The 57,671-nt window shown below is 41.5% G+C and carries 49 protein-coding genes, 1 other RNA gene and 1 pseudogene; 21 read left to right on the forward strand and 30 right to left on the reverse strand.

Annotated elements, in window-relative coordinates; translation table 11 throughout:
- Window positions 1–193: 193 nt before the first annotated feature.
- The 5 genes from Q0541_RS08160 (at window position 194) to Q0541_RS08180 (ending at window position 5,332) form a co-directional block, all read left to right on the forward strand.
- On the forward strand, window positions 194–1,243 hold the full coding sequence (locus tag Q0541_RS08160; protein ID WP_298908028.1) for an aldo/keto reductase: 1,050 nt from the start codon (window positions 194–196) through the stop codon (window positions 1,241–1,243).
- Between the two features lie 114 nt (window positions 1,244–1,357).
- Entirely contained in the window at window positions 1,358–1,930 is a 573-nt protein-coding gene (gene dps / locus Q0541_RS08165) for a DNA starvation/stationary phase protection protein Dps (protein WP_298908031.1), read from the forward strand.
- Window positions 1,931–2,489: 559 nt separating this feature from the next.
- Window positions 2,490–3,206: a pirin family protein gene (locus Q0541_RS08170; protein WP_298908033.1), complete on the forward strand. Its 717-nt coding sequence runs from the start codon at window positions 2,490–2,492 to the stop codon at window positions 3,204–3,206.
- 144 nt (window positions 3,207–3,350) lie between these two features.
- On the forward strand, window positions 3,351–3,971 hold the full coding sequence (locus tag Q0541_RS08175) for a hypothetical protein (protein ID WP_298908036.1): 621 nt from the start codon (window positions 3,351–3,353) through the stop codon (window positions 3,969–3,971).
- A 638-nt stretch (window positions 3,972–4,609) separates the two neighbouring features.
- Window positions 4,610–5,332, forward strand: coding sequence for a class I SAM-dependent methyltransferase (locus tag Q0541_RS08180; protein ID WP_298908039.1), 723 nt, complete (start codon window positions 4,610–4,612; stop codon window positions 5,330–5,332).
- Between the two features lie 8 nt (window positions 5,333–5,340).
- Here the strand turns inward: Q0541_RS08180 and Q0541_RS08185 are convergent, their stop codons facing one another.
- From Q0541_RS08185 to Q0541_RS08195, 3 genes are all read right to left on the reverse strand, one after another.
- The gene (locus tag Q0541_RS08185) at window positions 5,341–5,766 is read right to left on the reverse strand and encodes a DUF202 domain-containing protein (RefSeq protein WP_298908042.1); all 426 of its coding nucleotides are present in this window, start codon (window positions 5,764–5,766) and stop codon (window positions 5,341–5,343) included.
- A 361-nt stretch (window positions 5,767–6,127) separates the two neighbouring features.
- Window positions 6,128–6,790, reverse strand: a complete 663-nt coding sequence (locus tag Q0541_RS08190) for a hypothetical protein (protein WP_298908044.1) — start codon at window positions 6,788–6,790, stop codon at window positions 6,128–6,130.
- Between the two features lie 271 nt (window positions 6,791–7,061).
- Window positions 7,062–7,757: a cadmium resistance transporter gene (locus Q0541_RS08195; RefSeq protein ID WP_298908046.1), complete on the reverse strand. Its 696-nt coding sequence runs from the start codon at window positions 7,755–7,757 to the stop codon at window positions 7,062–7,064.
- Between the two features lie 321 nt (window positions 7,758–8,078).
- Here Q0541_RS08195 and Q0541_RS08200 point away from each other — a divergent pair, with 321 nt between their 5' ends.
- Window positions 8,079–9,071: a LysR substrate-binding domain-containing protein gene (locus tag Q0541_RS08200; protein ID WP_298908049.1), complete on the forward strand. Its 993-nt coding sequence runs from the start codon at window positions 8,079–8,081 to the stop codon at window positions 9,069–9,071.
- A gap of 183 nt (window positions 9,072–9,254) precedes the next feature.
- On the opposite strand, the gene Q0541_RS08205 is transcribed toward Q0541_RS08200, so the two are convergent.
- Together Q0541_RS08205 and Q0541_RS08210 are read right to left on the reverse strand one after the other, a co-directional pair.
- A complete protein-coding gene (locus Q0541_RS08205; protein ID WP_273769083.1) occupies window positions 9,255–9,623 on the reverse strand; it encodes a pentapeptide repeat-containing protein in 369 nt (122 codons plus the stop codon).
- Window positions 9,613–9,927 carry a hypothetical protein gene (locus tag Q0541_RS08210; RefSeq protein WP_298908055.1) on the reverse strand — a complete coding sequence of 105 codons (315 nt, stop codon included), beginning with the start codon at window positions 9,925–9,927 and terminating at the stop codon, window positions 9,613–9,615. The genes Q0541_RS08205 and Q0541_RS08210 overlap by 11 nt, the downstream gene beginning before the upstream one ends.
- Window positions 9,928–10,421: 494 nt before the next feature.
- Here Q0541_RS08210 and Q0541_RS08215 point away from each other — a divergent pair, with 494 nt between their 5' ends.
- Together Q0541_RS08215 and Q0541_RS08220 are read left to right on the forward strand one after the other, a co-directional pair.
- Window positions 10,422–11,747, forward strand: coding sequence for a nitrate/sulfonate/bicarbonate ABC transporter ATP-binding protein (locus Q0541_RS08215; RefSeq protein WP_298908058.1), 1,326 nt, complete (start codon window positions 10,422–10,424; stop codon window positions 11,745–11,747).
- Window positions 11,748–11,785: 38 nt separating this feature from the next.
- Entirely contained in the window at window positions 11,786–13,525 is a 1,740-nt protein-coding gene (locus Q0541_RS08220; protein ID WP_298908061.1) for an ABC transporter permease subunit, read from the forward strand.
- Between the two features lie 198 nt (window positions 13,526–13,723).
- Here the strand turns inward: Q0541_RS08220 and Q0541_RS08225 are convergent, their stop codons facing one another.
- Complete coding sequence (locus Q0541_RS08225; protein WP_298908065.1) at window positions 13,724–14,254, reverse strand: hypothetical protein; 531 nt, start codon at window positions 14,252–14,254, stop codon at window positions 13,724–13,726.
- Between the two features lie 535 nt (window positions 14,255–14,789).
- On the opposite strand from Q0541_RS08225, the gene Q0541_RS08230 reads away from it, so the two are divergent.
- Entirely contained in the window at window positions 14,790–15,905 is a 1,116-nt protein-coding gene (locus tag Q0541_RS08230; protein ID WP_298908068.1) for a 2OG-Fe(II) oxygenase, read from the forward strand.
- Window positions 15,906–16,776: 871 nt separating this feature from the next.
- On the opposite strand, the gene Q0541_RS08235 is transcribed toward Q0541_RS08230, so the two are convergent.
- The gene (locus Q0541_RS08235; protein WP_298908071.1) at window positions 16,777–17,358 is read right to left on the reverse strand and encodes a hypothetical protein; all 582 of its coding nucleotides are present in this window, start codon (window positions 17,356–17,358) and stop codon (window positions 16,777–16,779) included.
- 202 nt (window positions 17,359–17,560) lie between these two features.
- Window positions 17,561–18,910, reverse strand: a complete 1,350-nt coding sequence (locus Q0541_RS08240) for an OB-fold nucleic acid binding domain-containing protein (protein ID WP_298908073.1) — start codon at window positions 18,908–18,910, stop codon at window positions 17,561–17,563.
- A 384-nt stretch (window positions 18,911–19,294) separates the two neighbouring features.
- Here Q0541_RS08240 and Q0541_RS08245 point away from each other — a divergent pair, with 384 nt between their 5' ends.
- The gene (locus Q0541_RS08245) at window positions 19,295–20,266 is read left to right on the forward strand and encodes an SGNH/GDSL hydrolase family protein (protein WP_298908078.1); all 972 of its coding nucleotides are present in this window, start codon (window positions 19,295–19,297) and stop codon (window positions 20,264–20,266) included.
- A 236-nt stretch (window positions 20,267–20,502) separates the two neighbouring features.
- Here Q0541_RS08245 and Q0541_RS08250 read toward each other — a convergent pair.
- The 7 genes and pseudogenes from Q0541_RS08250 to Q0541_RS08280 form a co-directional block, all read right to left on the reverse strand.
- Window positions 20,503–20,876, reverse strand: a pseudogene (locus Q0541_RS08250) (response regulator).
- A 57-nt stretch (window positions 20,877–20,933) separates the two neighbouring features.
- On the reverse strand, window positions 20,934–22,043 hold the full coding sequence (locus Q0541_RS08255; RefSeq protein WP_298908081.1) for a response regulator: 1,110 nt from the start codon (window positions 22,041–22,043) through the stop codon (window positions 20,934–20,936).
- Window positions 22,044–22,636: 593 nt separating this feature from the next.
- Window positions 22,637–22,783 (reverse strand): hypothetical protein, encoded by a 147-nt coding sequence (locus Q0541_RS08260; protein WP_298908084.1) that lies wholly within the window; start codon window positions 22,781–22,783, stop codon window positions 22,637–22,639.
- 1,115 nt (window positions 22,784–23,898) lie between these two features.
- A complete protein-coding gene (locus Q0541_RS08265; RefSeq protein WP_298908089.1) occupies window positions 23,899–24,390 on the reverse strand; it encodes a hypothetical protein in 492 nt (163 codons plus the stop codon).
- A 298-nt stretch (window positions 24,391–24,688) separates the two neighbouring features.
- Window positions 24,689–24,901 (reverse strand): pentapeptide repeat-containing protein, encoded by a 213-nt coding sequence (locus tag Q0541_RS08270; protein ID WP_298908092.1) that lies wholly within the window; start codon window positions 24,899–24,901, stop codon window positions 24,689–24,691.
- 316 nt (window positions 24,902–25,217) lie between these two features.
- Window positions 25,218–25,580: an XRE family transcriptional regulator gene (locus tag Q0541_RS08275; RefSeq protein ID WP_298908095.1), complete on the reverse strand. Its 363-nt coding sequence runs from the start codon at window positions 25,578–25,580 to the stop codon at window positions 25,218–25,220.
- Between the two features lie 7 nt (window positions 25,581–25,587).
- Window positions 25,588–25,950, reverse strand: coding sequence for a type II toxin-antitoxin system RelE/ParE family toxin (locus Q0541_RS08280; RefSeq protein WP_298908406.1), 363 nt, complete (start codon window positions 25,948–25,950; stop codon window positions 25,588–25,590).
- A gap of 704 nt (window positions 25,951–26,654) precedes the next feature.
- Between Q0541_RS08280 and Q0541_RS08285 the strand changes: the two genes are divergently transcribed.
- Together Q0541_RS08285 and Q0541_RS08290 are read left to right on the forward strand one after the other, a co-directional pair.
- Window positions 26,655–27,140: a hypothetical protein gene (locus Q0541_RS08285; RefSeq protein WP_298908099.1), complete on the forward strand. Its 486-nt coding sequence runs from the start codon at window positions 26,655–26,657 to the stop codon at window positions 27,138–27,140.
- 63 nt (window positions 27,141–27,203) lie between these two features.
- On the forward strand, window positions 27,204–27,515 hold the full coding sequence (locus Q0541_RS08290) for a hypothetical protein (RefSeq protein ID WP_298908102.1): 312 nt from the start codon (window positions 27,204–27,206) through the stop codon (window positions 27,513–27,515).
- Window positions 27,516–27,719: 204 nt separating this feature from the next.
- Here the strand turns inward: Q0541_RS08290 and Q0541_RS08295 are convergent, their stop codons facing one another.
- The 3 genes from Q0541_RS08295 to Q0541_RS08305 form a co-directional block, all read right to left on the reverse strand.
- On the reverse strand, window positions 27,720–28,844 hold the full coding sequence (locus tag Q0541_RS08295; RefSeq protein ID WP_298908105.1) for an ABC transporter permease: 1,125 nt from the start codon (window positions 28,842–28,844) through the stop codon (window positions 27,720–27,722).
- Between the two features lie 167 nt (window positions 28,845–29,011).
- Window positions 29,012–30,151 carry an ABC transporter permease gene (locus tag Q0541_RS08300; protein ID WP_298908108.1) on the reverse strand — a complete coding sequence of 380 codons (1,140 nt, stop codon included), beginning with the start codon at window positions 30,149–30,151 and terminating at the stop codon, window positions 29,012–29,014.
- A gap of 48 nt (window positions 30,152–30,199) precedes the next feature.
- Window positions 30,200–32,182: an ATP-binding cassette domain-containing protein gene (locus Q0541_RS08305; RefSeq protein ID WP_298908111.1), complete on the reverse strand. Its 1,983-nt coding sequence runs from the start codon at window positions 32,180–32,182 to the stop codon at window positions 30,200–30,202.
- Between Q0541_RS08305 and Q0541_RS08310 the strand changes: the two genes are divergently transcribed.
- Complete coding sequence (locus tag Q0541_RS08310; protein WP_298908113.1) at window positions 32,172–32,336, forward strand: hypothetical protein; 165 nt, start codon at window positions 32,172–32,174, stop codon at window positions 32,334–32,336. The genes Q0541_RS08305 and Q0541_RS08310 overlap by 11 nt on opposite strands.
- A gap of 83 nt (window positions 32,337–32,419) precedes the next feature.
- Here the strand turns inward: Q0541_RS08310 and Q0541_RS08315 are convergent, their stop codons facing one another.
- Window positions 32,420–33,688: an HlyD family efflux transporter periplasmic adaptor subunit gene (locus tag Q0541_RS08315; RefSeq protein WP_298908115.1), complete on the reverse strand. Its 1,269-nt coding sequence runs from the start codon at window positions 33,686–33,688 to the stop codon at window positions 32,420–32,422.
- A gap of 480 nt (window positions 33,689–34,168) precedes the next feature.
- Between Q0541_RS08315 and Q0541_RS08320 the strand changes: the two genes are divergently transcribed.
- Window positions 34,169–35,086: a class I SAM-dependent methyltransferase gene (locus Q0541_RS08320; protein WP_298908119.1), complete on the forward strand. Its 918-nt coding sequence runs from the start codon at window positions 34,169–34,171 to the stop codon at window positions 35,084–35,086.
- A 206-nt stretch (window positions 35,087–35,292) separates the two neighbouring features.
- Here Q0541_RS08320 and Q0541_RS08325 read toward each other — a convergent pair whose 3' ends face one another.
- Both Q0541_RS08325 and Q0541_RS08330 read right to left on the reverse strand, forming a co-directional pair.
- Complete coding sequence (locus Q0541_RS08325; RefSeq protein ID WP_298908122.1) at window positions 35,293–37,878, reverse strand: adenylate/guanylate cyclase domain-containing protein; 2,586 nt, start codon at window positions 37,876–37,878, stop codon at window positions 35,293–35,295.
- Between the two features lie 628 nt (window positions 37,879–38,506).
- Window positions 38,507–43,939 (reverse strand): AAA family ATPase, encoded by a 5,433-nt coding sequence (locus Q0541_RS08330; RefSeq protein ID WP_298908124.1) that lies wholly within the window; start codon window positions 43,937–43,939, stop codon window positions 38,507–38,509.
- A 181-nt stretch (window positions 43,940–44,120) separates the two neighbouring features.
- On the opposite strand from Q0541_RS08330, the gene Q0541_RS08335 reads away from it, so the two are divergent.
- The 3 genes from Q0541_RS08335 to pstS all read left to right on the forward strand — a co-directional run bounded on the left by Q0541_RS08335 (window position 44,121) and on the right by pstS (window position 47,615).
- Window positions 44,121–44,861: a cytochrome c biogenesis protein CcdA gene (locus Q0541_RS08335; RefSeq protein ID WP_298908127.1), complete on the forward strand. Its 741-nt coding sequence runs from the start codon at window positions 44,121–44,123 to the stop codon at window positions 44,859–44,861.
- Window positions 44,862–44,927: 66 nt separating this feature from the next.
- On the forward strand, window positions 44,928–46,328 hold the full coding sequence (locus Q0541_RS08340) for a cytochrome c biogenesis protein (RefSeq protein WP_298908130.1): 1,401 nt from the start codon (window positions 44,928–44,930) through the stop codon (window positions 46,326–46,328).
- A gap of 207 nt (window positions 46,329–46,535) precedes the next feature.
- The gene (pstS, locus tag Q0541_RS08345) at window positions 46,536–47,615 is read left to right on the forward strand and encodes a phosphate ABC transporter substrate-binding protein PstS (RefSeq protein WP_298908133.1); all 1,080 of its coding nucleotides are present in this window, start codon (window positions 46,536–46,538) and stop codon (window positions 47,613–47,615) included.
- Between the two features lie 18 nt (window positions 47,616–47,633).
- Here pstS and queF read toward each other — a convergent pair whose 3' ends face one another.
- The 6 genes from queF to Q0541_RS08375 all read right to left on the reverse strand — a co-directional run bounded on the left by queF (window position 47,634) and on the right by Q0541_RS08375 (window position 50,018).
- Window positions 47,634–48,044, reverse strand: coding sequence for a preQ(1) synthase (queF, locus tag Q0541_RS08350; RefSeq protein ID WP_298908135.1), 411 nt, complete (start codon window positions 48,042–48,044; stop codon window positions 47,634–47,636).
- 81 nt (window positions 48,045–48,125) lie between these two features.
- Window positions 48,126–48,524, reverse strand: coding sequence for a hypothetical protein (locus tag Q0541_RS08355; protein WP_298908137.1), 399 nt, complete (start codon window positions 48,522–48,524; stop codon window positions 48,126–48,128).
- A 147-nt stretch (window positions 48,525–48,671) separates the two neighbouring features.
- Entirely contained in the window at window positions 48,672–49,055 is a 384-nt protein-coding gene (locus tag Q0541_RS08360) for a phasin family protein (RefSeq protein WP_298908139.1), read from the reverse strand.
- A 25-nt stretch (window positions 49,056–49,080) separates the two neighbouring features.
- Window positions 49,081–49,177: signal recognition particle sRNA small type (gene ffs / locus Q0541_RS08365), an RNA gene on the reverse strand.
- Between the two features lie 37 nt (window positions 49,178–49,214).
- Window positions 49,215–49,481 (reverse strand): YciI family protein, encoded by a 267-nt coding sequence (locus Q0541_RS08370; protein ID WP_298908409.1) that lies wholly within the window; start codon window positions 49,479–49,481, stop codon window positions 49,215–49,217.
- A 201-nt stretch (window positions 49,482–49,682) separates the two neighbouring features.
- Window positions 49,683–50,018, reverse strand: a complete 336-nt coding sequence (locus tag Q0541_RS08375) for a KGK domain-containing protein (protein WP_298908142.1) — start codon at window positions 50,016–50,018, stop codon at window positions 49,683–49,685.
- 105 nt (window positions 50,019–50,123) lie between these two features.
- Between Q0541_RS08375 and Q0541_RS08380 the strand changes: the two genes are divergently transcribed.
- A complete protein-coding gene (locus Q0541_RS08380) occupies window positions 50,124–50,675 on the forward strand; it encodes a 2'-5' RNA ligase family protein (RefSeq protein WP_298908144.1) in 552 nt (183 codons plus the stop codon).
- A 143-nt stretch (window positions 50,676–50,818) separates the two neighbouring features.
- Here Q0541_RS08380 and Q0541_RS08385 read toward each other — a convergent pair whose 3' ends face one another.
- A complete protein-coding gene (locus tag Q0541_RS08385; RefSeq protein ID WP_298908146.1) occupies window positions 50,819–50,977 on the reverse strand; it encodes a hypothetical protein in 159 nt (52 codons plus the stop codon).
- 164 nt (window positions 50,978–51,141) lie between these two features.
- Between Q0541_RS08385 and Q0541_RS08390 the strand changes: the two genes are divergently transcribed.
- Window positions 51,142–52,938: a hypothetical protein gene (locus Q0541_RS08390; protein WP_298908150.1), complete on the forward strand. Its 1,797-nt coding sequence runs from the start codon at window positions 51,142–51,144 to the stop codon at window positions 52,936–52,938.
- A gap of 1,384 nt (window positions 52,939–54,322) precedes the next feature.
- Here the strand turns inward: Q0541_RS08390 and Q0541_RS08395 are convergent.
- Window positions 54,323–54,565: a hypothetical protein gene (locus Q0541_RS08395; RefSeq protein ID WP_298908153.1), complete on the reverse strand. Its 243-nt coding sequence runs from the start codon at window positions 54,563–54,565 to the stop codon at window positions 54,323–54,325.
- A gap of 113 nt (window positions 54,566–54,678) precedes the next feature.
- Between Q0541_RS08395 and Q0541_RS08400 the strand changes: the two genes are divergently transcribed.
- Entirely contained in the window at window positions 54,679–55,908 is a 1,230-nt protein-coding gene (locus tag Q0541_RS08400; RefSeq protein WP_298908156.1) for an ABC transporter substrate-binding protein, read from the forward strand.
- Window positions 55,909–56,011: 103 nt separating this feature from the next.
- Here Q0541_RS08400 and Q0541_RS08405 read toward each other — a convergent pair whose 3' ends face one another.
- Window positions 56,012–56,305, reverse strand: a complete 294-nt coding sequence (locus Q0541_RS08405; RefSeq protein ID WP_298908159.1) for a hypothetical protein — start codon at window positions 56,303–56,305, stop codon at window positions 56,012–56,014.
- 219 nt (window positions 56,306–56,524) lie between these two features.
- Between Q0541_RS08405 and Q0541_RS08410 the strand changes: the two genes are divergently transcribed.
- Window positions 56,525–56,923 carry a hypothetical protein gene (locus Q0541_RS08410; protein ID WP_298908163.1) on the forward strand — a complete coding sequence of 133 codons (399 nt, stop codon included), beginning with the start codon at window positions 56,525–56,527 and terminating at the stop codon, window positions 56,921–56,923.
- Window positions 56,924–57,671 lie beyond the last annotated feature (748 nt).

Genomic DNA, 57,671 nt, shown 5'->3' on the forward strand with positions numbered 1-57,671 from the left:
AAAACGAACCGCAAAGGACGCAAAGGACACAAAGGAATAAGAGTTTCAGAGAGTTATTGCGTAAGTCCTGACAATGCAAGAGGTTACATTTAGATAGACTAAAGGGCTTGTCCTCAAACATCACCCCCGGTTTGCAGTTATCATGCTTTTGGGATGGTATTCGATAGTTTTTTTCATTAATGAGAAAATATTCATGAAATACAAACTCTTGGGCAAAAGCGGGTTAAGAGTCTCTGAACTCTCCTTGGGAACCATGACCTTTGGTGAAGATTGGGGTTGGGGTGCATCTGTTGACGAAAGTCGTAAAATCTTTGATGCCTATGTAGAAGCAGGGGGCAATTTTATTGACACCGCCAACGGTTATACCGATGGTAGCAGTGAAAAAATTGTTGGTGAGTTGATCGCTAAAGAACGGGAACGCTTTGTAGTTGCTACAAAATATTCCTTTCCCTTGCAGATGAATAATAAGACGGGCGACCCTAACGCCAGTGGAAACCATCGCAAGAACTTAATCCAGTCTTTAGAAGCTAGTCTAAAACGCCTGAATACCGATTACATTGATTTATTCTGGTTGCACGCTTGGGATTTCACAACACCTATTGAAGAAGTATTGCGATCGCTTGATGATGTAGTGCGTCAAGGTAAGGTACTTTACATCGGCATTTCTGATACCCCTGCTTGGATCATTTCCCAAGCAAATACCATCGCCCAATACCAAGGATGGACGCAGTTTGTCGCGCTGCAAATTGAGTATAGTTTAATTCAGCGAACACCAGAACGTGACTTACTACCGATGGCTAAAGCCTTTGATTTAGCAGTAACGCCGTGGTCGCCCTTGGGTGGTGGTGTGCTTACAGGGAAATACAATAAACCTAGTCAAGAAGGCGAGGAACAGGGGCGAGTTGCGAGTTTGGGGGGAGAGGTTTCTGAAAAGAATTTAGCGATCGCTCAAGTTGTCAGTGAAGTTGCAGAAAAAATTGGCCACACACCCTCACAAGTAGCATTAGCTTGGTTACGCGCTCAAAGTGGTGTGATTATTCCGATCATTGGCGCACGTAAATTAACTCAGTTTCAAGATAACTTAGCTTCTTTAGATGTCAGCCTCTCACCAGAACATTTGCAACGGTTAGATGAAGTGAGTCAAATTGAACTGGGTTTTCCCCATGACTTTTTGCAGAGTGATATAATTCACCAGCGCCTTTTCGGTGGTACATTCGATAGCATAGAAAACCATCGCAGTTAACGCAATAGTCATAAATATTGACAGATTCAGGCATTAATTCAATCTATCGTTAGAGAGTTTTGCACAGCCAATCACTATCTGTAAAGTTAGATATAAAAGGCATTAAGTAGAATCATGAGCGACAACACCATTTCATCACGTTTGTACCCCACCCGCATTGACATTCCCGCCGAAGCGCGACTGCAAATCGTAGTAATTCTCAACCAAACTTTGGCAGCTACTTTGGATCTGAAAACCCAGACAAAGCAAGCGCACTGGAATGTTAAAGGAACTGACTTCTACCAGCTACACCAATTATTTGATGAACTTGCTGGTGAATTGGAAGAGTACATCGATCTAGTTGCGGAACGCGTCACTGCTTTAGGCGGATATGCCTTAGGAACAGTCCGTTCTGCTGCTAGTGATTCAATTTTGCCAGAATATCCCTTTGATATTTTGGATGGTAAAGACCATGTGACAGCCTTAGCAGATCGCTTTGCACCCTATGCTAAACATATCCGGGAAGCGATCGCTAAAACTAATGACTTAGGTGATGCTGATACCACCGACCTTTACACTGAAATTTCCCGCACCATTGACAAACGACTCTGGTTCTTAGAAGCTCATCTGCAAGTAGCAGAAATTAAGGCAGAGAATGGCAAAGCGGATATTACTAAAACTCAAAAGATACCTGCTGCTGTAATATAAGTACTTCTGAGAGATACGCTTTCTAACTCATTAGTAGTAGGGTGCGTTACGGCTTTAGCCTAACGCACCATTTCATCGGACATCTTGATCCAGAATTGATATAGCAGTCCCAAATCATTTGTAAAATTTTCTCTTTCTACACTTTACGTCCTACCCTGTGGTCAGCCACAACTCTTCTCTACGAGAGGCTGCGCCAAGGAGACGCTTTGCAAACGTAGTTTATGTGTCCTGGTTCATTAAACAAAATAATTTTCCAGAACTCAGATAGGATTGCTATATATAAAAAGTACAGCACGAGCGACCATTAAAGGTGCGTTAGCCTACGGCATAACACACCCTACTAGCACGACTGATTTAAATTAAAATCTCACAGTATCTTTTTGGTAAGTACGCCACTTTTAAGTGCGTACTTTTCATTTTATATGTACATGCTTTACTATTGAAATAGTTCAAAACAAGGTTGAAGAATTAAAAAATATCTTCGGCAATTGAAGGAAAAATCTAAAATCTAAAATTGACCGACTCCTAACTAAATATTCATTAACAACGAGGTAAATTTATGTCTCAAAATACGATTACCCACTTAATTCACGATCGCAATGCCCGTGGTCATGCTCAAATAGGCTGGCTCGATAGTTATCATACATTTTCCTTCGGTAGTTTTTACGATCCCAACCGGATGGGATTTCGCTCTCTGCGGGTGATTAACGATGATCGCATCGCCCCTGGTGCTGGATTTCCTACCCACAGTCATCGTGACATGGAAATCCTGACTTACGTCTTAGAAGGTGCAGTAGAGCATAAAGACAGCTTGGGTACAGGGTCGGTGATTCGCCCCGGTGATGCACAGATTATGAGCGCTGGAACTGGGATCAGCCACAGCGAATTTAATCCTTCACCAACTGAACCACTACACTTGCTGCAAATCTGGATTCTTCCTGACGAAGAAGGGTTGACACCAAGATATGAACAAAAAACTTTTCCTCTAGAAGAAAAGCGCGGCAAACTCCGCTTAATTGCTGCTAGGGATGGGCGCGATGGTGCTGTGACAATTTACCAAGATGTTGATTTATACACATCTGTTTTAGAGGAAGGTGATGTTATTAATTATCAAGTCAAACCTGGTCGTTATGCCTGGTTACAAATAGCCCGAGGTATAGTTAACTTGAATGGCGAGGAACTCAGAGCAGGCGATGGAGTGCAAATCAACGGCGAAGAACAGCTAGAAATTAGCACCAACATCGGCGGCGAAATCTTGCTTTTCGATTTGGGTTAATCTTAAGTTTGTAAAGTGAGCATTGTAAGCCCCAGATCCCCGACTTCTTTGAGAAGTCGGGGATCTTATTTATGGGTGTTTGATTTAGAATTGCTATAAGTGGGCAATAATAAATCAAACTGTGAATAATGAAGGATGTTGTAGATGGCATACAGTGATTTCACACTCGCCAAAGTTCGAGAGACTTTTCAGCTTGTAATTGATGAAAAGCGCAATTTGTTCAAAGAAGTGTCACCTATTCAACCTTCCGCCACCTTAACAACGCTCTTAGAAGAATATACCCAATTAGCAACTGCCATCAACACTGAAAAAGCCCGTTCTGAATTAATAATTATGCCAGTTTTAACGGAAGTTAGACGGCAATCAAATTATCAAATTTCTCTATTTTCTGGTACAGATTTTGATGTAGATTCTAGTAAAGGATTGAATGGATTTTGTGATTTCATTCTCTGTGGTTCTGAAGAACAGTTTTACATTAAAGCGCCTGTCATTACAATTGTTGAAGCAAAGAATGAAAATATTAAAGGTGGCTTAGGACAATGTATTGCCACTATGATATCTGCCCAAATTTTTAATCAAAATACTCAAGAAGAAGTTAAGACAATCTATGGAGTTGTCACCAGTGGAACAAACTGGCGGTTTTTAATGTTGCAAGGAGTAATAGCATACATTGATCTAGTTGAATACTATATCAATGATGTTGATAAAATTCTCGGTATTCTGTTGCAACCATTTAATTATGCTTTCCTAGAAGCATCTTCATGAAACAGTTATTCTCGGAATTTATCGGAAGATATAAATATATTTAATTAGAAATAAGTTAAAATCAGAAAATGAACAGCTTCTAGCCGGCTTTTAAGCATAGCAAAAAATTGAATAAACACAAATTGTCTACGAAGAATCATCAAGGGAAGCAACTCAAACTCTGATAACTGAAATTCAAATTCTGCTTGACAATATCACCCTAATTACCAACTACGGCTATTAGCAGGGTGGATACAATTACACTTATCAACATAAAATTGTGGCTGCATTAGCCAAAACTAAAACAACTGCAATTCAACTGGCACTGTAAGCAGCAACTATGGTTTGATTCGAGAAGCGAACAATTAAATATGCTGATGGTCGCTACAATAGCCGTAAACTCAGCCAGTTTATCAACCAGTGTTTGGATAAGCGCACTTACTACAGTATCAGTTTTTGGGATGTTGGCTACACCTACGAAGTCGGACAAACCCCAGCAGATGATTAGATAGGGGCACGTAGACACGTACTCCTACGGAGAAGCAAGCTACGCAAAGCGTCTCCTTGGCGCAGCCTCTCGTAGAGAAGAGTTGTGGCTTGTCAACAGACATCGCAAAGCGAATTTAACTACAATCCTTAAAAAGAGCAGCAGAAATATAATGTCCAAAAAGCCCGATTCACAGTTTCAAAATCTCTTTGCTTCACCCAAATCAACAAACTGGGACGAGAGATTAGCCCAAATCGCCTATCGCTTTAACCGAGAGTATCAAGGTGAAACCTTTGAACTCCCAACAGAAGTCCAGGCGATGCCGATATTCCGTGAGTGGATTGGAGGTAGTTTTTCAGGGAGAATTGCTTCCCCTTTTTGGGAAATTGCTAAACCTCAAAAAAACCAGCACTGTTTAGATATCGGCTGTGGTATCAGCTTTTTAATCTATCCTTGGCGGGATTGGCAAGCATATTTTCATGGGCAAGAAATCAGTAATGTGGCCCGCGATACCCTCAATTCCCGTGGGCCGCAGTTGAATTCCAAGCTATTCAAAGGTGTTGAGTTGGGAGCAGCTCATCAGTTAAGCTACTCATCAGAGCAGTTTGACCTAGCGATCGCAACAGGATTCAGCTGCTATTTTCCACTCGAATACTGGGATGCTGTACTGATAGAAGTCAAGCGGGTGTTAAAACCAGGTGGACATTTTGTGTTTGACGTTCTCAATCCAGAACAGCCTTTGGCGGAAGATTGGGCAGTTCTGGAAACCTATTTGGGGGCTGAGGTATTTTTAGAACCTTTGGCTAAGTGGGAAAAAACGATTAAGGCGGCTGGTGGTAAAGTGGTAACGCACAAATCAGGGGAATTATTCGAGTTGTATAAGGTACGGTTTTAAAAATACTGTTACTCAGGGATAAGTGGACTTGATGGATCTAAAGAAGCTGTAAAAACAAAATAGATTACCCCAGTTCCGAGAATCATCACGGCGAGACTAAACAGCAGCACCCAACGGTCTGTTGGTTCATAAGTATCTTCTTCGATATCACGACGGACTGCAAAATAGTGTCCTGTTGAGAGCCACACTGTGATTAAACCCACCAGCGAGAAGACTAAACCTAACTTCCACCCATTGCCAGGACGGGGTATCAAAGGTACTTGGAAAGCACGCAAACGCACGATGACGACACCAAAACCTAAAAGAGCGATCCCTGTCCGCATCCAAGCGAGGTAGGTACGCTCATTTGCCAAGTGATCTCGGATTCGGGACGGATTCAGTCTTCCTGGCTTTTTTTTATCTTTATCTTCTTCTGTAGGTTTCAATAACTGCATCAATAACACCCTTATTCCCAAAGAGGCTCCTCTCAAAAAAATGCCGAGGTAATAGCAAATCTTCTTCCAGATGACTTGCATCCAGCGCAATAGTTGCGCTAATGAAATATACCTCTTGTAATTGTACATTTTTTTCAAAATTTATTCTAATGCAGATATCTAAATAAAACAAGCTTGACGGAATAATTTGTAATTCGTAATTGATGGTACAGAGCAAGTGTAAGTAATAAAGTGTCATCAAGAAAACAGCCAAGATCAGAGAGATTTTTCACCAGTGCAAGTCAGGTTTATCCTCTGATTTTGGCTGTTACCCTATTTCAATTCAGAACAATTGTTCAAAAATAGACTATGCAGTTCTATTTTAAGACTGATTGCTAGGCGCATTAGGAACTCGTGTATTTATGAGAGCCTGCGATATATCTGGGATAAACCAGTTAGCCTCATTGCTGTTAAGAACTTTCACAGTCGGAACATTCAATTCAATCGCAGCAGTATCTGGATTTGTCTTAATCACCAACTGAGTTCCATCAAGGATCTTGAGAGCAGCCGGGCCTGTTAATTTTTGACCTTGCCCATTAGGACTAGAAGTGAAATTCGCTATCTTGACATCATTCCCTAGATAGATGCCATCACAATCCCAGTTCTTTTTAGTGGACTGACCATTAGCTAGAAAATAGAGATTATTGTCGTATACAGCATCTTCATTGTCTTCATCATTTGGTCTTTTACCGTATACTGCTATGGTATTACCTGTTTGGTTGTTGCATTGACCCCAGTTGATTCCCGTCTCTAAAGCATATTTTTGCAGTGTTAATTCCTCGATTCTCTTCTGAATTTCTTTTGGTGTGAGACCTTCAACTTCAGTTTGGGCATCTTTTGTCTGAGAGAGTTCGTTAAGAGCTTTAGTGACTTCGATATAGTCAGGGTTTTTGCTAAATTTTGGTCTATCAGCAAAAGAAGGTTGAGCAAAGGCGAGATTAGCGAAAATCATCAAGACAATTAGCAGAGATTTCCAGATTTTCATGTTTTGACTCCTGTTAATGGATAATATATTTTGCAGTTTAGAATTCATTTTGAGCAGAAAATTCATGATGCACCTGTTTTTAGATACTAAATTTTTATTAGGAGGACTCAAGGGCTGGCCAGATTTGGAGACTTGAAGAAATTGTCTAAGAGTCCTCAAGTAGGTCTACACCCTTGAATTTAATACAAGAGCACCACTTTTTGGTGGCTGATCTTCAGGTGGTGTTCCAATCCGCGTCTGCAAAACTCCCCTTGTCCCCAAGTCTCTTTCCTCAATGTTCTTCACTCGACGGCTGAGTATTGAAACTTAAAATCAATGAAAATATATAACTAGAAACTACAGATATAAGAGTCAAAGTAACATTTTCTGTAACAATAAATATACCCAGTCCAATCAATATACAAGGCACAAAAGTATTGCCATTCTCAGTCAAAAATTGTGCGATCGCAGGCAAGTAGGTTAACTTATAAGCGGCATAACACCACACACCCACTAGCGAAAAGAATACACTTAGTATTACCAGTAGACTATCTAATTCAGAATTGGCAAACAGAGGTACATAGACGCTAATATTATCACTACCATTTGCAAAGGCGATCGCAGCTACATTGCATGTTTTTGGAGAGAAAAAACTGGCAATTATAGAGGGACAATACGGCTCGGTTTCTTCTTCGGCTTCCTCTGGTGAATCCTCTTCGCGTTTTAGTAAACTACTCATACCAATGATTATTGGCATTAAACCAAGTAGTCTAATCCAGTCCTGCGGTATGATTAGTCCACCGAAGAAACCAGGAAGGCTAGCAATGATCAATGCAGCAAAACCGAGATACTGACCAGCAAGGATGTGACGACTGCGGAACGTTTTATTTATTTGTGAAAAAAGCAACGTCAGAATGACAATATCATCGATGTTGGTGGCACTGAATGCTGTGATCCCTGTGGTAATTGCAGTTACTAAACCGCTCATTTGTGGAAGTCCTTATTTTCATACTTGGTCATTCAATTTTGGATTTTAGATTTTAGATTGGATTTACGATATCCAAAATACTGGTATCAAAAATCTTATATTGAGTAGGAATACTAAATTATGATCTGTGTCGTTGTCACTGATGCGTCATGTATTTCGCTCTGCTGAAATTTTTAAACTCTGCTTTGGCTGTTTGGGTCTGTGCCGAAGCCTTGATTTATACTTTAGTCAAACTAACCGATAGAATCAAATGCTTTTGTTTGTCAAAATGATAAATGAAAGTGATTAAAAATTTGACACCAAGTTGTAGGGATACCATAAATGGCAGGAATGACGCTTGAGCAGCTAAAAATCTTTCTGGCTGTGGCGCAGCAGTTACACTTTACTCGCGCCGCTGAGGAGCTTTATATTACACAACCTGCCGTCAGTGCAGCGATCCACAACTTAGAGCAAGAATACGGAGTGAAACTGTTCCATCGGATTGGTCGCCATATCGAGATTGCTGAGGCTGGTAAATTGCTGCAAGTGGAAGCGCAGAAAATTCTCGATCAAGTTTCCTTGACTGAAAGAGGATTGCGAGAATTGAACAATCTGCAACGGGGTGAATTGAAATTAGGGTCGAGTCTGACAATTGGTAACTACTGGCTACCAAGCAAGATAAGTGAGTTTAAGAGCCGATATCCCGGTATCCAGATTGACTGTAGCCTTGCCAATACAGAAGAGATTTGTGTCGGAACGGCGACAGGACAGTTTGATTTGGGTTTGGTGGAAGGAGATGTGAAGCCAGCGCTCCAGAGTACTTTAGAGTATGAAATAGTGGGGAGCGATCGCTTGCAAATTGTCGTAGGTCAAAAACACCCTTGGTTTGAGTGGGGAGAAATTGATTTAAGCCAATTGACTAAAACCCTTTGGGTGATGCGAGAACCAGGTTCTGGAACCCAGCAAAGGTTTGAGGAAGCCTTACAAAATTGGGGAATCAATCTCAGTGAACTGAATGTAATTTTAGTGTTCAATAGTGGAGAGATGACAAAAGCAGCAATCGAAGATGGTGTCGGTGCAATTGGAATTTCTGAGTTGATGGTAAAAAAAGAAATACAGTTGGGAACTCTGCGGGTAATTCGAGTTATTGATAACAGAGAAGGCAACGGTGCGATGCCTACGGCGGGCTACGCCTACGCAGAAATAGTTCGACCTTTTTTCAAACTCAAACATCGTCAGCGTTTTCAAACTGCTCTTTCTAAAGTCTTTGAACAAATGTTGATATCATCTATGTTAGATGGCTCACATCAACACGGATCAAAATCAGTTATTTAAAGCAACATTTTCGCCAATTTAATTAGAAATAATCAAGGAGTTAGTCATAGAGAATTCAGCATGAGTTCTCTACGACTAGCGGATGAATTAAAAAATACTGTAATCTTAAATCCCCTTGCAGGGAAGTCCCCAGTACCCATTGGCCCTTATCCCCAGAGAACGCCACGTGTTCCCTAATCCCCTTCACACCTTCTGCATATTTCTACTGATGGGGTCAAAACCTCTAGAAAACCGCGTGCTTTCATCGTAGTAAGCGCCAGTTAGATTCGCTCCATACAACTTGGCATAGTTGAGTTTGGCTCCCCGGAGATTTGCTTCATTCAGTTTGACACCGCTCAAATTAGCTCTGGTCAAGTTCGCTTTGGCTAAGTTAGCTCTACTCAAATCTGCTCCCCAGAGTTTAGCTTTAGCTAGGTTAGCTCCACTCAAGTCAGATCCCCATAAATTGATTCCAGGCAAATAGGCTCCAATCAGCTTGTTGTTACTCAAGTTGACGGCTGGAAAATATCTTTCCCCGGCGGCAAAACGCCGTTTTAATTCCTCAGCATTCATGCGTCGCGTTGACCTTCCTTAACAATACAGAAGTTATTTGTTCCCATTCCTGGCTTAGTTCTCCTGGAAACTCTGGCTGACCACTGCGCTGATACCAGTAATGGGCATTCTTCAAATCGCCTTCTTTGCGGTGCAGGTAAGCATGAACCCAAGCACTATCCGCATCGCTGGCATTTCCAAGTATTTCATGAGCTTTGCTCCAATCACCTTTTTTGTCATACCACATTGCTTGCAGCCCTTTTGGCAGTGTCTGAGGACATAGGGGCTGCTTTTCGATTAATCGCAGGAATTCCTCTGTATTCACGATCGCCACCCAACAAGAATTAAACTTCTATCTCTAAGATACTCCTCAACTTAAGGTTAAGGGGAGCAGATACTAGAGCTTTTTTTAACTTTCCAAACATCCTCTAAGCTTTGTGACCTTTCTTACAATACCCTCCACTTTCTAAACATCCTCGAAACAAACGCCAACGAATTTAACTGTGGACAGCTTCTATTTTAACCCCCATAGTAAATAAAGGTTGTTTATTTAATATCTGCAATCAATCCAATTTTACTCAGACGCACAGAGCTAATAGAGAGCAATTTATTCCTATTAATATTCGGGTGGGCAGTCATTTTTTCGCACCAGCTAGGAAATTTATCTTATTAACTACTACACCTAGTTTATGACAAGGCAAGCGATTAGATAGATTCTCGGACTGTCCCAATTCCTGAACAAACTATTTTTAGTTCACTTTAACTGTAAAATAACCTCAACATGAGATTCTATTTAATTATTTACTTACAGAAAGAGTCATGGTCTTTAAAACAGCAACCGAACACCTGATAGCTCTAAAAAGTGTCAGCAAATCTTATCAGCAGCCCAACGGTCAGCAGATTGTCATCCTGGAAAATATTAATCTTGAGTTGCGTCCAGGGGAGATAGTCGCGTTGCTAGGGCCTTCAGGTTCAGGGAAATCTACTTTAATGCGAATAGTTGCTGGGTTAATCGCCCCCAGTCAAGGTGAAGTTATATATCATAACCGTCCCCTAGTTGGTTTAAATCCTGGGGTAGCAATTGTTTTTCAAAGTTTTGCCCTTTATCCTTGGTTAACTGTACTGGAGAATGTGGAACTGGGTTTAAAGGCCAAAGGAGATCCCCCAGACTCTCGACGGCAAAAAGCGCTACGGATGATTGATATTATTGGTTTGGATGGGTTTGAAAATGCCTATCCCAAAGAGCTTTCTGGGGGAATGCGTCAGCGAGTTGGATTTGCTAGGGCTTTGGCCGTAGAACCAGAACTGTTATGTATGGATGAGCCGTTTTCGGCATTGGATGTGCTAACAGCAGAAAACTTGCGGTTTGAGTTATTAGATTTGTGGTTAGAACGTCGCATACCCACCCAAGCCATTCTCATTGTTACCCACGGGATTGAGGAAGCGGTAATTATGGCAGATCGGATTATTGTTCTAGGACGCAATCCGGGAAGAATTCGGGCTGATTTACCTGTGACTCTACCCCATTACCGCGATCGCAAACACCCAAGTTTTCAAGCCCTGGTAGATAAAGTTTATACAATCATCACGAACCCAGAACTAGAAACAATTCAGCCTCCAGCGACTACCTCTCTACAACCTGCAACACCATCAGCAAAATATCAGTCTTTGCCAGCCGTGCGAATTGGTTCTATTGCCGGTCTTTTGGAACTTTTAGAAGATCGTCAGGAAAAAGACTTATATCGGCTTGCTCAAGAATTGCAATTAGAAGTAGATGAGATTTTACCAATTGTGGAAGCTGCAAAATTAATGGATTTTGTAGAACTCGCAGAAGGCGATATTAACCTGAAGCCAGTCGGGCAACAATTTATCAATGGTGGTATTGACGATCGCAAACAAATCATGCGATCGCAACTCTTAACTAATATTCGCTTGGTACAGCGAATTTACCGTCTTCTGGAAGCGAAAAATAATCAACGCATTCCAGAAGAACTGGTTTTAGATATCCTAGAAAGTCACTTTAGCCCACAAGAAGCCGAACGACAATTAAAAACCGTCGTTGATTGGGGTCGTTACGCCGAGATATACGGCTACGATGAGCCATCGGGACAAATATTTTTAGAGCAAGTTGTTAATGCTGATTAGTCAGTTGTCATTGTTAACTTTCCCCACTCCCTATTCTTATGACTCGACCCCTCACTCCTGCAAATAAAACTCTGGGACGTAACAATTGGACTTGGCAAGATGGATTGCTGATTCTGGTGATTTTATCTTTCATTGTGGCAATTATTAGAACTGCTTCTCAATTTAGCGGTACTTTTCAACCTGAACTTATAATTTCTACAAATATCAATGCTTTGCCAGGATATACAGCCCAAACCCTGATTCGCATGGGGCTGGCTTACTTTTTATCCCTAATTTTCACCCTATTGTATGCTTATACTGCTTATCGCTCCCAAATTGCAGAGCGGATTTTAATTCCGATGTTGGATGTTCTGCAATCGATTCCAGTATTGTCTTTTTTACCAGGTGTGGTACTAGCTTTGATTGCCCTGTTTCCAGGTCAGAGAATTGGTGTAGAACTAGCAGCTATTTTGCTGATTTTCACTGGTATGACCTGGAATATGACTTTTAGTTTTTACCAATCTCTCCAAAGTATTCCACGAGAATTACTAGAAGCAGCAAGGGTTTATCGGCTTAATCCCTGGCAACGCTTTTGGACATTAGAGTTACCATCTGGTGTAATTGGTTTGGTATGGAATAGTGTAATGTCGGTGGCTGGAGGTTGGTTTTTTTTAATTGCTATTGAGTCATTTACTTTGGGGAATAAAGATTTTCGCTTACCAGGATTAGGCTCTTTTTTAGCCACAGCAGCCAACAAAGGAGACTTTAAAGCTATATTTTGGGGCTTGGCGGTGCTGATTGCGATCATTGTGGCAACTGATTTTTTTGTGTGGCAACCCCTGATTGCTTGGGCAGAAAGATTTAAGTTGGAGATGATTGAAACTGAAAATGCACCCCAATCGTGGGTATTGGATATTGTCAGGCGATCGCCTACTTTACGCACAATTAGCGATCGCGTTTTTCAGCCATTACAAACAGCCCTAGACGACAGTTTAATTCGGTCGTTTCCCGTGCGTTCTGTACCTGTAAATACCAAAGGCAACCTCAACCTGCCGAGTTTTTTAAATTGGGTATTTGTTAGCGGCTTCACCTTAATTGTCCTGTGGGGTACTTGGGAAGCCGTATTACTATTACGGACTTTAGGCTGGGCTGATTGGCAACAGGTGATAAAGGGCGCTATATTAACGGCGTTGCGGGTGATAATTGCTTTAATATTATCACTGTTGTGGACTGTACCCGTGGGAGTAGCAATCGGTCGCAATCGCCGGCTGGCTCAAGTGTTACAACCATTAGTACAAATCGCCGCTTCTGTACCGGCAACAGCTTTATTTCCGCTGTTGCTGCTAGGTTTAACCCGCATCGCTGGCGGTTTGCAGATTGGTGCGATCGCTCTGATGATGTTAGGGACAATGTGGTATATCCTGTTTAATGTCATTGCTGGGGCACAGTCGATTCCCTCAGACCTCATCGAAGCCGCTTCGGTGTATAAACTATCCCCTTTGCAACGCTGGCAAACCTTAATTTTACCTGCAATCTTTCCCTACCTAATTACAGGAATTATTACCGCTGTTGGCGGCGCTTGGAATGCCAGTATCGTCAGTGAGTATGTCACATTTCAAGGGCGAGTAATTAGTACTTCTGGATTGGGAGCAACGATTTCTCATGCCACCGCGACAGGCAATTTTTCCCTGTTATTAGCTTCGACAGTGATAATGTCTCTATTAGTAGTGTTGACCAATCGTTTGATTTGGCGACCTCTTTACAATCTAGCTCAAGAGAAATATCAATTATTGGTTTAAGTTAAGTAAGCGTGAAGAATTAAAGGTTTGTAGTAAGCGGCTCCAGCCCTGGAGTTAGGGGAGATGAATAAAGTGCCTAAATCACAGCTAAACACTTTTCAAACAACCATTTATATTCCAATAGGCTTGGGTTAAGGCTTGATCCTCCCTAACCCTCCTTCAAAAGGAAGGAATTAGAGTAAGCCTCTTCCTTCATATCTACTTGAGTGGAATAATTTCAAACTCGAAAGTACTGATCAAATGGTCATCAATATAGACCTCTATTCTATGCTTACCAACTGGATCGCCAGGAGCGATCGTCCAAAAATTCTCAATCACACCCTCTGGAGCCGACTGTGTGCGCCGCGTCACAGATGTAGTACCGTCTGCTGATATTGAGAAGTCTTCACCATTATCTGTACCCCAATTTTCTGGAGGTTTTGGTAAATGCAAGACTTCGCGCCATTTCACTTCACCTTGGTAATCTTTGAGTTTAATTCGCCATCCGTAGGCGTTTCCTTCCTGAAGTGGCACTCTTGTTGTCTGGAAAATGGTAACGTTACCTTTGGTGTCAACTCTCTTCAACCCAAACACAGCGCTACTGACAGTAATCTGTTTGGCATTTGTTGGCGGAGGAAGAGGTATTACATTTTGTACTACAATAGAATTAGCAGCGATCGGCTCAGAAGCTATGATCCCAAACATTAGCCAAGAAGAAGCTAGCACAGCAATAGTAGCCCAAATTCTCATTAGTATGGTTTTCCTGTCAGACTTTTGGTTACTTGTTCAACTAATCTGACATGTTTTTCGGGTAAAGGTTGCTTATGGTTGGACGCGGTTTTTACTGGAGAAGAAAAAGCACTTTCTCATGACAGCGGCTCTAAATAAGGCTTGATCACGAGTAACAATTGTTAAAAGTGCGTTTTTGGTTGGCTCTGTGGCTCCTGATATACCTCTTTGGATTTTATCTATCAGCGAAATTGTTTGCTATCACTTCATTTGGAGTTGGAGTCCCTGACTGTCTAATCAGTATATTTGCGTTTATTCCTTAACGATTATGGTGGGGTTCAAGCTTTCAAATTCGTTATTAGATACCAATAAGACAGCCAAGGGTTTAAATACAGAAAACATCTCTCATTTGTTTTTGTCTAAGTAAAGCATTTCACACTAAATGGCGAAATTTTTTATGAATCGTTGTTATACCCCGATAAGATTTTAGTAATGCCACTTTCTTCAAAAAACGCTGCATCCGAAAACCAGGCTGAGTAGGAATTGGAAGAAGCCTATGCCCGTGCGCCAGAGACTCCTGATGATCGGTGAGCCAGCCCCCTGGTTCACAGCCCGTTCTACAAACAGTGCTAATTTTCACTTCGAGACAATCGCGGGTCGTTACATTGTATTCTGCTTCTTCGGTTCAGCGGGAATGAAGACGAGCCAGCGCATTCTTGAAGACATCTGGAGCCAACGGGCAGTCTTTGATGACCAAAACTTCTGTTTCTTTGGCGTGAGCGTCGATCCAGAGGATGAGAAGCAGCACCGAGTTCAGCAGCATCTTCCGGGCATCCGGTTCTTCTGGGATTTTAATCAAGCCATTAGCCAAAAATACGGTGCCGTTACCGCCACAGGGGATTACAGACAATTTACGCTGGTACTCGATTATAGTCTGCGGGTGCTGGCGGTGCTGCCGTTTAACGAGTCACCCGAAACCCATGTGCCGCAGTTGATGGCATTCCTCGCCCAATTGCCACCCATTCCGTCAGAAGCACCGGCGGCAGTTCAGGCACCTGTCTTAGTTGTACCCAGGGTATTTGAACCAAAACTGTGTCAGGCGCTGATTCAGTTCTATGAATTGCATGGTGGTGGAGACTCCGGCTTTATGCGAGAAGTCGATGGCCGTACAGTCCCAGTGTACGATTACGGTCATAAACGGCGACGGGATCAGGAGATTACCGACGAGGAACTGCGGAATGCGGCGATGCATCGAATTCACGATCGCCTTGTTCCCGAAATTTTCAAAGCCTTTCAGTTTCAAGCAAGCCGAATGGAGCGTCACATTGTTGCTTGCTATGACAGCCAAATCGGTGGACACTTTAGACCCCACCGGGACAATACCACGAAAGGGACTGCTCATCGCTGCTTTGCGGTGTCATTGAATCTGAATACGGGTGAATACGAAGGTGGATGTTTGCGATTTCCAGAATTTGGTCAGCAAACCTATCAACCGCCTGTGGGTGGAGCTATCGTCTTTTCCTGTTCCCTGTTGCACGAAGCGACACCTATAACTCAAGGACGGCGGTATGCCTATTTACCCTTCCTCTATGATGAGGCAAGAGCTAAGGTTCGGCAGGCAAATCAGCATCTTCTTGGGTCTGCTTTAAAGGAAGAGTCAACCAAGGAATAGCGCAAAAATTCCAGTGTTACTGGTAGATAGGAGCAATGCGATTTTATGAGATTGGCAAAAAACGAGCGATCGCTGAATACTTCCCTCTATAGCAGTTGATTGATCAACTAATTTGCCATTTTCCAAGGCAACTTTAACATTGATTTATGGAGTATAAAAGTCATTAACTTTCTTACCTGAAGGCCCATTGGTAAGGTCATAGGTAGGATATTTGTCATTATGAATCAATAAAATTAATAGTTGGAGAACTGAACCAACGAAGCTCAAACTATATAGAATACTGTGATAGATACTTGGTGACAAAGGTATTTAGTTACTAAATCGTTAAAGTTGAAATTCCCTTATCGGACTTATCCGTGTTTAAGAAATTATTTATCTGGCAAATTTGCTATTTGAAGTTCAGCTTGATTGCTACCAATTTTGTGATTGATAATAGGAAGATTCCGCTAATAAAATTAAGTTAAGGTTAAGAATATACCACTAAAGTTTTAAGATTAACTTGTTATTAAAAGTTTGACATTAATATCAATAATATCGTACAATACGGCTCAGTTAAGAATAATTGTAGGTTGCCTGTGAAGAACGAAACCCAACATTAAGCGTTAATTGTCGGGTTTCACTTCATACCCTACGGGTATTTTGCTACAATCCAACCTACGCAGCTTAAGATTTTTAGGACTAACTGAACCGTATTGTAATATCGTAACGATTATTTACATACATCATACTATCTCCGAAGATGAAAGCATCGTCAGGCAGAATTATGCTTGCCAAATTAAAAATTGCTAAAAATTAGACTAAAGTGGTAGGGATTTAGTTTTAGCAAAAATTAAAAACAGAAACTGCAACTAACTGACTTGCATCAGGAAGACTAATTCGGTTTTTGTACTCCCATTTTGCTTACCTGATAACCTTTTTCACTAGTGTGATAACTTCTTCGCCATTTTTCGAGATGATCTATAGATATTGATTTAGACACAACATTCACACCATTTCCTCGCCAAGCAACTTCTGCATCTGTTGTGAAAACCCCGCACTCCAATTGATCTAGCCTCATATTCCAATATTCACTAAATCGACCTTTTAAAGTAATAACTTGCTCAAATACCTTGTTTCTATGCTTATTTCTTCTTTTTCTTTCTGTCGCTCCTGTTGCTTCTGTATCAATAAACTTAGTTTCAATTAAAAACAGACTACCTTTAAAGGTCAGGTAGACAAAATCACACTTCCCTAAATCTGTATAATCTGAAATTGGAGATTTTTCAAATAACAGCAATTGGGCGCATGAAGGAAACAAGTCTTTGATATTCAGAAATAAATAAGCTTGCAATAGAAGTTCCTTATCATAAGGAAACAAGATAACTCCTTCAAAAAATTTTTGAATGTCCTCCTGAGTTTGGGGTTGAATTCTTTTACAGTATGAAACAAATTTATCTAGCTCGTTGACAATCATCAAGTTCTAACTCCTTCCCCCGATCGCAGCCTCAAGTCCCTTGGCATAAAAAGATACTCTTTTCTAGCGGAAATTATCATCCGCAGAAGTAACTAAAAAAATGACCAGAATCCTATGTACTTAAGTCTATTTACTGTTGACAGTTCAGTAAAACTGATTTTTTAGCTGCTTTTCAGTATTAGTGAACTTTTCACTTTTAGCGTCAGCTACCAGTTAACGATTTTATATGAGCAGGAAAACTGGCGTTTTGCAAAGCTTGAACAGTTATTCTAGAATCTTGTACGCAAAATTGCCAACCCAAGCGAACAAGTTTACGAGAATTTTCAGTTTGGATAATTCCAATCACTGGCATTTTTGCCTTTTCTTTGTCTCCTGACTGTTCTTGCAAAATTGTTTTCAAGCGATGTAGTTCTTCGATATTACCTGCTTGCTGGGGATTTAATTCCACCATCACCATTTGCACTGTTTCCACTGGTTCTGCATCTTCTAAAATAAATTGAGTTTGCTCGTCGCGTCGATCTACTTTTCCCCAAATAATCAATCTAGTATCAACTTGGAGTAGGGAACTAATGCGTTCATAGGTTTTAGGAAAAACTACAGCTTCTGATTGTGTAGTTAGGTCTTCTATTTGCAAAATTGCCATCTGATCGCCTTTTTTTGTAACCACTTTTTTCACGTTATTCAACATGACAACTGCACAAAGCCTTATTTCTTCCTTTTGTTCTCCCAGTTGCGAAAGGTTTATTGGAGTTAAAAGTGGTGCTATTTGCCGTAAGGATTTCAGGGGATGATCTGATACATAAAAGCCTAATAATTCTTTCTCCTTTTGCAACTTTTCCTGTGGGGTAAAATCCATCACAGGTTTAGATTTGGGAGCAGTTTCAAAGGCATTATTTGCTCTTTTATTCTGAGTATAAGAAAATCCGTCACCTAATAAATCTAAAAGATTCCCTTGACCACTGGCTCTGTCTTTAGCGCGAGATTGTGCCCAATCATACACTAATTCTAAGTCGTTAATTAACTGTTGGCGGTTTGGTTCAATTTTGTCAAAGGCTCCACAATAAATCAGCGATTCCAGAGTTCGGCGGTTAACAGCACGTAAATCGACGCGATCGCAAAAATCAGCAAGGGATTTAAATCCTGTCTCATTTCTCGACTCCAAAATACAGGCGATCGCATTCTGTCCCACATTACGCACCGCCGAAAATCCAAACAGAATCTTTCCCGCTGTTGGTGTAAAATCAACCCCAGAACGATTAATATCTGGCGGATCTATGGAAATACCCATATTAGTACAGTTAGTAATATATCTCTGTACCTTATCTGTATCGCCACTGTTTGCCGTCAACAGTGCCGCCATATATTCCAATGGGTAATTAGCTTTTAAATATGCTGTTTGATAAGTTACATAAGCATAGGCAGTCGAATGGGATTTATTGAAGCAATTGGAAGCTATTAAGCCATTTTTGAGCGCAAAATTATGGTCTTGCTCAACCCCAATGTCATAGACATTTTGTTTGCCTAAATATTTACGTGTGGCTATTTTGATCATCCTACCCTACCCCTGAAAAAAAAATTGCGAAGTTTTGCGAAATTAATTGATAAAATGCTCAAGATTGTAGCTATAGTAATACCTATAATACAATTTTAGATCATTAAAAAACACTGCTATACTTTTACACAAAAGTAGCCCAAATATATCAAAACGTTGGTAAACTATTAGATAGACAGTTAATAAGCGTATAATTGCTGTTTTAAAAGCTTATTAAACACATTTCAATATATATTAATCCGCTTAGTCAGATGCCTGGGGAGTCGGGAAGAAGCAGGGGAGAAAAGTTTTCCCTTCTGCACCTCGCCCCTCTGCATCTTTCCAATGCCCAATGCGTCAGTTACGATCATTGAAAAGCAACTCGGTATAAAAGGGTGTGGGTAGGTGAAAGTGGCGCTGATCGTAATTTTGGCGGTGGTTGTGGGATTGTTTGTGGTAGTCGAGATCGGACTGCGATCGCTCTTTGGCTTTGGTAATCCCCTGATTTACATTGGCGATGAGCAGATTGGTTATTTGTTGGCTCCTAACCAGCGTACCCGTCGTTTTGGTAATCGCATTGAAATTAATGAGTATTCTATGCGAGGTAGTCCGATCAAAAAGATACCTGCACCTTCTGGGCTGAGAGTTTTACTGTTAGGGGATTCTATTGCTAATGGTGGCTGGTGGACAGATCAGACTAATACAATATCCACAATAATGATGCGTTCTCTGGCATCATTCACTAACAGTAATTATCAGGAAGTAGAAGTGCTGAATGCTTCAGCTAACTCTTGGGGGCCAAGGAACGAGTTAGCTTATTTACAGAAGTTTAGCAATTTCAACGCGCAGGTGGTAGTGTTATTAATTAATACCGATGATTTGTTTGCTACTCCTCCCACTTCCTTACCGATAGGACGCGATCGCAACTATCCTGACAGTAAACCTCCCCTGGCATTAGTGGAAGTGTGGCAACGTTATATCGTCAAGCAAAAACCAATTCCCGAAATGAAAGCAGTGCATAATGAAGCAGGCGATCGCGTTGGGATTAATCTGGAGGCGATCAGCAAAATTCAAGCCCTGACTCACCAAACCAACAGCCAATTTATACTAGTCATGACTCCCTTACTGCGAGAAATTGGTGAACCAGGCCCCCGCGATTACGAAATTAGGGCACGGCAGCGCTTGAACGATTTTACCAAAGTACAGCAAATTAACTATATAGATTTTTTACCGCTATTCAATTCAACTACCAACCCGCAAGGTTTGTATCACGATCACATTCACCTCAACTTGCAAGGTAATAAATTTGTCAGTGAAGTGATGGAGCGATCGCTTTTGGAAATACTGGGGGAGGTATCACATCCTCAGAGCGATTAAAGTTATAAATTTTAACCCAAAAAAAGGTTCGTAGTGAGCGATAAATCGCTCAATTTCAAGGACTATATCTGACCCTTCTCCTTAAGAGCGGAACGCTATGCGTAGCAAGATCCCCGTAGGGGTACGGGTAACTGAAAAGTTTGATCCCCGACTTTTCAAATAAGTCGGGGATCTGGACACTGGGAATTTTTATAACTCATTTAGGATTGCTATATCCCACAAATCAATTTGCAGGTTTATGCCTCAAGCGATTGAATGACACTCAGTAGCTGCTTAGGCGTATATGGCTTAGTTATGCGTCAGCACCTTACTTTGTTGCCCACAAGCGGTGAAATGCCTGATTTTTGCTACTACAAATTACAATAGGCACTTTTTGATTAGTCGGATTTGTTTTGATGAAGCGATACAATTCAAATCCACTTATTCCTGGTATTACTACATCCGTAACAATCGCATCCGGCTTTTCTTCTAAGATTATTTCTAGAGCTTATTTTGCACTAGTTACTTTTATTACATTGTAACCCTTTTTTCTGAGATAATGACTAATTAATTTCAATTTAATCAGATAATCTTTTCTAACTATAATAGTAGCGATCCAGGTAATAGTCAACCTTAAATCTCCAAAAAAATATGTTGGGTTTATGGAGTTATTTATTAGAATCGTAAATTAAATAATATGTTTAAAGATTACCTTTAGTAAATCACCTTGTGTAAAAGGCTTAGTTAAATAGCCTGATGCTCTGACCATCTTAGCTTTAGCTCTATCTATAAATCCTACTTTTCCTGACACCATAATCACAGGTGTATTTTTAAAATGTGAGTGTTTTCGCAGCAAAGAACAGAGTTCATATCCGTCTAAATTAGGCATTGAAATATCCAACAAAATTATATCAGGTTTTGTGCGAATAATCTGCATTAAAGCTTTTAAAGAATCCGTGACTCCGACAACAGAAAAGGTTTGCTCATCTAAATAACTTTTAATAGCATTCAATACCGTAGGACTGTCATCAATACAAAAGATTGTGTAGACTTTTTTATCAACAGGTGGTTGGGTGATTCGTTGATCCCTATGTTCATTAGTATTAATAGAGTAGGCTGGTGGTTTATAGCTGTTTGTTCTAGACGACTTTGGTGTAGTTTTAGGTTTCAGCTCATTTATTTGGAACAATTGTGAAGGGTGCGATTGAGAAGTTGGTGATGTCTGACGATAAGTCGCTTCTCTACGGGAGGCTTCTCTTTCAGAGACACCAACGCTTCGGGGTGTTTGACATCGTTCAACTAGTAAGCGGAGATTTAGATGACAAAACTTTGGCATGTCATCCAGAAAGCTTTCAGGAATAAATTCATAACTCCCTTGTTCTAAGTTCAGAAAAGACTCCAGAACTTCTAGTGCCAATTCCTCTATCAGTATCGCCGCTTGAAAGGGACTGATATATTTCTGATTGACTAACCAGCAAATAGCCAGATAATCTGGATTTGGTATTGCCTGATTTTCAATACCAGTTTCAAATATCGCCCGCAACTGTTCTTTGATTCCGCCAGGGAGAGTAGAAATTTCCTGACTCAAGCGTTGCAAATTCCTGTAAAGTGGCTCAAACATTTTCTCTGAGTAGGAGGCATAAATAAGTTTACCCTCGTCCACATATATAGACCAACAGCCTGACGTGCTAAACACCTGCAAACAACCAGTAACCGACTTACCAGTGATTTTTTTCAACAGAGATAAAGGCTGGAGCTTTTGGAAAAATCTGTATCTACTAATCGGAAGTGTCTTCATTGGGATGGCTCTGGAATAAAATTAACATTTGCAGGCAAAATTAGTGAATTACCTTTTCGGAATTCACCGCGACTTTGTTGGAAGCACTATCAGATAAATATAGCGGTCACATTTAAGTTAGTACAGAGATTCCACACCCCCCAACTGCTAATTCACCAATCTCTGTTAAGCTATAAGGCACGAATTACAACTAAACCAATTCATGTTATAGCCCAATAGCAAAATCGCCTGACTGGTTGCCAGGATATAGTATTTCAAAAATTAGATTGGTTTTCTGTATCTTTCGCTAATCTAGCCGATCTAACAGTAGCTCAAGTGTGACGCACACACCATTGGCTCTCGCCCATCAGTCACAAAAGTATCATTGTTATCAGTATTTTGCAGCCTAAAATTGCAGATACTTTAGTTATATTACAAAAGTTGTTTTGCCCCTGATGCTAAAGTTTAGAGCGACCAAAACCTACAAGACTGTAGACGTAAAGGGATTTCCTCAAGGCTTTTAGGCATTAAGTCCGCGCTGACGAACTATGTTTTTGTAGCCATGACGAGAGTCGTCGGCACTTTTGCTAGAAGTTTATTCTTGAGGGGAACTTCTAGAGTTGAGGCTGCGTTATGCGCGGCATCGTCTCACGCCACTTGACGCCAGTCCGCTCAAGTCCGGATACCCACCCTACACGGCTGGCTCCTCTACTTGGGGAAACCCCAGACGCAAGGGTAGCGTAGCGTAAAGCCTGCGGCATGGCAACTCTTAGAGAGGCTGCGCCAACGCTTAGAGCGACCTAGGAGCGTCTGACTCGCTACCGCAACTCTTAGAGACGCGCAAGGGACGCTATCGCCCTTGGCGTCTCCGCTGGGAGAAGACCGCAGTGGCCCCCTTGTCCCATCTGTGAGAGGCTAGCACCTGCCGTAGGATGCCCGTTCGCCGCAAGGCGTCCCGTTAGGGAAGGGCTGTAGGAAGAAGACCGCACTCCCTCACTGCGCTGGCCTCTCACGAATGGGCGCTCTGCTACTAAGTACTGGGCAAGAAATTCTTACTTTTGTTCTTGGTTGGGGTTCTAATCCCCATCCAAATCTTTCCAGTCCTCAGTCTCTAATCCCCAATAAAGAGTTCAATGTCTGACTTAGGTTTGTGATTGTAGAGCAACTCTTAATGTTGGGATTGGACAAAATTATCACTTGCACAACAAGAATAGTAACCTCCGACCAAGAATGAGTTAGCTGATAATTGCCGCCATGATAGTGTGTGGTGAGATGCACAGGCTACCAAATCAGCAGAAGGGAATCTCTTCATAAGTACTGGAAACGGGTTCTAATGTTGTGTGGGGCTAAATAGTCACCCTACACTGGAGTGACAAATTCAAGAACTTACAGCGATATTCTTGATTGCTAGTACATACCTGCAAAATAGCTATTTTCAGTTAGATGGTAGATAACAAGTAACGTACTCACTAAAATTCAGATTACTATAATTTTCAAAAAAAGTTAGCAGAAATATATAAACTTCATGATAAATCAGTAAAGTAAACATGAAAACTAATTAATATAATCTTTTAGTATTTATTTGTTCAGATGTCCTGAAAGACTGAAAATGTACAGTAAAAGATAATTTTGTCTGCTTATTGAATTACACTTATAAATGAGTGAATCATTTTATAGTAGCAATTTGCCATAAAAATCTCAAGTTTTAAAAGTCACAAATATAAATACAAAGTTGTACGCGTAGGCGTAGCCCATCATAGACATCGCATTCATTAACCCATAAGATATATGTAGCAAAAAGACGCAAAGAATTTCTTTGCGTCTTTGACATGAGATTTAGAAGTGAATAATCTCACTGTTATACTTCGTCATTTACTTAAAATTGCTCCCGCCAGCACCAGCTTAAAAGTGTACCACCAGCCACCAGCTTAACTACTTCCAGTACCCAATAACTGCCGTGTAGTAAATTCATTGTCGATGGAATAGCAGCAGCAGCTTCAAATAGGTTGAGTTGAACTCCTATAGCGCACATTTGCGGAGTTAAGAAATAGGTGTCAAGCATAGCTATAGTTAGTAGCAGCCCAGATAAAACAATACTGCCAATACGCCAGTGATATCGGATTTTGCCCAAAGCTAGTGCCCCGGTCAATACTACAGCAGCAGATAATAATTCCATCCGATTGAAGTTCCAAAAAATCGTATAGCCTGCTGTCGTAAAACCTGCTTGGCTCATCATCCCAGAAAGATAAAGACTAGGCATAATTACCCAGTCCAAAACTAGACTAGCACTGAGCCAAAAGCCCAAAGTCAATATGATCGCAGTTTGCCAAATTGGTCGTTTGAATTCAAAGCTAGAAATAGCAGTCATAAAATAATTGCGTGTGTTGTATTTCTTAGTTTCTAACTTCACTAGCCGTTTGACAAGAAATATCAACTAACCTTTACAAAGCGATCGCTGTTAATTTATTCTTAATCTAATACCAAGATTTTTGAAACTTAGTTGAGAAATATTAAGATTTTTTAAAAAGTAATTTACATAGATTTTACCTGTTAGAAATACTCAATTTTTTTATATCGAAAGTAACTGGTCAAGCAATATCGATAGCAATAGCAAGGGAGATGCGTTAGTTTCTTCTCTGCTAGCAAGCACAGAAACCTACCATCATTCAGGCTTCCCAATAAGTCTCTTCAGTGATGACATTGCCATCCGGCATCGTGGTGTTGCAAAGCAAAACGTTCTCCAGCAATCCAGAGTAGAAATTAATGGCTCCAGACAATTTGACATCCGTAAAATCGGTGGTTCGCCATTCAACTTCCAAGAGGTTAGTGCGATTGAATTTGCAACCAATGAGCCTCACACCTCGCAGCTTGCTGTACATCAAGTTATGAAAAATTCTTATTCTTAGTGGAGCTTCGCTCTTGGCTTTTGCCTAGTAAGAGTGGATACCTAGATATCCAAGCAAAGACTAACACTCTTGCAAAAGCGATCGCATTATCGTAATATCCCTTGTTTTGGTGAGATGTAACAAGGCGCAGTGGTTGAAAAATTTTTCATAACCCCTTGATAAGGCGTTGTTTACCGCCGTAGGCATCGCGTCCCATACCCCTGCTAGGACAAAAAGCTGAATGAAGCGCCTTTATTAGAGGCGCTTCAGCTTTTCAATACAAAAACTATAATTTTGCTAGTAATCAAAATTACTTACTGGCTAAAGCCAGAGGTGGAGGGCAATCTTCCTCCACCTCTTCGTAGTCAAAGGCTTCTTTCAGAGCAATAACTTGGTCATCAGGAAACCTAACAACCAGTTGTAGCTCCCCTCCCAATGCCTCTACGTATTTTCGCAAAGTAGAAAGCATTAAATCGGTGCGCTGTTCAATTCGAGAAACGTTCCCTTGATCAATCTGAAGGATCTGAGCTATTTGTGCTTGAGTAAACTTTAGTGATTGTCTGAGTTCCTGTCTGGTCATTTCCTCAGCTATAAGCTCTACTGATCGCGCCTCGATTTTCTTTTGGCGATCAAGCGGTAATTTCTTTAGTTTTTCTTTTAAAGTTGTCGCCATAGTTAACTCAACCTTTCTTTTGTCGCAATTGGGCTAAGTGTGCTGTAAATCTAGCGTCAGCCTTGTTTATAAGTTGCTTGTAGAAATAACTTCCACTAACACCAGACTTGTCACCAGCCACTAATAAGATTGCATTTCGTTTCGGATCGAATGCAAATGCTACACGCCATACACCATCTGCTGCTTTAAAACGCAACTCTTTCATGTTAGGGTGCTTTGAGTCTTTGAGCGTATCAACCTTTGGCCGCCCTAGTTGAGGGCCAAATTTTTCCAGTGAAGTGGCTTGAGCAAGCAACTCATCCTGTACTTCCTCTGGTAGATTATCAAACTCCGGCTCAAAGTCATCATGAAATTCAACTGTCCACTCGATTAATATTATGCGCTCAAATACATATTCACAAGAGTACATCAAGGTAACATATAAAACATAAAAATTAAGCACTTAAGCGCAAAGCCGAATTTGTCACCTGAAAAGATATTTCGACCTCATGAAAAATTTTTCACCTGGTCACAACCCCGCCCCCACAACTTGACAAGAGAGAAAAATCGTTCATGATCTTTGCCGCATCATCAACAATCTTTGGCAGTGGAGATAGAAAGACTGCGGGGTGTGTTGGCAAGTTGGAGGATGCGATCGCTCTTGACTCTGCCTAGTTGATTGGATACTTAAGTATCCAAGCAAAAAGGGATGCTCTTGGGTAGAAGTGATCAATCGCAATTCACTTGTGTGACTACCTCCCAAATCTCCAAGACATAGTCAAGGTGATGGGCATTCACGGAGATGATACTTTGAAGTTTGTGAAAAGATTTTCAACAACACCATTAAGGCTTGGTATATTAAATCTGTAATCGAATTTTGATGATTATAGTTACTGATATCAGATTCTTCCGACTTCATGTCAATCCGGAAGACAGCTTGGAGCTTGTGTTTTAGAATAAAGTGAGACAATCTAAAGTAAAGTGATACAAATTGAAACGATCAAGTCAGCGAACTTAGGTCAACCTAGTAGGTCAACCTAGTTATTTAATGAATGTTGTCGTCTAGGAACAGAAGCAAGCCAGGAGAGTGAAGCGGTGTCCACTGCGATTGTAATTTTTACTCATGAGTTTGAGCAGATCCGACAAAGAAAGATCGGTGACAAACCGAATTTTGAGCAATTAACTGCCAAGATTCGTAAATTAACCCATAGAGTTAAGCAGGAGTGGGGCAATCTTTCTGTCGAAGACCGCGAAGGGTTAAAAAAGTTTGCGTATGATTGGCTCGAACCACCAGCAAAAGGTGTGTTTAGCTTGAAGCTGGAAATTTGGGCAATAATTTATTTCTTGTTTTTGCACGTAACCAATCAGAGAGAAGCTTTCAAATCTTGCATGAAGGCTATAAATACACTGATTGACACTATTTTAGATGCTGTTGAGCGTCAAGATCCCAGTTATCAAGCGGTTTTATCTGATACTCTAGAACAATTGTACTCAGGTACAATCCAGGGCAAAGAGTTAAAACCGGAGGAAACCCGTGACTGGTTGCGAAGCATATCGGATAGAGCCATTAGAGAGGTTTGAGATTAGCCTCGAAAAATTAATTAAAAGTCACTACCGTAAAAATGAAAGAGCTAGAAATTCTTTTTGGAGTTAGTTAATGACTACATAGGTCAACTCCGCGAAAATCCTAGCTCTAATTCATTTTCAGATGACGAAGGTTTTCCCAAAAGAACGTATAAATCAGATTTTAAATTTAGAAAAATTCGATTTAGAGCGCCTGAGTTAGATGGAGCGGCAAAGAAATGTCGCTTCATGTATGTGGTTAACGAGACAAAGCGCATTGTTTATCTGTTGTGGATATACACCCACGAGGAATTTCGCACAAGACCGTCTGACGACGATTTAAGAAGAGAATTTGTAGGCATTCAACAAGAGCCAGAGCAGGAACAAGTTTAACAAGAGTGAAAAATCTAATGTGAGGCTCCGCTTCCTGAATTTGCGGTAAAGCCGCTTTTAATGCATTTCCAGCCAGAGACTGGAAACGAAAAAAATGATCGATCGGTAGTGGTTTATATGCAGTATAGTTTGACTTAAATATTGTGGCAGTGCTAAAAGTTGATGATAAGTGTTGCTAGTTCTGAATTAAGCTACCTATGAAGATTAGCTTAGTTGACGGCGAAATTGGTTAATACTGATAGATAAAAGCACTATTGCAAAAACCAAAAGTGCGATCGCATTCAACCAAAGTACGTCTAAACCTGAGCCTTTGAGCAGTATTCCCCGGACAATCGCTACATAATGACGTAGAGGATTTAGTAGCGATATATACTTCAATATTAAAGGCATATTTTCAACGGGAGAGAGCGCACCAGAAAGTTGAATCAATGGTAAATTAATAAAAAATGATGTCAGTACAACTTGTTGCTGAGTACGACATATTGTTGCCAGCATAATCCCAATGCCAATTCCTACAAATAAATAAAGTCCTGATAGTCCTAAAAATAGAAAAGCATTGCCTCGAAAAGGCACTCCAAAAACTAATCTTCCCAAATTCAAAGCTAAGATGACATCACCCATCAACAGAATAAACAGCGGCACAATTTTAGCTAACAAAATTTCCCAAGCTTCAGCTGGAGTCATTAACAGTTGTTCAAGAGTTCCTGTATCCTTTTCTCGGACAACTGTGACTGAAGAAACTAAAGAACTAATTAGTGTCAAAACTACTCCCAAAACCCCTGGAATGAAAAACCAACTACTCACTAGTCCAGGATTATAAAGAAAGGTTGTTTCCGGGTTAATTAATGCTGGTGCTTGATTAGATGAAAATCGTTGATTAAATTGAGAAATAATCTGACTTAAATAACCTTGAGCAATGCCAGCAGTATTAGCATCTACTGCATCAACTAAAACCTGTATGTCGGCTGGTTTTTCTTCGGATAAATGGCGGTTAAAATCGTAGGGAATTACCAATCCTGCTGTGATTTTTCCCTGTCGCACTTGCTCACCTAAGTCCTGATCGTTGAACATATATTTTTCAACTACAAAGACTTTATTTTCAGTTAATTCAGCAACTAGCTCTCGGCTTTCATAAGTATTAGCATAATCAACGATTCCTAATTTTAGATAATGCACATCTGGATTCAGAGAGAACCCATAAATTAGCATTTGGATTGTGGGAGGAATTATCAATAATACTAGTGTTTCTTTACTCCTCAAAATTTGGCGAAATTCTTTAATTGCTAAACTCCAGAATCGGCTATTGAACAATCTTTGGATTAATTTCATGGTTAATTTAGTTCTAAATTATAAAAAGGGTATATATAGAGACGCGAAAAATCTTTGTCTGTACAGGAGTGAAAGAAGCTTTCTATCTGGCTTTCAGGGTGAGGTGCTGTACTTGATTTAGTTGCAAACTGCTGTATAAAATAATAAATATAATATTCAGGTAATGATTAATCTGATAATTGCATTCGTTTTAATATCCCACGGGCTGCATTAAATAGCAATAACCCTAAAATAACTAGCATTAAAAATGAGAACCAGACCCCTGGCCACCCAGTGCCGCGTACATAGGCATCACGAGTAATTTCAATATAATAACGTGCTGGAACAATATAAGTAATTAGTGAGAGTGGGAAGGGTATATTAGTAAGCGGATAAATGAATCCACTTAGTAATAAAGATGTCAAAAAACCTAGTAACGCAATAGTCTGGACGGCAGCATTTTGAGTGGGAGAGCGAATACCAATTAATAAATCAAACATAGTACTATCTATCAAAAACATTAGTGTACCCATTAATAATGGCGTTGGATCTCCAGCTAATGTCAATTGCCAAATTATTACACTCATGATTATAATAAGTGAAGCTTCGCTAATTCCAATTAGTAGGTAAGCTAAAGCTTTTCCTAAGAGGAATTCTTCAGCGCTGAGATTAGAAGTGTAAACTTGTAATATTGTCCCTTTTTCTTTTTCCCGCACCATAGTAATTGCTGTTAATAAGGAGGGAAAAATCCATAAAATCACTGCGAAAACACCTGGCACTATTGAAAGAGACTCTTTTCTTCCTGGATTAAACCAGAGGCGGATATGGGCAATAACTTTATCAGATGATGGTTGGAAGCCAGAATTTTGAAGAAAAAATCTTGTTGTTGCTTGAATACTGTTTTTGATAACTCGTGCATTATTTACATCAGTTCCATCAACTAAAATTTGTACTGTGCTAGTTAAACCAGATTTAATGCGACGACTGAAATCTGGGGGAATGACCACAGCAGCTTTTGCAAGTCCCTGATCAATTGCCCATTCAGGATTTGGAATTGTAGGTTTTGCATTTGAATTCAGAAGCGGAAAGCTATGATTATTAATTTGTTCAAATTGATTGGTCGCAAATAAACGCTCAGTATAAGCACGACTAAGGGGACTGATGTCAAAATCTTGGACAAATAAGGGAATATTTTTAGATTCTAATCGAATAGCAAAACCGAAGATAATTAAGCTGATAAATGGTAGGAGAAATGCTAGTGCTAAAGTAAAGCGATCGCGCTGAAATTGGGCTAATTCCTTGCGACATTGAGAGAAAATTCGTTTCATGTGTTATGGGTCATTTGTCCTTAATTATTAATTCTCCCCCTACCTCCCCTACTCCCCCCTCTCCTCTTCTTGGGTACGTTGTACAATACCAATAAATGCATCTTCGAGAGAAAAGGGAATGGGTCGCAGAGAGCGAATATTAATCTTCTGTGTTTGTAAAATTGAGCGGATATAGGGAATATCTGAGTCTGGATGATCGAGAACAAGGTGTAAGCGATCGCCAAAAATTGATACTCGCCACGGTGCCAATTGAGTTTTGAGTAAATTAGAGGCATCTTGGGTTTTATCGGTTACAACCTCTACAAGTTGACCAGGTTGAGCAGCTTTAATCTGACTCGGCGAACCCTGTGTCACCACTTCACCCGCCACCATAAACCCCATCCTGTTACATTGTTCTGCTTCTTCTAAATAATGGGTAGTCACCAGTACTGCTGTACCTGCTCTGGCAAACTCATTAATCAATCGCCAGAACTGACGACGTGCTAAGGGGTCTACTCCTGATGTCGGTTCATCTAAAAACAAAATTTCTGGCTCGTGCATCACTGAAGCGCCAAAAGCTACTCGCTGCTTCCATCCTCCTGGTAGTTGTCCCGTGAGCATATTTTCTCTGCCAACTAAACCACAGGTGGCAAGTACCCAGTCAATTTTGGTGCGGCGTAACCGACTTGGTACACCATAAACTCCACAGTAAAATTCCAGATTTTGGATAATAGTCAAATCATCGTAGAGGGTGAATTTTTGGCTCATATAACCGATGCGTTGGCGCACAGCCCTGCTACGCAGATTCTGAGTTTGTCCAGCTAAAGAAATTTTTCCAGATGTTGGTTCTAAAAGACCACAGAGAATCTTAATCGTAGTTGTCTTTCCTGCACCATTCGCTCCTAACAACCCGTAAATTTCACCATAGCTAACTTCCAAATCTACACTCTTAACTGCCTGGAAGTCGCCAAACACCTTTCTTATTTTATTTGCACCAATAGCAATAGATGCAATTCCTCTTTCCTCAGACCTTCTTTTTGTACTGGGAAAAGCCATAAATTCTGGGTCATTGCCAGATGCACGCAGACGGGAAACAAAAACGTTTTCTAAGGTAGCGTCAGTAGTTTGAATGCTGTCAAGTTGTAGCCGCTGCTGAGTGAAAATTGTTTGAACTGCCGCTGTACCGACTGCGACATCTTTAACTAGTACATCCAGGCGATCGCCAAAGGTTTGCACATCGACAATTGATGTCTGTTTGCTATTTGTCGCCTCATGTAATACTCGTTCAGCTGCTTCAATGTGCTGAGTCCGAACTTCCAAACGCTGTAAACCCAGACTCTCTCGCAACTGAGAAAGGGTGCCAATTTGCTGAATTTCGCCTTCATACATTAAAGCAATGCGATCGCACCTTTCGGCTTCATCTAAATAAGGTGTCGCCACAACTACTGTCACTCCCTCTGCGGCAATGGCGGCGAGAACATCCCAAAATTCTCGCCGAGATACCGGGTCAACTCCTGTAGTCGGCTCATCCAACAGCAGAATTTCGGGTTGGGAAATCAATGCACAGCACAAAGCTAATTTCTGCTTCATCCCACCGGAGAGGCGACCAGCCAAGCGATTGCCAAATTTATCCAAACTCATTAATCGCAGATATTTCTGACGACGCTCAAAGAATTGCTGTTCGGGAACTTCCCGCAATCCCGCAGTGTAACGCAGATTTTCATCAATGCTCAAGTCGAGATACAGTGAGAATTGCTGTGTCAGATAACCAATAGATAAACGGGCATCGCGGGGTGGTTTGCCTAAAATCTGGATATTGCCAGCAGATGCTTCCATGACCCCACCCAAAATATGGAAGGTGGTTGTTTTTCCTGCACCATCAGGGCCAATTAAGCCAAAGATTTCTCCCCGTTGGACGGCAAAATCTATTCCCTTAACCGCGACTAATTTTCCATAACGTTTGGATAAACCTTCTACCTGAATTACTTCTGCACCAATTTTGGGATGACTTAATGAATCGCCCAGATCAGCAGATGGCGTGATGGTAGTCATAGAATTTTGGATTGGGGAATTGGAGTATAGCAAAGGTCAGCCCCTTCCCTACGGGACGCTGCGCGAACGGGGAAGTCAAAAGTCAAAAGTCAAAAGTCAAAAGTCAAACATTTTGAACCCCATAAATTTAGTTGCTCTGAGTCAACTGACGTAGTATTTCTTGTACTACGTATCTCGAAATACATTTTTTTTATTTTCCATAAATAAATTTAGGGGCTTGTACCTTTTTGTTTCTGGTCATTTTTTTGCCTCTGGTGCGATGCTAATCTCAGCATCAGCTGGCATTCCTGGCTTGGCGAATCCATTGGGGTTGTCGATGGTGATTTTGACGCCAAAAACTTGTTTAACCCGGTCTTGCTGGAAATAAATATTCTCAGGGGTAAAAGATGCTTCGGTGTCAACGGCAGCAATTTTAGCACTTAAGGGTTTTTTGGGTGCTGAATCTAGAAATACCTTCGCTAACTGACCAACTCGCAGTTTTCCAATTTCGCCTTGGGGGATAAAACCACGTAAATAAACTGTTTTGGGATCAATCACTGTGAGCAGGGTTTTGCCAGTGGTAACAACGGCTCCTGGTTCTACACTCCGGCTGACGACTACGCCTTCAATTGGGCTTTTCACATTCAGGTAAGCAATCTGGGCTTTAGTTTCTTGCTGAGAAGCTTTGGCATTGGCGACATCAGCTTGAGATGCGGCTAGTTTTAAGCGTGTCTGTGCCAATTGGGCGCGTAATCCACCTAGTTGGGCGTTACGAATAGAAGGATTTAACGCTGTGCTTTGGGCTTGGGTCAATTGTCCTTGGGCAGAATTGACTAATTTCCGATAAGAATCTACTGCTGCTTGACGTGATTTCAGGGTAGCAAGGGCAGTTTCAAGGCTTGTTTGGGCTTGGTCAAATTGTTGCTGGGTAACAGCTCCGTCAGCAACCAATTTAGTGTAGCGAGCGCGATTTATTTGCGTGAGTTTCAATTCCGATTTGGCTTGTTCTACTTGAGCGATCGCTTGATTTAGTTGCGCCTGACTTGAAGCAACCGATGACTCAGCTTGAAAAATCTGACCTTTGGCATCGCCTCGCGCCTGTTGTAAAGAAAGCTGATTTTCCATAATCTGACTTTCTAGGATATTGATTTGCAACCGCGCCTGTTCTTCTTGTTTGCGAATGGAATCTAAACGGGCATCTGCACCCTGAAGTTGTGCTTGAATTTCTGCATCATCCAACTTCACAATCACTTGCTCTTTATGGACTGCATCCCCTTCTCGCACTGCTACTGACTCGATTCGACCCGCTACTTTTGCACCAATGTCAGTTTCATAGCCTTCAATGCGACCGCTCAAGCGCAGCGCGTTAGCTTCCGAATGCGGTAAGAGAAAAAACCAAGTTGCTACACCTGCACCTATGAGTAATAGGGCTACGGGGATAAGCACAGCAGGAGACAGTTTACCTTTTTTTTTCTCCGGTACAGCACCATCAATGGGTTCTTGGGGTGGCGAGATTAACTGAGTCATATTGGAGTGGGGAAGAATATCAGAATGACGGTTATAAATTGGTTAGATTAAGCGGCATTTACTTTTGCCCTGACATCAATACCATCTTCCATATAGACGATGTGATCGGCAATATCAAGAATCCGGTTATCATGTGTCACTAAAAGAATTGTCAAACCTTATTATTTAGCTAATTTTTACATAATTTCCACAACATCGCTGGAGAAAAATCTGCATTATTCGCTCTTTAGAGCGTTGGTAAAGATGTTGCCATCTTTGCTAATGCAGTATCTGCAATTGCAAAAAGGCTAAACATTCACCTTATTGGGTGAATCAATCAGTCTAGCAGTTACTCATACTCAAACCTAGAGCCATGCATAAACTTCTTGATTGCGATCGCCCTCGATTCAAAGAGGAAAATTTATCAGCGATCGCATCACATTGCATTCCCTCCAGTTTTGTCAGAAACAATAGCACAAAAATGTGCAATACTCACCATTTATGAGAACTCTATTTGCCTTTATGCTGAAGCGGAAAGTAGAAAAAACAGTTATGAAATTTGCCCAAAATCCCACCCGCCACCAAGGCTTGCTAAAAGCCCTAACTCTAGGTTTTTTTTTGTTGGCATTCGTAATGCCCACCAGTGTTTTAGCCGACGAAAGCGAACAAGCCAAAGCTTTTGACCACACAACCACGCTCCAAACTATACTTACCAGCAGTCATCGCTTTGCTGCAAATCGTGACCGAGACAAGTACCGTCACCCAGCCCAGACTCTTGAATTCTTCGGTCTGCGCTCGAATATGACTGTGGTTGAATTGTGGCCGGGGGGTGGTTGGTATACCGAGATTCTTGCCCCGTTTCTACAGCAAAAGGGACAATTCATAGTTACCAACTTTGCTCCCAGCACGAGTAAACCGGCTTTGACTTTCCAACAGAAGCTAGCAGGTGAGCCAAAGATTTTTGGTAAGGTCAAAGTCGTTGAAATTAATCCCCCAAATGAACTTACCCTAGCCCCAGACAATTCCGTGGACATGATTCTTACCTTCCGTAATATTCACAACTGGGTTAAGGCTGGATATGCCGAGCAGGTTTACGCGGCGGCTTACAAAGCACTCAAGCCGGGGGGCATCCTGGGAGTGGAAGAACACCGTGCCAAACCAGGCATTTCTTTGCAAGAGAGTATCAAAACTGGCTATATGTCTGTTGATGGGGTAATTGCTGCTGTGGAGAAAGCCGGCTTCAAATTGGTGGGTAAATCAGAGATTAACGCCAACCCAAAGGATACTAAAGACTATCCAGGTGGAGTCTGGACACTACCTCCGACCTTGAGCCAAGGACAAAAAGATAGGCAACGCTTCCTCGCCATTGGGGAGAGCGATCGCATGACTCTCAAGTTCGTTAAACCCAAAGCCCCCTAATTAGATATGTGCGATCGCGTAGTCTGCCGTAGGCAATCGCCTGCCTCTATCTTGCTGAGGCAAACACGCTCCTTGCGGCATTCAAGCGATCTAACAGTGCGTCTGGTAGAGAGGAAAACAAAAGAGCGATGGTGCAGAGCGCCTGCCAGAGGCGATATCTACAGACTACTAGTACAGCGCGGCAAAAATAAACAACCCATTTCAAATTATTTTTCCTGAAATGTCCAGACTCCTTTATCCCAATCTCCATCTGTTGGAGGTGATTGTAACCAATGCTGACAACGCAACAGATGCAACATAGCAGCTTTATCATGCTTGTCTGCTGCCAAAACTTTGGCAAATTCAGCTCTAGCAAAGGTAAACTGGCGCTTAAGGTAATACTCGCGTCCTTTATGATAGTGCTCAATCACTTGCAGTTTTTCGCTTTCAATGGAATCAGAACGCAAACCCAGTAATTCATATATGGCTACTGGCTCATTTCTGCCTTTGACACGAATGTAATCTAATTCCCTAGCCCAAATATAATCTTGGCATGGTTTAAAAGTGTTATGGCTAATAATAATATCGCAACCATACTGTTTACTAACACTTTCTAGTCTGGAGCCAAGATTAACACCATCGCCAATAGCGGTAAATTCCATCCGCTTACTAGAGCCAATATTCCCACTAATCACGGTGTCAGAATTGATGCCAATGCCAATCTTAATTCCGGGCTTATCAACTGCGTAGCGGCGTTGATTAAATTCGTGCAGGCGATCGCGCATTTCTAAGGATGTTTGCACTGCCATCCAAGCGTGGTTTTCTAAGGGTAGGGGAGAACCAAACACAGCCATGATGGCGTCGCCGATGTATTTGTCAAGAGTACCTTTATGTTTAAAGACTGCCTCTACCATTGATTCAAAATATTCATTAAGCATACTCACCACTTCTTCTGCTTCCAAGTTTTCTGTCAAAGTGGTGTAGCCGCGAATATCAGAAAATAAAATCGAAACTTCTTTGCGATCGCCTCCTAGTTTAGCGTCATCTAGTTTCAGCAATTCTTCGGCTAATTCTTGGGTCATGTAGCGGTACATCGTACTCTTGAGTCGCTTCTCATCACTGATATCTTCCATCACCACTAGCGCCCCACAGATTTGCTCTTGGTCGCTAGCATCGGCAATTGTATTAATCGATAAATTAATACTATGCTGTTTGATACTAGTGCTTAAAAGTGTGCGATCGGGGTAATATTGCTGGCGGCCTTTTAAGTCAACTGCGTGTAAAGCATCCTGATACCACTTGCTAAAGTCACCTTCTTTGATGCCGATCGCATCAGTAACTAATTTACCTTCTAAACGGTCTTCTGGCCCCAGTCCTAGCAAACGTTTGGCACTTTCATTAGCGGCGATAATTAATCCAGTTTTATCAGTGGAAACCACTCCATTGGAAAGACTACGCAGAATATCCCGTTGCATTTGTTCTTGTTGCTTGACTGTGGCAAACAACTGGGCATTTTGCAGCGCTACTCCCGCTTGAATATTAAAAGCTTCCATAAATTCTTCATCATTGCGGTCAAAGCTAGCTTGGAAGCAATCAGGAGCTTTCGGCCAATCAGCTGGATTATAATGGGGAAAATCTCCTGATTTCTTTTTATTTACGAGTTGGGTAACGCCAATCAGTTGTTGATCGGCGTTAAATACTGGCATACAAAGCAAGCTACAGGTACGATAGCCATTTTGCTGGTCAATTTGTTTGGCTGTCTCCGAGTCAGGATCGTTGTACAAGTCAAAAGCAATATTTAGTTTTTTGCCAGAAACAGCTACTAGACCAGCAAAGCCTTTACCTACGGGGACTCGCAACTCCTTAATTGAACCATCATCCTGGGTGATTTTCGTCCACAATTCATCGCGATCGCGGTCTATTAACCATAAGGTACTGCGATCGGCATTCATCAGTTCCTTGGCTTCATCCATCACCCGCTTCAGGGTGTCTTCTAAGTCGAGACTGCTTTGAGAGAGGGACTTGATCGCCTTCATCAGCGCCGCCACTGCTCTTTGTTTTTGGGTGGCTACATAAAAAGAGCGTGAGGATTCTAAAATTAGGCGAATCGAAGCGGCAAATTCTCGAAATAATTCTTCGTCAGCACAGATAAAACCTTTGGTATCAATGCGCTCTGCAAGTGGAGCATCGTGATTATTTCCAGATTTTAATTTATTCAGTAATTGCACTACCGCAACTAATTGCCTATGTTCATTCAACAATGGCAAAGCCAGCATGGTGTAGGTGCGATAGCCAGTTCTTTTTTCTTGTTCTTGGGCAAAATGCGATCGCGGGTCACTATAAAAATCAAAGGGAATATTGATAACTTGCTTGGAGGTGGCGACTTCCCCAGCAATGCCTTTATCAGCGGGGATGCGAATTTCTAAAGAGCGATCGCCCTCCCCCTCAGCCAGAATTGACCAGAGTTCTTGTTTTTCTTCATCCAATAAAAATATCGTTGTCCGGTCTGCCCCTAATAATTCCCCGGTTTTCAAGGTAATCGAATGCAACATTTCTTGCAGAAGAGTTTCAAACCCGTGAGAATCCAGCATTGACAGGGTTTGATGGACAATCTGTAATTTTTGCTCGACATCCTTAACGACCTGTTTAAAAGTATCCTGAGTCAGGGGAGCAAGAAACGTAGAAAAAGTTCCTTGTCTTGTGGCAAGAGCACCTACAGGAGCCGAATTTGCTTGTAATTCGCGGTTTTCTTGGTTGTGAACACCAATAATCATATCGGCGGTCTCCCCACAACTTCCTTGATACACTGACATAATCGGTATTTTATATAGCAGGATAAGATTTTAGATTTAACAATGAAATTAAATTTATGTAAGTGGTGCTAAAAACAACAATTGCTTGATATTACCCATAGTTTAATCGCTTGTTTAGCTAGCGTCATCCTGTGGAGTCAGGTGGAAGTCAAGCAATTTTGGATCATGGAATTGTCGTAAGCGTTGCGTAAAGCCTGCGGCAACTCTTAGAGACGCTCTTGCGTTCGCTTAGAGCGAGTCCGCGAGCGTTAGATTTGGAATTTGGGATAATTATGATGTCCGGGCAATTAAGCATAATACCCCAAGCCCAAAGAGCCAAAGCTGCGTTTGAGCTAACCTAAGAGCCTGCTGTTAGGGGGTGGGATGAATTTCATTTTCAAAAAATTTATTTTTGTTAGGACTTACGCAAGAACTCTCTGAAACTCTTATTCCTTTGTGTCCAACTCTTGGAGACGCTGCGCGTAGCTTGCTTCTCCGTAGGAGTATGCGTCCTTTGCGGTTCGTTTTATCATGATTTTGCGTAAGTCCTGTTTGTAATGAATCTAAGGGACTTCCAGTTAAAAAACCATCCCATCTCCGGGGCGCAAGGCCAAGATCCCCTACAAATGTACAAATAATTTTGGATAATTTATTTTTTGTCAGTCCCTAATAACACGATCGCCTTTACCAATTCCTGTGGATCTACAGGTTTGGAAATATGCTGTTGAAATCCGACAGCGATCGCTTGCTGCTGATCCATCTCACCAGCATAGGCAGTTAAGGCGATCGCTGGAATTGTCCCGCCTTGCTCTGGTTTTAGACTTCTCACCTGTCGCATCAGCATGTAACCATCCATTTCTGGCATCCCAATATCGCTGATGATCAGATTTGGCTGGGATTGACTCAGTGTAGTTAAAGCTGCAATGGCTGAGGTTACGGTGATCACAGTTGCACCATACTGCTCTAGCATGAAGGACAAAAATTCTCGCATATCTGCATCATCATCCACCACGAGAATCTGTAAGCCAGACAAGGGTGAAGATTGATCTGCCAGAAGTGAGGAATTATCTTTTGCATCCTTGATTCCTTTGCTTTCATCCTGTAAGCATGGAAGTATGACGGTGAAAGTTGCTCCTTGTCCTTCGCCCAGGCTTTCTGCTTGAACAGTTCCCCCGTGAAGTTCTACAAGATGCCGGACGATCGCTAATCCTAAACCTAAACCGCCAAATTTTCGAGTTGTGGCACTATCTGCTTGACGGAAATAATCAAAGACATAAGCTAAGAACTCAGGTACAATCCCCTTCCCTGTGTCAGTTATGCAGATTTGTACCTGTAAGCCAACCTGCTCTAATTTAATTTTTACCTGTCCCCCAGTGGGAGTAAACTTAATGGCATTGGAAAGGATATTCCAAATGACTTGTTGCAATCGATTGGCATCGCCTAAAACTTGCCCGACATCAGATTCAAGAATTGTCTGAATCTCGATGGACTTGGCCTGTGCTGATAAACGCACTGTCTCGATCGCAGCTTCAATGACTGATACCAAATTAATCGGGTAGAAGTTGAGATTAAGTTTACCCTGAAGGATGCGGGAGACATCGAGCAAATCTTCAATCAATTGGGTTTGTAACTTGGCGTTGCGCTCAATGGTTTCGAGGGCGCGATCGCTTGTTAATTGGTCAAGTTTGCGGGTTCGCATCAGTTTTGTCCAACCCAGAATTGGGTTAAGCGGTGTTCTCAGTTCATGAGACAGCACAGCTAGAAATTCATCTTTGATCCGGTTTGCTGATTCAGCAGCGTTTCGCGCCGTTCGTTCGGCTTCGTAAAGGTGGGCGCGAGCGATCGCTTGGGCGCATTGTTGAGCAACAGCCAAGATAAACGCTTGATCTTCTCCACTAAGTAGTTGAGGCTGGGCAAATCCCAAAGTTATACCTCCAACTGCCCAACCTTCTACCATCAATGGAATAGAAATCCAGGGATCAATGTCATATTGAGCGTAAATTTCAGCTAGATGAGGGTAACGAGCTATCTGATTTTGTCTCGATTGTGCCCAAATAGGTTGCCCAGTCCGCACGGCTTCTGCTAGGGGAAAGGGTAAATCTATGGCAAAATGCCGCCAAGTGTCCAGCAAATCTTGGTTATAGCCAACCGCACGCACAATTTCCAGTTCAGTTTTACTTTCATTCAGCAAAGCGACGAGGGCTGAACTAGCTCCCAAGGCAGCCATGCTCTGCTCGACAATGACTTCAGATACTTGGGCTGGTGTCAGCGATTCTGAAAGGGCAGCTGTGATCGACTGGAGACGGGCAATTCGCTCTAATGCTCGCTCTGCTGTTGTTTGTGCTTGCTGCGCTTCTTGGTAAAGGCGGGCATTATCGATGGCGATCGCAGCTCGATGGGCAACATCTTCTGCCAGTGACAAGTCAGCTATGCTGTAACGACGTTCTGATTCAGCAGTCACAAAGGAAATTGCACCAAAAATTCTTTCACGTGCCATCAAGGGCAAAATTATACATGACTTTAAACCAAGTTCACGCAGAATCCGCAGATGTTCTGGATCTTCGATGGCTGCTGCTAGGGCTGCATCTGAAATTTCAGTTACCATTTCTGCAAGTCCTGTACGCAGCACCTTAGCCACACCTTCAGATACATCCAAATCTCTGGGATAACGCTGATAGAGTTCCCAGGCGAGTTTCACTTTCTCTGGATCTCGGTGGGCAACTGCTACTTGATTAATTGCTTGATTGTCTTGCAGGAGATTAACACTGCACCAATCGGCAAAGTAGGGCACAACCAGGTTTGCCACGCTTGTTAGCGTGCTTTCGTAATCAAGGGAAGAGGCGAGTGTTGTACTGACTTGAGCCAAAAACGCTGCTCGTTGCTGAGCGGCTTCTGCTTCCAGACGGGCAGTTTGCTCTTGAATTAGTTGAATACGTTTGGCTTCAGATTGTTTGCGATCGGTGATATCAAGCACAACACCACTCATGTGTGTGGCTTTATCTGCTTCGTTGAAAAAGGCTTTTCCCCGGCAGGCTAGGTAGCGGATGCTGCCGTCATTCCAAATAATTCGATATTCTAAATCATGCTCCACGCCTTCGTTAATCGCTCGACTCAAAGATTGAGCCAGCAATCCCCGATCATCTGGATGCAGGCGAGCTAAAATTGCTTCGGAGGTGGCAACAAAGGTTTCAGGTGTTAACCCAAATAGTTGATAAGTTTGCTCATCCCAGTCAAACTGATCATTGGTAATATCCCAACTCCAAACACCGATTTGGGCAGACTTCAACGCCAGGTTGAGTTGTTCTTGGCTATTTTCTAGACCTTGATAAAGATGAGCATTTTCTAGAGAAATCGCAATTTGAACTGTCAAAATCTCTAGTACAGCAAGTTTATCCTGTGTAAAAGCGCTGGGGATGAGATTGTTTTCTAAATATAAAATACCAAGTAGTTTCGACTGACGGGCGATCGGCAAACAAAGTACAGATTTAGGTTGCTTTTGAATTACATACTCATCTCCAGAAAACAGATTCAGCTCAGTGGCATTCGGCAAAATCACTGTTTCTTGAGTTCGCTGAACATAATTCAGGATTGATTGAGGAATAACCTGTGAAATGTCGCCCTTTAATACGGGTCGATAAATATTGGGCTTTGCTGCCTGGGGATTAACCTTAGCTTCTACTTCTATTACCATATTTTGCTCGGTTTCAAGCAACAAATAACCGATTTCTGCTCCTGCTTGCTCGATGACAATCTGCATTAATGTCTTCAACAACCGTGAAAGCAAAATTTCACTAGATATTGTTTGAGATGCTTTAACAACCGATAGAAAGTCTAGATGTTCACCTGTAGTAAAAAAGGTTCCGTTAGAGACAGACTGTTGTCGTGGCAATAGCTGAGGATAGCACTCTTCGAGTTGCTTGACTTTAGCAGATGCCTCCCAGCGTCCATAGGAATTTTTAGCTGCTTGCAAGTAGGTTTTGGCAATTAATTCAAACTTCCGCTCTAATCCCAGCGACTTTGATTCATCGGCAATTAAGGCGTAAGCAGCTTGTTGAACTCGATCATGGTAAAAACGATAGTTTTTTTGGGTACTTTCATCTGACTCAATGGGGATAATTAATCCTCTTAAAATTGCTTCAACAAGTGCGTTTGCCGTTTCTTGAATAGATTGTTCACCAACGATCGCTAAAACTTCTAAATCAAAGCGATTACCAATACAGGAGGCTAACTTAAGCACCTGTTGAGTTGGGGGTGGCAGTTTTTGCATCCGCCCAATCATCAAATTGACAATATTATCTGTAATGCCTTGGGCTTCAATCTGAGCTAGATTCCATTGCCAAACACCATGTTGGCGATCAAAATTCAGCAGATTTTCTTGATGCAGTGTTTTTAGAAATTCATTTACAAAAAAAGGATTACCGTCAGTTTTTTGGATAATTAATTGAGCAAGAGGTTCGACTCGTTCTGCTGAACTATGCAATGTATCAGCAATCAACTGATTTACATAAATAAGATTTAAGGGAGTCAGTACAATTTCAGTTATTTTTGCTCCATACTGGTGAACCTTCTCCATCATCAAATTTATGGGATATACAACATCTATTTCGTTATCTCGATAGGCCAAAATGAAGCAGAGATACTGGATATTAGAGCCAGTAATAATAGTTTGAATTAAGTTTAAAGTAGCGCTGTCTGCCCACTGCATATCATCTAAAAAAACAGTGAGTGGATGCTCTTTTTGAGCAAAGACGCTGATAAAGTTCTGAAACACCAAGTTGAATCGATTTTGAGATTCAGCAGGCCCCAATGGTATATGAGACTGTTCTCCAATGATTAGTTTAAGTTCTGGAATTAGATTAGCAATTAGTCTACCATTGTTCCCTAATGCTGCTTGTATTCGCTTTTTCCAGGTAGCAAGTTTATCTTCGGGCTGCATTAAAATTTGCCGAACAAGTGTTTGAAAAGCTTGAACAATGGTGGAATAAGGAATATCTCGTTTGTATTCATCAAACTTACCACAGATAAAAACCCCGTGTTCTTTGACAATCGGCTTGTGAATCTCTTTCACCAGAGAAGATTTCCCAACCCCAGCATAGCCAGAGACAAACACTATCTCTGGTTTTCCTTGGCTAACAACTCGCTCAAATGCTTGGAGAAGCTTGGCAATTTCTTGTTCTCGTCCATACAATTTCTGGGGAATTTGAAAGCGCTCTGAGATATCTTGCTCACCCAAAACAAAGGATTGGATTTCTGTGGTTGTCTGCAATTGCTCTAAGCACCGTTCCAGATCAAATTGCAGACCTAAAGCGCTCTGATATCTCTGTTCTGCAACCTTGGACAGCAATTTTATGATGATGTCACAAAGCATTTCGGGAATATCAGAGTTTAGCTTTTTCGGGGATGGCGGAGATTTGGCGATATGACAATGCACCCACTCTAAGGGGTCTTTGCCTTGAAACGGTAGCTCACCTGTGAGCATTTCATAGAAGGTGACTCCCAGTGAATACAAATCGCTGCGATGGTCAATCCCTCGATTCATCCGCCCGGTTTGCTCAGGTGACAGATATGGTAGACTGCCTTCAATGCGACTGGAACTGCTAACCCTTTGCTGCTCATAGGGAATGAAAGCAGCAATTCCAAAATCAGCAATCTTGACCTGATTAGTTTCGAGGTTAACTAAGATATTTTGTGGCTTAATATCTTTGTGAACAATGTGATAGCTGTGAATTTGTGCAAGTCTGCTGGTGATTTCAATAGCAATCTTCAAAAATGGAACAGGCTGTTGAAATTGGTCTAGCAACAGGTCAAGCGATCGCCCCCCAAAATCCTCCATAATTAGATAAGGGATTCCCTGGTGCATCTCTAAGGCGTAGGCTTTGACTGCTGCTGCAATGTTTAACCTTTGAGCGATCGCATACTCATGCTTAAATTGCTCAATATTATTGGGTGTACACTGTTCTGGACGTAGCCCTTTGATAATTACCGGACACTGATCTTTAACTTTGATTCCACGGTATATGACTGCTTTTACCCCTGCTTTTAACAAAGTGACAATTTGAAATCCGGGTAATGCAATCATCATGCCAAATACTCCAGGCGTACTTCTTCAGGAATAATCCGAGCTTAATTGTATTTTAAATACATTTCCTTGGGCAGATTAAATTTAGATAATATTAGGTTTGGATAATTACTTTTACTGACTCCTAAACCAAAAATAAGCTAAAATTCAAGCAGAGTAAGCATTCCCCGCTCATTAACTCCCCATGCTTGATAACCTGCAAACCCAAATTTACCAACTAGAACAATTTGCCAACAGCCTCGTTTCTAACCAACTGACACACCTGAGTGTGGCGAGTATTGGTATCATCTTTGCAGCTGGCTTGCTCACTAGTCTCACACCCTGTATGCTTTCTATGCTGCCAATTACCATTGGTTACATCGGTGGTTATGAAGCCAAAAGCCGTTTGCAAGCAGCTGCTCAATCAACTTGGTTTGCTTTCGGATTAGCAACTACATTGGCAGGATTAGGAATATTAGCAGCTTTGGTAGGAAAAGTCTACGGTCAAGTGGGAATTGGTTTGCCGATTATCGTCAGCATTATCGCCATTCTCATGGGGCTGAACTTACTAGAAGCTCTACCTCTGCAATTTCCATCCTTGGGTGAAACGAATTGGATTTCGCCAGATTTACCAGCAGGATTGCGTTCCTATTTGCTGGGGCTGACTTTCGGCTTAGTCGCATCCCCTTGTAGCACGCCTGTTTTAGCTAGCTTACTAGGTTGGATTGCCAATACACAAGACTTAATTTTAGGCGCTGTTTTGCTACTTTCTTACACAGGCGGTTATGTAGCACCATTGATTTTGGCGGGTACTTTTACAGCTTCAATTAAAAAGTTACTGGAATTGCGTCGCTGGTCTGGTTGGATTAACCCAGTCAGCGGGGCGCTGTTGGTAGGATTCGGTGTATTTTCCTTAATTTCTCGGATTCCCATTGGCAGTTTTTAATTTCAATCCTTGATAGTGCCTGATTGAGATTTATATTATCAATACATTTGTAATATTTTACACATAATGACTTTAGAAGATTCAGCGGACAAAGAATTAAAATGGTGGGCAGTACCTGGGCAATTCTTACGGCAGGAGCTTTTGCCTGTACTGACCAACTTACGACTAGCGATCGCACTATTTCTATTGATTGCAATCTTTAGTTCCACCGGAACTGTAATTGAGCAAGGTCGCTCACCCGCATTCTACCAAGCTAACTACCCAGAACATCCAGCTTTATTTGGTTTCTTAACTTGGAAGGTAATTCAGGTAGTTGGGTTAGACCACGTATATCGTACCTGGTGGTTTCTGGCATTACTCATCTTATTTGGCACTAGCTTAACTGCTTGTTCTTTTACTCGTCAGTTACCAGCCTTAAAAGCTGCCCAGCGCTGGAAATATTACGAAGAACCACGGCAATTTCAAAAGTTAGCTTTGAGTGCAGAACTAGATACTGGTTCTTTGAATTCTCTCAGCGAAATATTACAGAAACGCCGCTATAAAATTTTTCCAGATCAAGAAAAAGAAAATCTTCTCTATGCCCGTAAGGGAATAGTCGGACGCATCGGCCCAATTATCGTTCATATTGGCATCGTAGCTATTCTGCTAGGCGGAATTTGGGGGGCGATGACTGGGTTTCTTGCTCAGGAAATGGTTGCCAGTGGTGATACATTTCAGGTGAGAAATATTGTAGATGCTGGCCCTTTAGCAGCAGCTCAAGTCCCGAAAGATTGGTCTGTGCGAGTCAATCGTTTTTGGATTGACTATACTCCATCTGGCGGCATTGATCAATTTTATTCCGATATGTCTGTCTTGAATAATCAGGGAAAGGAAGTTGATCACAAGAAAATTTTTGTCAACGAGCCTCTGCGCTATCATGGCGTCACTTTCTACCAAACTGATTGGGGAATTGCAGCTGTTCGCGTCCAATTTAACAACAGCCCGATTTTTCAACTACCGATGGCGCAATTGAACACGAACGGTAACGGGCGCATTTGGGGAACATGGGTTCCGACTAAACCTGATTTGAGTGAGGGTGTCTCCCTGTTAGCCAAAGACTTGCAAGGGATGGTATTAATTTATGATCCCACTGGCAAACTCGTTGATACTGTCCGCACTGGGATGTCCACCCAAGTCAATGGCGTGAAGCTGAAAATTCTGGATGTGATTGGTAGCACTGGCTTACAAATTAAAGCCGATCCAGGCATACCAATTGTTTACTCAGGGTTTGGCTTGCTAATGCTGGGTGTGGTGATGAGTTACTTCTCCCACTCGCAAATTTGGGCATTGCAAAAAGGCGATCGCTTGTATGTGGGTGGTAAAACTAATCGCGCCCAAGTTGCTTTTGAACAAGAGGTTTTGGAGATTTTAGATCGGCTGAGTTCACAGCCAAAAGGTGAGGAGAAAGAGACGCCAATTGAAGTTTAAAAACAAAGGGGTGCAAAGTAAATTGCAGACGAACGCAGAGCATAAGTGATAACTTTGTGTACCTTTGCGTGAACCTCTGCGCCCCTACCCTGCGGGAAGGCGAACTGCCTATGCGTTTCAAAGTTATTTACAATTAATTACGCCCGCACGGCTACAAATTAAAAAATTATTAGAGGTGTTTATTAAACATTGGAACAAAAGATTTCTATGTCTGCTCAAGTTCAATCCAAGGGACGCGTTTATCTTCTACCCCTAATCGCTGTTTCGTTGAGTATTGCTTCTTGCACTGGGGATCATAGAAACATCAAGCATATTTCTATCGTTGGTGCTGGAGCAAGTTTTCCCGCGCCTTTGTACGAGCGCTGGCTTTCAGATTACAATCAGAAAAATCCCAATGTGGAAATTAACTATCAAGCTATAGGGAGCAGTGCTGGAGTGCAACAACTCATTGAAGGTACTGTGGACTTTGCAGCTAGTGATGTGGGAATTACAAATGAACAAGCAGCCAAGATAAAACGGGGAGTGATCGCTTTGCCAATAACTGCCGGTTCTATTGTACTGGCTTATAACCTCAGACAAGTTGCACAGCAGTCGCCTCAAGTCAATGTGCCAACGACTCTAAGGCTACCACGCCAAGTTTACGTAGATATCTTCCTCGGAAAAATTACGAATTGGAATCATCCTACAATAGCCGCAGCTAATCCAGGAGTAAGTTTGCCCAATTTACCGATTCAAGTCGTACACCGAACTGATGGGAGTGGGACTACGAGCGTGTTGACGCAACACCTAAGTGCTATAAGTCCAGAATGGAAAAGGAAACTTGGGGCTGGTAAAGCTGTAGCATGGCAAGTAGGAATTGGTGGAAAAGGTAATGAAGGTGTTACCGCCTTGATTCAACAGATACCAGGAGCTATTGGCTACGTAGAGTACGTTTACGCCAAACAAAATAAACTTCCTGTGGCTGCTTTAGAAAATAAATCTGGTAATTATATTACGCCGACACCAGAATCTGTAGCTCAAACTTTAGAGGCAGTGAAATTACCCAACAATAATTTGATTGCTTTTATCACCGATCCTACAGATGCCCAGTCTTATCCCATCGTCACTTACAGCTGGCTTTTAACTTATCACCAATATCCAAACCGAGTCAAAGCTCAAGTGCTGAAAAAGTTTGTTGATTGGGCTGTGATTGAGGGGCAAAAATCCAGTTTGGAACTCGGATATATTCCTTTGTCTAAAAAAGTTGTGCTTCAAGTGCAATCTGCCGTCAAGAAAATTGCTGAATAACGCTAATCAGTGATGATATTACTTTTGGTGACGCACTTCAATCACAGTATGTACATTACCGCGAGGCGTAAAATCTGCTTTCACCGTGACTTCCAACGGATCACAAGCAGCTACAAAATCATCCAAAATTTGATTGGCAGATTCTTCGTGAGAAATGTAGCGATCGCGGTAACTGTTAATGTAAAGCTTAAGCGCCTTCAATTCCACTACCCGCTCATCAGGCACATAGGTAACGTAAATTGTCGCAAAGTCAGGATAGCCGGAAAACGGACATTTACAAGTAAATTCCGGCAAAGTAATATTAATGTCATATCGCCTACCCACACGCGGATTTGGAAAGGTAATTAATTTACCTTCGGCAATGTCGCGTTCGCCATACTTCATTTCTAGGCTTGCCTGAGATACACTTTCAGGTGAGGAATTACTCATAAGTTATTAAACTATGATTATTTGCTAGTTTGGGCAAACGAGAAAATGGGGAGACTAATAAATCGTAAATCCTTACTCAGCTCAATACTCTTCCTTCTCCCAGTCTGGACAATTCTCATCTTCACAACCGTGAGGATGCATGGCACAAACTAATAAATTACCACCATAAACCTGACCGTGGTAGTGAGTACAACCGATGCAGGCAGGATTTTTTTCGGCTGTGGGTTCAACTGAATAAGGAAAGCCCGGATCTACATCTGTTACAATGTCTTCCAGTTCCCAGTAAGCTTCCAACATTGGTTCAGCCAAATCCTGTAAATACTGATCGACTTCACTGACAATGTTAGGGACTTGCTCGGTGATTTCTTCCGTTAGCTCAAAAAAAGCGTCTACCATTTCACTCATTCCCAGGAAGAAACGCTCTACTTCATCAGCCACTGTTTCGACAATTTCTGCTAAATCTTTTTGCCACTGTTCCATAAACTTGACGCCCTTACAGGCTATAAACAGGACGGTTTGTGTTATCTGGCTGGAAGCACTAGAGTACACATTAAGCAATGTATCTTACTCAAGTTTCTATCTGAACTGCCACTTATGACTAATATTTTGCTCAAAGAATATTTTTTATTAATCGCGTTGCAATCGTTTTAACTCATTTTGCAGGTCTATCACTTCTTGGCGTAATTTATCCACATTCTGATCACTTGCTCCCTCTTTCACCGTTGGTTCTTCATCTTCCTCTAAAATTTCAATGCGGCGAGGTTCAGAAGGGGGTGTTTCTGGTGAGGTTTCACCAGATGCTTGGGCCTGTTGGGCTTGCTTCATCATATCTTCAACGAAGCGGCGGGCTTCTTCTGTGTTCATTTCGCCCTTTGCCACCATTTCATCTGCCAGTTTTTGGACTTGCGATCGCACTTGGGCTAATTTCCCCCCTGCTTTCTCACCTGCGTAAGAAGCTAATCCAACACCGAGGTAAAAAGCTTTTTGAACAATATCTCCAAAACCAGCCATTGTTGCTGAACGCTCCTAAAAATAGGGCGACCCGGAGACTACGCCTATCACAAGCCTCCCGTGTTGCTGCTACCTTCCGGTTCTGACAAGATTTGGGTGTTGCAATCGCATAGATCCAGGTCTTCTAAAAGCATAACATTAAAAGTCAGTAAGTGTGTGTTATTCCATAACAATTCGCCATTCGTAAAGCTGATAGTTGACGCAGCCATGTTGTACCAATGGGTCATCAGCTACAATTGCTTCTGCTTCCTCCTTTGAGGCTGCCTCAAACAGCAACATCCCGCCTCTTTGCTCTGCCCAGTAGCCTGTTCGCGCTTTGTGTCCTTTAGCAATCAAGTCCTGAATGTAGGCTTTGTGGGCAGGTACATATTGGTCAAAGGTAGGTTTATCGACTTTGCCTTCTTCAATTTTCACAAACCACGGCATTTGCTTCTTAACTCCAGTTGCAACAGACATCCTGCTTAAGTTATGACTATTTTTGGGTAGCAATTTAGTAGCAATATACACTAGTTACAGCAATTTACTGAAGATTTAAAGACCAAGACGAATAAAGCCATCCTACCTGCTTTGGCAAGGACGGCTTTCTCATGGATATGTCGCCTACTGCTAGCGACGCATCTGTGACTATTAGACCTCTAAGTGCGATCGCAGATCATCCAGAGGAGATGTCGAGTTAGTGGGAATCAGTGGTTTTGTAGGTGTCAGCTTGTCAGGAACAAATTCAAAGAGAATTCGGATTTTCCCTTTTTGCCAGCCGCCACCCTGAGCTAGTAAAAGCTTACAGTTGACACCATCTCCAAACCAGTCTGAAGCCTTGTCCTCTTCTAAGTTGCTGCTCCTATGCACCAAATACTTCAGACGTTCCATCAATTCTTCACCTGTCGATGTTGAAGCCTCAGTTAAGTTAGTATCCTGAGCCATAGAAACAACATCTTCATCGGACAGAAAAATTTGCTCGCTCATTTAGTTTTCTCTTTCATTAACACAACATGGCGGATCAAGCGCCAACTCGCTCCGCCTTCTTTAAGTTTTCCCACTGACCACCAATTACTAAGGAGATAAAATTAGATGAGCCGTTTTTTTGTCGCCCTTTTACCACCGCAAGACATTCAAGACTACGCCAACCAGATTAAGCAGTACTTTGCCGATCACTATGCTAGTAGCGGGGCGCTAAAGTCTCCGCCTCATATTACCCTGCAACCGCCCTTTGAATGGGCAGATGCTAATTTGCCACTGCTAGAAGCATCCTTGAAGGAGTTTGCTAGTGAACAACAGCCAGTAGCAATTACACTCAGGGGGTTTGATGCTTTTGTACCTCGTGTCATATACATTAATGTAGTCAGAAGTCAAGAACTTTTGACTCTGCAAGCTGATTTAATGGCTTATACAGAAAGCAACTTGGGAATTGTTGACAAGGTTTCTAAAACCCGCCCTTTTGCGCCCCACATGACGGTTGCGTTTCGGGATTTAACAAAGCAAAACTTTAAAGCTGCTTGGCCAGAGTTTGAAAAGCGTCAGTTGCATTTTGAGTTTACTGCTGACAAGTTAACGCTACTGCTTCACGACGGTAAGCGCTGGAATATTAAATCGGAGTTTGGTTTCTTGCCTACTAAACAATGAGCAATGTATTACTCACATCTTTTTTTATGATAATGGGCAAGAATTCATCCAATTCATCAACGGCAAAGAAATACTGGTAGAGACTGCTTGGCGCTGGGAGTTTGGGAGAGTACTGGAATATGCAAGTAGTTGAAATGCGATCGCTAATCATTCCACTCAACCAGCATACCGTCCACAATCGCAATCCCCCACTGCCCAAATTTCGCCAGCAATTTCTTAATCACAATCCGCAAAGCAGGGTCATCCGCCCAGCACTCCATAAAAAACTCGAAGCTTGGGTTTTCTCTTAAAATCTCAGCCATCTTGAGTCTTTCAGTGGTTCAGGATGCAATGCAGACGTACCTGGTGCACAAGAACATTCTGCATCCTATGCGCTAAACTGAACCAGCGTCCAATAGGTTGAATAATTTTTGGCAAGACTAAAATAAGTTTATGAATTTGCCTTAAAAAGCGTTTAAGTTACTCAATGGCTATTTTCTTTTCAGATTTTTTTGAAGTTTCACCGGACTTAATCGAGGAATATGGAGCTTTCAATATATCGCTCATCAACGATCTACCCTTATTCGTAGATCCATTTTTGCTATTTAACAGTGAAAACCCAACTTATAAAGAGCTTCACGAAGATATCATACGCTACATGCGTTTTTTGAAGGAAATGTCTTTGTCAAATGCAATTAATCCGCATTTAGTAGATGCCTGGTTTACCTTCCCCGAAGTTAAGCAAAACTGGCTTGGATTCAGTGAAAAAGGCAATGAAGGTCATGGACTCGGAAAAGATTTTGCTAAGGCTCTGAACAAAAACTTAAATTCTTTATTTAGAAGTTTTGGCGAAGAGACAATTACGCGCAGTAGCCACTTAGAAAAATTATGCCTTGTTCGTGAAGGTGTAGGGCGTGATAATATCAGTGATTTTACAACTAACCTAATCAAAAATTTTCTAGCTACATACACTCAAGAATTTGTATTAAATAATTTATCTAAAAGTCAAATTAAGTCGATAACAATAAACAAGACAAAATTTAATTATCATACCCGTAGTTGGGCTTCTGCAAATTTTCAATTACCCTACATTAATGGTGATTATGTTCTTCTTACTCCCAAAGATATGTTAACGAAAGATGAGTCGTGGATTAATAGACCAGAGCTTTTAGAGCGGTTTCAAGAAATTGCTAGTGGATTACCGAACGAAGTCTTACGTGCTCAATTGAATGAGTATCTTTTGCGAGTTATTCCTACGGATTCAAAAGCAAAAAAGAAGGAGATTCAAGATGCTATTACCTTAGCAGTAGATAAATTTCCAGAGGTTATTGATCATTACATTCGCCTTAAAGAAGAGGAGGGTGATAAAGCAGCCTCTATTGCAGAAGAACGTGTTGCAGAGGTAAAAGCTCTTTTTGTTGAGCAAATTAATCAACTAGTGAATGAGTACCTAAAGCCAATTGGGTTTTATAAAAGCCCAGTAAACACATATTCTGAGGCAAAAGAGCGAGTATTATTGATTAAAGATGTTATTGAAAATAAAGGTGGACATCATTATTTTTATGTTAATGATAAGCCTCTAAAACGAGAAGCAGACCTTAAACTTATATACCGTTTAATATGGTTTTCCACTACTGATACTCTAAATAAAGAGGTAAACAATGGAGGTGAAAAAGTCAATTTAAATGTGTTATATAAAAATACAGATAAAACATTAGTTGAATTCAAGTTGGGGAAGAATTTACAATTAGAAAGTTATCTTGCCAAGCAATGCAAAACCTATGATAATTCTAGCGAATTAACACATTGTTCATTGAAGGTAATATTGTATTTTTCAGAAGATGAACTTGCCAAAATAAACCGCATTTTGGAACGTCTAGACCTAAAAAGTTCACCCCATATCATACTGATTAATGCTTGTAATGATAATAAGCCATTTGATCACTTATCCAATTCCCAATTTGATAGTCGGTTAATCAATGGTGACACAGTAAATGCTGGGAATATTGGCGACGACATTTGGAATATTCACATGGGGCAACAGCAGACGGCGGCATCAGGTAGTCCGGCCCAATCACAAAACCAAAGAGAGCGATCGCAGAACGAAAGAGACTCGCTGGAAAAAGTTTACACGCTCCAAAGCCAGAAAGTTGCACAAATACGAACAGCGTTGGTAATTGAAACTGATGTATCCCGCAAGTTTCAATACGAGCAACAGCTTCAGTCAGAGGAACGCACGTTAAAAGAGCTTAGTGACAAGTTAGATGCAATTGAACCGGTTTGATACCTGGCACTGTCGGCTGATAACAGTTTGCCTGAATAAATTTTGCCGCTATCTCATGCACCTCCGTACTTTCAGTTAACTTCTGCTTGTCCCAAGGTAGGCTCATCTGTCCAGGCGACGACTTTTTAGCTTTCCCACCTTTGATCACCGATGGTAAAAAGCTGCTCCCCCAGTGGTTTCGCTGTTCTGGTTTCGCCTGTGGTCGGTACTTCTGACAAAACCTGCGGTACTTCGCCGCACATTCTTCTAAAGTCCTGCCTAATTGTAAAAACGCTGGATGCCACGCCCTAGCGGGAAGTCAAAAATCAAAAGTCAAAAGTCAAAAGTGGTGATGTGGTAGCAAAATCCAGATTGCAGGTTGCGTGGAGAACGAGACATTCTAAGGGAAGTGAAAATACAAGTTTACTAGTTTAGTTTATATAGCGCTTTTCATTTGTATACAATACACTTTGACCTCTCCTTTTAGGCTGCGGTGGTCACTGAACTTTGTCGTACCCCTACGGGGAAGCAAGCTACGCGCAGCGTCTCGTAGAGAAGTGCGGGCTACGCCAACGCATTTGTTGTTTCGGCGAACCCATTTGTTATTTCGGCGAACCCATTTGTTATTTCGGCGAATGCATTTGTTATTTCGGCGAATGCATTTGTTGTTTCAGCGTCTCCATGTGCCTTCAAAACAATAGGCCTCTTGCAAAAATCCTTGAATCACCCCTCCCCAACCCTCCCCTTATAAAGGGGAGGGGGCAAGATTTCAAGTTTCCCCCCTTTATAAGGGGGGATTAAGGGGGGTCTATTCGACTTATGCAACCAGAATAACCCAGTTCTACTTGCTCCCGTGTTTTACGAGCCTAGACGTGAACTGGCTTGTCGCTAGACATCGCTGAACTTGAAGAAAATTCATTTTGAGTAAAATATGCCTTCTCTACCAGACGTGCAAAGGACATGACAGTTCTTCGGTTCCTCATCACAGACTTGGTTTTCTTGTGAAAATATTGCAGATTGACCCCATAATCCTGCCACAATGCATAAAAAATATGCAGTCTCAGTTGAAACTATAGAAGTAATGGCGGGTTGATCCAATAAAAAAGCGATCGCAGTTCCGTATGAGCGATCGCCATGATTAATCCCTAACCACAGGGATTAATTATGACAATTATATTTGTCGTAAGACTTTAACGATTGCAGTGCTAGCCCCCTCATCCCAACACTCTTAATACAAAAAAGTAGATAATTGCTCTACTTAGCCACAAGTAAACAATCACCTCGGTAAATAAGTGTTTTTACGTTTTCACTCGCAAATGCAAACTACAACGAGTATGTTACCAGTTTCACTTGACTTTTGACTTCCCCGAACGCAAGAGCGTCTCCTAGAGTTGGGGCTGACCATTTATTTAGTTTCAATTTTTACAATTGCTGACATTCCCGGATTAAATCGGGATTCGTAACCTTGAATACTTGACCCATCAAACACAATCTTGACGGGAATTTGATGTAGTGAATTACTAGAAGCTGAATTACTCGTAAGATTATCTTCTGGCATAAAGGCGATACTATCTACCTTGCCTTGAAACTGCCGATTAGCAAAGGCTGAGACTGTAATTTTCACCTTGCTGAGTTTGACAGTGTTCATGATCTGACTTTTCTTCTGCTTCAGTTGCTGATCATTAAACTATAGCATTTCTCATTTACATGTAATACACTAAAATCCAGTATTATCCTAACAAATATCATCGTCATACATCTATGAAAAAAGCGATCGCACATCAAACTGCCTTACTATTTACATGCTCTATACTGCTGGTAGCTTGTGGTAAAAGTGCCAGTAATGAAGCAAATTCTGCAAATAATCCAACGGCGACAACAGGTGCAGCTAATGGTATTCTTATCGGTATCGCCTTTGCACAAACAAGCAATGTAGCATTACTTGGTCAAGAAGGAACTGATGGAGTAAAAATTGCCCAGAAGTATTTTAATGACAAAGGAGGTATCAATGGTAGACCAATTAAATTAGTCTATCAAGATACTGGTGGTGATGAAGTTGGAGCCATTAACGCTTTTCAAACTTTAATTAGTAAAGATAAAGTTGTTGGCATTGTTGGCCCTACCTTATCACAACAAGCTTTTAGCGCTGATCCCGTAGCAGAACGTAATCAAGTCCCAGTTATTGGAGCATCAAACACTGCTAAAGGCATTCCTGAAATTGGTGATTATGTGGCTCGTGTTTCTTCATCTGTTGCTGTCGTCGCTCCTTATTCAGTGAAAGCTGCACTCAAGCAAAATCCTAATCTAAAAAGAGTAGCTGTATTCTACGCTCAAAATGACGCTTTCAATAAGTCGGAAACAGAAATATTTCAAAAAACAGTTAAAAATTTAGGCTTGGATTTAGTCACAGTCCAAAAGTTTCAAACTACAGATACCGACTTTCAAGCTCAAGCCAGCGATGCTATTAATTTAAAACCAGATTTAGCGATTATATCCGGGTTAGCTGTAGATGGAGGTAATTTAGTTAAACAATTACGAGAACTTGGTTATAAAGGAATAATTGTTGGTGGCAATGGTTTTAACACATCCCATATATTTTCTGTATGCAGAGCGCTTTGTGATGGCGTGATTGTGGCTCAAGCTTATAGCCCTGTGTATGCCAGTGAAATTAACACCGCATTTCGCAAAGCCTACCTTGAACAATATCATAGAGAACCACCCCAAGTAAGTGCTCAAGCTTTTGCTGCATTACAGATATATGTAGAAGCTTTTCAATCTTTAGATAAGAAAAGCAACATTAACAAATTGACACTGCCACAGTTGCGTACAGAATTGAATAAAGAGTTACTAAGAGGAAAATATCAAACTCCTCTCGGTGAAATTGCTTTTACGCCAGTAGGTGATGTAATTCAAAAAGAGTTTTACGTTGCACAACTCAAGATGGAACCAAACGGTATCAATGGTAAGTTTTCTTTTTTAAAAGCTAATTAGAGTGCCAATATCAGTTGTAGTTGACAATACTTTTGTCTCAAGCTTGCATTTCTTATTATTTGACTACCATAGGCAGGACTTACGCAAGAACTCTCTGAAACTCTTATTCCTTTGTGTCCTTTGCGACGGCAGTCGCTACAACGGGGGGAACCCCCGCAACGCGCTGCCTCTCCTTTGCGGTTCGTTTTATCATGATTTTGCGTAAGTCCTGATAGGATTTGTTAGCACACTTTTTATCGTGTCCCTTGAATAGCGCGGTTTCATTGCTTTTAGTGACTGATTTTCTTTTAGGTAATGCGATCGCAGTTCCCTTTTGCCAAGATGGTGAAATAGCTAACAACGATCGCAGCAGTTCTTGAAATAAGAGGGATGCTGTTCGCGTAGCAATACGGTTCACTCAAGAAGAATCGTAGGTTGGGTTAAGCGCAGCGCAACCCAACAAAGTCTTGAGTAAGTTGTCGTTATTAACACTCGATCTGCCGTTAAGCTGAAGATCAACCATGAAAAATAATAATTAGTTTAGTTAAAAAATGCAATATTTTGCGGATTATACTGCTGCGATATATAGTCACTGTAGGGCAAGCTAGCTCTATAAGCTTTTGATAAGAGTAAATTTATGACTCGTAAAAAACTAATATCCCGCATTCTAGAAAAAGCTGAGTTAAGAGCCTCTGGACTGAAGGCGATTGATCCAACCATAGATTTTGGGGATGCTCACAACTTAAAAAACTTCACACAACTAATTGAGCGGTTACGCACCAAAATTGATGAGTATAACAGCGCTCTAGCGATGATTGATTCTTACCGAACCGAGATTGAAGAATTGGAAACAAGCTTAGGTAATCTTACTGCGAAAATGTTGATGGGAGTTGCTTTCAAGTACGGTAACGATAGCATCGAATATGAGATGGCGGGTGGTATTCGCAAAAGCGAGCGCATCCGCAGAAGCAGGATAACCCGTTTGAAAGGTGGCGTAAAGCAAAAATCAAAAAAGAGCGCTCAAACCGCTAAGTAAGTAGTCGTACAGAATTAATTACACAATATCATTACAAGTGTAACGAAGGGAAACGTACTCCTATGAAGAAGCAAGCTACGCGTAGCATCTTGTAAAGTTGCAATTCGCTTGCGGTTTATGATTGCTTTACTTCGTTGGTAATGACTGTCAATATTTTTGTGCAGTTACTTATCATTAGGGACTTCCAGTTAAAAAAACATCCCATTTTTGGGGCGCAAGGCCTTACGCCCCAAAAATGTACAAATAATTTTGGATAATTTATTTTTTGTCAGTCCCTTAGAGGATGTTTGAAAAGTTCTCTTCTTGGTATCAAAAGTTTTAGATCCCTCTAAATACCCCCTAAAAAGGTGGGTTAGGGGGGATCTGGAAGTGCCTAAAGTCACCAGAGAAACACTTTTCAAACAACCTTTTAGAGCAAGAGTTAGGAGCAAAGCCGGAGACGCTCCGCCTTTGGTTAGGAGTCAAAAAGGTTTTTTATCTGGCTTGTAGACCAAAGCACTGTACTTAACTAACTTGAAATCTGCTGTAATAGATGCGATCGCTTACCCCTTTTTCTTCGTTGCCAATCGCAACTTTCTTTTACAAACGTGGCAAAATAGCAAAGAGCGATCGCACAAGTATAGAGAGCCGCTTGCAAGCTAGTGTAAAGGAAACATTGCGTAGTATCATCAATAGTTGAGAATAAGCGATCGCGATCGCTCACTAAGACTTAAAACCATCTTTCTTTTTACCAGTCTGTAGTCACTTA

The sequence above is a fragment of the uncultured Nostoc sp. genome (assembly GCF_937863485.1).
Taxonomy (GTDB): Bacteria; Cyanobacteriota; Cyanobacteriia; order Cyanobacteriales; family Nostocaceae; genus Nostoc.

Coding starts and splice junctions, on each gene's coding strand:
- Q0541_RS08160 (WP_298908028.1), top strand. CDS start 194: ATGAAATACAAACTCTTGGGCAAAAGCGGGTTAAGAGTCTCTGAACTC.
- dps (WP_298908031.1), top strand. CDS start 1,358: ATGAGCGACAACACCATTTCATCACGTTTGTACCCCACCCGCATTGAC.
- Q0541_RS08170 (WP_298908033.1), top strand. CDS start 2,490: ATGTCTCAAAATACGATTACCCACTTAATTCACGATCGCAATGCCCGT.
- Q0541_RS08175 (WP_298908036.1), top strand. CDS start 3,351: ATGGCATACAGTGATTTCACACTCGCCAAAGTTCGAGAGACTTTTCAG.
- Q0541_RS08180 (WP_298908039.1), top strand. CDS start 4,610: ATGTCCAAAAAGCCCGATTCACAGTTTCAAAATCTCTTTGCTTCACCC.
- Q0541_RS08185 (WP_298908042.1), bottom strand. CDS start 5,766: ATGCAGTTATTGAAACCTACAGAAGAAGATAAAGATAAAAAAAAGCCA.
- Q0541_RS08190 (WP_298908044.1), bottom strand. CDS start 6,790: ATGAAAATCTGGAAATCTCTGCTAATTGTCTTGATGATTTTCGCTAAT.
- Q0541_RS08195 (WP_298908046.1), bottom strand. CDS start 7,757: ATGAGCGGTTTAGTAACTGCAATTACCACAGGGATCACAGCATTCAGT.
- Q0541_RS08200 (WP_298908049.1), top strand. CDS start 8,079: ATGGCAGGAATGACGCTTGAGCAGCTAAAAATCTTTCTGGCTGTGGCG.
- Q0541_RS08205 (WP_273769083.1), bottom strand. CDS start 9,623: ATGAATGCTGAGGAATTAAAACGGCGTTTTGCCGCCGGGGAAAGATAT.
- Q0541_RS08215 (WP_298908058.1), top strand. CDS start 10,422: ATGGTCTTTAAAACAGCAACCGAACACCTGATAGCTCTAAAAAGTGTC.
- Q0541_RS08220 (WP_298908061.1), top strand. CDS start 11,786: ATGACTCGACCCCTCACTCCTGCAAATAAAACTCTGGGACGTAACAAT.
- Q0541_RS08225 (WP_298908065.1), bottom strand. CDS start 14,254: ATGAGAATTTGGGCTACTATTGCTGTGCTAGCTTCTTCTTGGCTAATG.
- Q0541_RS08230 (WP_298908068.1), top strand. CDS start 14,790: ATGCCCGTGCGCCAGAGACTCCTGATGATCGGTGAGCCAGCCCCCTGG.
- Q0541_RS08235 (WP_298908071.1), bottom strand. CDS start 17,358: ATGATTGTCAACGAGCTAGATAAATTTGTTTCATACTGTAAAAGAATT.
- Q0541_RS08240 (WP_298908073.1), bottom strand. CDS start 18,910: ATGATCAAAATAGCCACACGTAAATATTTAGGCAAACAAAATGTCTAT.
- Q0541_RS08255 (WP_298908081.1), bottom strand. CDS start 22,043: ATGAAGACACTTCCGATTAGTAGATACAGATTTTTCCAAAAGCTCCAG.
- Q0541_RS08260 (WP_298908084.1), bottom strand. CDS start 22,783: ATGCCGCAGGCTTTACGCTACGCTACCCTTGCGTCTGGGGTTTCCCCA.
- Q0541_RS08265 (WP_298908089.1), bottom strand. CDS start 24,390: ATGACTGCTATTTCTAGCTTTGAATTCAAACGACCAATTTGGCAAACT.
- Q0541_RS08270 (WP_298908092.1), bottom strand. CDS start 24,901: ATGTACAGCAAGCTGCGAGGTGTGAGGCTCATTGGTTGCAAATTCAAT.
- Q0541_RS08275 (WP_298908095.1), bottom strand. CDS start 25,580: ATGGCGACAACTTTAAAAGAAAAACTAAAGAAATTACCGCTTGATCGC.
- Q0541_RS08295 (WP_298908105.1), bottom strand. CDS start 28,844: ATGAAATTAATCCAAAGATTGTTCAATAGCCGATTCTGGAGTTTAGCA.
- Q0541_RS08300 (WP_298908108.1), bottom strand. CDS start 30,151: ATGAAACGAATTTTCTCTCAATGTCGCAAGGAATTAGCCCAATTTCAG.
- Q0541_RS08310 (WP_298908113.1), top strand. CDS start 32,172: ATGGTAGTCATAGAATTTTGGATTGGGGAATTGGAGTATAGCAAAGGT.
- Q0541_RS08305 (WP_298908111.1), bottom strand. CDS start 32,182: ATGACTACCATCACGCCATCTGCTGATCTGGGCGATTCATTAAGTCAT.
- Q0541_RS08315 (WP_298908115.1), bottom strand. CDS start 33,688: ATGACTCAGTTAATCTCGCCACCCCAAGAACCCATTGATGGTGCTGTA.
- Q0541_RS08320 (WP_298908119.1), top strand. CDS start 34,169: ATGAGAACTCTATTTGCCTTTATGCTGAAGCGGAAAGTAGAAAAAACA.
- Q0541_RS08325 (WP_298908122.1), bottom strand. CDS start 37,878: ATGTCAGTGTATCAAGGAAGTTGTGGGGAGACCGCCGATATGATTATT.
- Q0541_RS08330 (WP_298908124.1), bottom strand. CDS start 43,939: ATGATGATTGCATTACCCGGATTTCAAATTGTCACTTTGTTAAAAGCA.
- Q0541_RS08335 (WP_298908127.1), top strand. CDS start 44,121: ATGCTTGATAACCTGCAAACCCAAATTTACCAACTAGAACAATTTGCC.
- Q0541_RS08340 (WP_298908130.1), top strand. CDS start 44,928: ATGACTTTAGAAGATTCAGCGGACAAAGAATTAAAATGGTGGGCAGTA.
- pstS (WP_298908133.1), top strand. CDS start 46,536: ATGTCTGCTCAAGTTCAATCCAAGGGACGCGTTTATCTTCTACCCCTA.
- queF (WP_298908135.1), bottom strand. CDS start 48,044: ATGAGTAATTCCTCACCTGAAAGTGTATCTCAGGCAAGCCTAGAAATG.
- Q0541_RS08355 (WP_298908137.1), bottom strand. CDS start 48,524: ATGGAACAGTGGCAAAAAGATTTAGCAGAAATTGTCGAAACAGTGGCT.
- Q0541_RS08360 (WP_298908139.1), bottom strand. CDS start 49,055: ATGGCTGGTTTTGGAGATATTGTTCAAAAAGCTTTTTACCTCGGTGTT.
- Q0541_RS08370 (WP_298908409.1), bottom strand. CDS start 49,481: ATGCCGTGGTTTGTGAAAATTGAAGAAGGCAAAGTCGATAAACCTACC.
- Q0541_RS08375 (WP_298908142.1), bottom strand. CDS start 50,018: ATGAGCGAGCAAATTTTTCTGTCCGATGAAGATGTTGTTTCTATGGCT.
- Q0541_RS08380 (WP_298908144.1), top strand. CDS start 50,124: ATGAGCCGTTTTTTTGTCGCCCTTTTACCACCGCAAGACATTCAAGAC.
- Q0541_RS08385 (WP_298908146.1), bottom strand. CDS start 50,977: ATGGCTGAGATTTTAAGAGAAAACCCAAGCTTCGAGTTTTTTATGGAG.
- Q0541_RS08390 (WP_298908150.1), top strand. CDS start 51,142: ATGGCTATTTTCTTTTCAGATTTTTTTGAAGTTTCACCGGACTTAATC.
- Q0541_RS08395 (WP_298908153.1), bottom strand. CDS start 54,565: ATGAACACTGTCAAACTCAGCAAGGTGAAAATTACAGTCTCAGCCTTT.
- Q0541_RS08400 (WP_298908156.1), top strand. CDS start 54,679: ATGAAAAAAGCGATCGCACATCAAACTGCCTTACTATTTACATGCTCT.
- Q0541_RS08410 (WP_298908163.1), top strand. CDS start 56,525: ATGACTCGTAAAAAACTAATATCCCGCATTCTAGAAAAAGCTGAGTTA.